The sequence below is a fragment of the Biformimicrobium ophioploci genome (genome assembly GCF_030270605.1).
Classification (GTDB): domain Bacteria; phylum Pseudomonadota; class Gammaproteobacteria; order Pseudomonadales; family Cellvibrionaceae; genus Biformimicrobium; species Biformimicrobium ophioploci.
This window is the reverse complement of record NZ_BSYJ01000005.1, coordinates 230,686-288,356: the sequence shown is the minus strand read 5'-3', so window position 1 is coordinate 288,356 and position 57,671 is coordinate 230,686. Positions and strand designations below refer to the sequence as shown.

Genomic DNA, 57,671 nt, shown 5'->3' with positions numbered 1-57,671 from the left:
TTGCAGCGGGACATGCCATTTCTGGTGGACTCGGTGCGGATGGAAGTCAATCGCCGCGACATCATGCTGCACTCCATCAAGAGTACCCGGCTGCAGGTACTGCGCGATGGCAACGGCCAGCTGCGCACACTCACCCCCAAGCCGGCACACCCGGGGCTCGCCAATGACCACGATCCAAATGAGGCACTGATCTACCTGGAGATCAACCTCGATACCAATAGTGCGAACTGTGCCGACCTGGCAAAGACCCTGGTGCAGGTGCTGGGTGATGTGGAGCTGGTGGTGGACGGTTACCTGCCGATGCTGGACCTGTGCGCCGCACTTGAGGATGAGTTGCGCGCCGGCGTGTCAAAGCAGGAAGCGAACCTCGATGAGGCCTGTGATTTCCTGCAGTGGATGCGCGATGGCAATTTCACCTTCCTCGGCTACCGCGAATATGACTTCTGTGACAAGAGTGGTAAGCGGGTTCTCTGTGAAAATGAAGAGCGCCGCCTTGGCGTTTTCAAGACCCTGAAAGTCCCAGCGGAATCCATGCCGGAAGGCAATTTCAGCGCCGGCAAACAGCGCTTTTACCAGGGCCCCAATTACCTGGCGTTTGGCAAGTCCTGGGTCAAATCCCGGGTCCATCGCGATGCCTATTCGGATTACGTCATCGTCAAACGCTACAACGCAGAAGGCGAAGTGATTGGCGAATCTGCATTCCTCGGCCTGTATACCTCTCCGGTGTATACCGAGAGCCCGATGAGTATCCCCATTATCCGGCGCAAACTGGCGTCGATCCTGGAATACAGCGGCCTTGAGCCCATGAGCCACGACGGCAAGGCGCTGCGCCGGATTCTGGATACCTTTCCCCGCGACGAACTGTTCCAGAGCAGCACCCATGAGCTCTTCGATACCGTCATGGGTGTGCTCAGTATCAACGAGCGACGTCAGGTGCGCCTGTTTATGCGCCGCGACCCATTCGGCAAATTCGCCTCGGCCATTGTGTATGTGCCGCGGGATATTTTCAGTACCCGCATCAGGCTGCAGATCAGTCGCGTGCTGGGTGATGCCCTGGGCGCGGAAGACTGGGACTTCACCACCTATTTCTCTGAATCGGTTCTCGCGCGCTGCCACATCGTATTCAAGCTGGCGCCGGACGCTTCACCGGACTACGACATAGCGCGGCTGGAGGCGCAGATCGTGAATATTACCCGCAGTTGGGAAGACCAGTTACTTGAGACGCTGACTGAAAGGCACGGCGAAGAAACCGGTAGCCGCCTGTTCCACGAGTACGGCAATGCGTTTCCGGCGGGTTACCGCGAGGATTTTGATGCGCGCGTAGCAGTGAACGATATCGCGTTTATCCGTGAGCTTGGGCCCGACAACAAGGTGGCGATGAGCTTTTACCAGCCGATTGGTGCGGGTCCGCGCAATATGCGCTTCAAGGTATTCAATTGGGGCGGGGGGCTGACGCTGTCTGACGTGATCCCGGTGCTCGAGCACCTCGGCCTCAAGGTACTGGGCGAGAGCCCGTACCGCATGCGTTGCGCCAGCGGTGAGGATATCTGGCTGCACGACTTCAACCTGGAATTTGGCCTGTCCACTAAAGTGGACGCGCAGGCGTCCAAGGGGCTGTTCCAGGATGCGTTTGGAGCGATCTGGAATGGGGTGGCGGAGAGCGATGGCTTCAACCGCCTGGTACTGGCGGCGCGCCTCAACTGGCGCGAAGTCGCCATGCTGCGTGTGTATGCCCGTTACCTGAAGCAGACCAAGTTCAGCTCCAGCCAGTCGTTTATTGCCATGACCCTGGCCAACCACGTGGAGATCACCCGCAACCTGGTGGCACTGTTCCGCGGGCTATTTGACCCGCGCATTGCCAGTGGCACCGAGTCCGACAGCGTACGTATCGAGCGCCTGACCAAGAAAATCTACGACGGCCTCGAGACCGTCGACAACCTCAACGAAGACCAGGTCATCCGGCGTTACCTCAATCTGATTCTGGCTACGCTGCGTACCAACTGTTTCCAGCTGGATGCTGACGGCGAGCCGAAGGACTACATCTCGGTCAAGTTTGCGCCGAAGAAAATCCCGGGCCTGCCCAAGCCGGCGCCGGAATACGAAATCTTTGTCTACTCACCAAGGGTCGAAGGTGTGCACCTGCGCGGGGGCAAGGTCGCCCGTGGCGGGCTGCGCTGGTCGGACCGGCTGGAAGACTACCGTACCGAGGTACTGGGTCTGGTGAAGGCGCAGAACGTCAAGAATGCCGTCATCGTGCCAAGCGGCGCCAAGGGCGGCTTCGTGATGCGCAGGCCGCCACAGGACGACAGTCGCGAGGCCTTCATGGCCGAGGGCATTGCCTGCTACAAGACGTTTATCCGCGGCCTGCTCGATGTCACCGACAACCTGGTCTCAGGCGAACTGGTGGCCCCGGACCGGGTGATCCGCCGCGATGGCGATGACCCCTACCTGGTGGTCGCAGCAGACAAGGGCACCGCAACCTTCTCCGATATCGCCAATGAAATTGCCGGTGAATACGGCTTCTGGCTCGGTGACGCCTTTGCGTCCGGTGGCTCAAACGGTTACGACCACAAGAAAATGGGCATTACCGCGCGTGGTGCCTGGGTCTCCGTGCAACGGCATTTCCGCGAGCTGGGTACCGATATCCAGTCCGAGCATTTCAGCGTGATCGGTATCGGCGATATGGCGGGCGATGTGTTCGGTAACGGTATGCTGCTGTCGGAGCATATCTGCCTGGTCGGTGCCTTTAACCATATGCATATCTTCGTCGACCCGACGCCGGATGCCGCTTCGAGCTTCGCCGAGCGCCAGCGCCTGTTCGCACTACCTCGCTCGAGCTGGGCGGATTACGACCAGTCGCTGATCTCTGCAGGCGGCGGCATTTTTGAGCGCCGCGCCAAGTCCATCCGTATCAGCCCGGAAATGAAGAATGCGTTTGGTATTGAAGAGAACCAGCTGACGCCCAACGAACTGATCTCCGCGATGCTCAAATCCGAGGTGGACCTGATCTGGAATGGTGGTATCGGCACCTATGTGAAGGCCCGGGGAGAGTCCAATGCGTCCGTCGGCGACAAGGCCAATGATGTATTGCGCGTCAACGGCGCGGACCTGCGCTGCAAGGTCTTTGGCGAGGGCGGCAACCTGGGCATGACCCAGCGTGGCCGTATCGAGTTCTCCCTCGTTGGCGGGCGCTGTAATACAGACTTTATCGATAACTCTGCCGGGGTCGACTGTTCGGACCATGAGGTAAATATCAAGATTCTGCTGAACCAGCTGGTGAGCGATGGTGACCTCACCAACAAGCAGCGCAATATCCTGCTGGAGGAGATGACCGAAGACGTCGCCGAGCTGGTGTTGAAGAACAACTACCTGCAGACCCAGGCACTGAGCGTTGCGGAGTTCATGCTCGGCAACCGCATTGATGAATACCGCCGCCTGATGATCGCACTGGAAAATGAGGGGCGCCTTGATCGCTCGCTGGAATTCCTGCCGGATAACGAGCAGATCATGGAGCGTGTGGCCAGGGGGCAGTCCCTGACGCGGCCGGAGCTGGCGGTTCTGATTGCATACGTGAAGGTGAAGCTCAAGGATGAACTGGCGAGGTCGCAGGTGATCAGCCAGCCGAGCTTTGTTTCGGCGGTGGAAACGGCCTTCCCGAAAGTCATGCGCCAGCGTTACAGCGAGCAGCTGTATTCGCACCGCCTGCAACGCGAAATTGTGAGTACCCAGGTCGCCAACGATATGGTGAACAATATGGGCATCACCTTCTATCACCGCATTAACGAGGCCACGGGGGCGGATATCAACACCATCGCCAGTGCCTACATGACCGCGCGTGATGTGTACGGGGTGGCACGCTTCCGCGAGGGCGTGCACGCCCTGGATCACCAGGTGCCGTCCGAGCTGCAGACCGAGCTGCTCAATACCATGATCAGCCGCGTGCGCCGGGCCACACGCTGGTTTATCCGCAATCGCCGCGGCGATATCGACCCGGCGGTGGAAGTGGAATTCTTCCAGTCGGCACTGCGTCGGGTGATCAATGCGTTGCCGGATGTGCTTATTGGTGAGCCCCAGCGCGATTGGGAAGACCGCTACCAGGCCCTGGTAGCGGCGCAGGTACCCAGTGAGATGGCAATGCTTGCCGCAGCGCCACCGTACCTGTATTCCGCGCTGAGTATCGCGGAGTCCTCGCGTGATAGCGGCTGGGAAGTGGAGGACGTGGCGCGCGCGCATTTCCTCACCGCAGACCTGTTGCAGCTACACTGGTTTGGCAGCCAGATCACCGACATCACCACGGAGAACTTCTGGCACTCGCAGGCCAAGGAAACCTGCATGGACGACCTGGACAACCAGATGCGTACGCTGTCCTGCAACCTGATGCGACTGGCTGGCGATGCGGACATGGAGCTCGAAGCCGCGATCCAGGCCTGGGCGGACCAGCAACAGCTGCTCATCAACCGCTGGTCGGCGATCCTGGCAGAGCTCAAGTCCGTCACTGGCGGCGACTTTGCCATGTTTACCGTGGCGCTGAGGGAGCTGCAGTACCTGGTGAATGCGACCAGTGATATGGAGAGCCTGCAGGTGCCTGTAGAGGAGTGAGGTTCTCTATATAGGCAGGCCGCGCAGGTCGACTCAGGCAGCGGCTTTGTTTATGCTTCGCCCGGACACCCAATGGAGTAGGTATGTATAAGTACGCGCGCAAGGCATTCTTCCAACTCGACGCGGAAACCGCCCATAACATCGCCATCGACGCGATCGGTGCGGCGGAGCGGTCAGGCTTGATGCGGCTGTTCGCGCAGAAGGTGCCCGACGATCCTGTCGAACTGATGGGGTTGACCCTGCCAAACCCGGTTGGGTTGGCAGCCGGCCTGGATAAGAATGGCGAGGCCTATAACGGCTTCGGCGCCATGGGCTTCGGTTTTGTTGAGGTCGGCACGGTAACGCCGCGTCCGCAGCCGGGTAATCCGAAACCGCGTCTGTTTCGCCTGGTGGAATCCGGCGGCATCATTAACCGCATGGGGTTCAACAACAAGGGCGTCCATTACATGGTCGACCGCCTCAAGCACCGGCGCTATGGCGGTGTACTGGGCGTCAATGTTGGCAAAAATTTCGACACCCCGGTGGAGAACGCAGCGGATGACTACTGCTACTGCATGAAGGCGGTATACCCCTACGCCGATTACATTACCGCCAATGTGTCCTCACCGAACACCAAGGGCCTCCGGGACCTGCAGTTCGGCAAGAGCCTCGACGACCTGCTGGTTGCGATTAAGGAGCAGCAGGACAAACTGTCCCAGCAATACGATCGTTACGTGCCACTGGCGGTCAAGATCGCGCCGGATGTGGACAGGGAGGGGATCAAGCAGATCGCCGAATCCTTTGTACAGCACAACATCGATGGCGTGATTGCCACCAATACCACCATCGACAAGACTGCGGTGGCCAACCAGCCGCACGGTAACGAAGAGGGAGGCCTGTCTGGCGAACCATTGCAGGAGCGCTCTACGGAAGTGGTTGCACAACTGGCGTCAGAGTTAAAAGGCGCGCTGCCGATCATTGGTGTTGGCGGCATTCACGACGGCAAGTCTGCCGCCGAGAAAATCCGCGCCGGTGCCACCGCGATCCAGTTTTACAGCGGGTTTATCTACGAGGGGCCGGAATTGATCCGCGAGGCGGCGGATGCGATCGCCTCTGTGCGCAGGGGTGCTTAAACCGTGCTGAATGGCTGCTTGAAGGCTGCTTGAAGGCCGCTTAAATGCAGCCTGTCCCCGATCCCGGCCAACAGACTGCACAATCAAAAAGAGCCCAGGTAAGGGCTCTTTTTGATTATTTCTTGTAGGAAAATTACGTCAAAGGTTACTGAGTCTCTGCGCCTGCGCTGAGCGCCCGAATCCGTTCCAGTGGTCTTCGCGTCCATCCCTCCATCCGTTAATCCATTCCTGGTGTTTTTCACCGTTGGCATGGGGGCAACCGGAGCGGGACCTGCCCCCAGAACCGGCTATATAGCCTTTCTTATAGGCGCGGTCAGACGGATTACGCTTGTGAGCTTTCATTGTGCGCAGCACCTCCAATATCTATGATTGAGGATGTGATTTGACGGGCCGTTCTCCCGAGCTGTTTCATTTCTGTGCTCATTATAGGGTGGCACCTGGTCTCGGGAAGTGCGGATGCTGCGAGACAGTAGAACAAACTTGATCCGGCATGTGAACGAATTATTACTTCTCAAAAAAACAGTCGTTATTTGATTTCATCATAATCTTCGGAATCATTTTTCACCGTTTTTATCACTTTAAGGAATTTATGCTGGTCGCACTGCGAAGACGCTGTGACTGGCGGTACTGATATGAACTGGATTGCTACGTGCCCCAAGGGCCTGGAAAATCTGCTTTTCAACGAGCTGCAACAACTGGGTGTTACGGGGGCGAAAGAGCGTGTAGCCAGCGTCGAATTTGTCGCGCCGCTGGAGATGGCGTACCGGGTTTGTCTCTGGAGTCGCCTTGCGAACCGCGTACTGTTGCAGGTTGCAAACGCAAAGATCAACGATGCCGATGATCTGTACCGCGTCGCTGCCGACGTTGCCTGGGAGGACCAGATCTCCCCGAGCGGGCGCCTGTGGGTGCAGTTCTCCGGCACCAACGACCAGATTCGCAACAGCCAGTTTGGCGCCATGAAACTCAAGGATGCGGTGGTGGACCGGTTGCGCTCAAAAACTGGCGCACGGCCGGACATCAATCGCGAGCATCCGGACCTGAGTATTGCTGCGCGCCTGCACCGGAACCAGCTGGCGATCACCATCGATATCAGTGGTGACAGCCTGCACCGTCGTGGCTACCGCCAGTGGCAGGGCGCCGCCCCGCTGAAAGAAAACCTCGCGGCGGCACTGCTGATGCGCAGCGGCTGGGACAAAATTGCGGCGGAAGGGGGCGCGTTACTCGATCCCATGTGCGGATCCGGCACTATCCTGCTGGAGGGTGCGTTGATGGCGGCGAATGTCGCACCGGGTATCTTCCGCGAATCCTTCGGCTTTGAGCGCTGGCTCAACCATCAGAATGACGTCTGGCTGGATCTGCGCGAGGAGGCGCTTTCTCTGAGGCGGGAAGGGCTCGCAGGAGAGCTGCCGGAAATCCGTGGCTATGACTCGGACGCGAAGGTCCTGCGTGCCGCCGAGCACAATATCGAGCTTGCGGGCCTGGAGCGTCATGTGCGTGTCAGCTGGCGCGCAGTGGGGGAATTCAAGCCGCCGACGCACCGGGAAATCAAGCCGGGACTGGTGTTGACCAACCCCCCCTATGGTGAGCGTCTGGGCGAGCAGGAAGACCTGCGCGAAACCTATGCCGAACTGGGCAACCAGCTGAAAAAGCATTTCGGCGGCTGGCAGGTGGGCATCTTCACGGGTAATCCGGATCTCTGCTTTGATACCGGCCTCAAGTCACACAAGAAGTACAAGCTGTTCAATGGAACGATTCCGTCGGAGCTGATGTTGTTTTCCGTTCACGCCCGTGCAGAAGGTGAGGAGAGCGGGGCGCGTGAAGCCAAGCCGGTGCGCCTAACCGAAGGCGCTGAGATGCTGGCCAACCGGCTGCGTAAAAACCTGAAGAACCTGGCCAAGTGGCGTAAGCAGAATGATGTGCACTGTTATCGTCTGTACGATGCAGACCTGCCGGAATACGCGGTGGCTATCGATTTGTATGACGGCGGCAAGGCCGGCCAGTACGTGCACCTGCAGGAGTACCGCGCACCATCATCCATCAGTGAGCAAAAGGCAAAAGAACGGCTACGCGAGGCCATTGCGGCAACACGGCATGTATTGGAGCTGGAGCCGGCGCGTATCAGTGTGAAGGAGCGCCGCCGCCACTCGCACAAGGACAAGGGCGCCCAATACCAGAAGCAGCAGGCGCGGCCGCGCCGAGGCGCGCAGCCGTTCAATGTGCAGGAGGGGCCTGCCCGCCTGGAAGTGGACCTGTGGACTTACCTGGATACCGGCCTGTTCCTGGACCATCGGCCGATCCGCAAGTGGTTGCGCGAACATTCCGCCGGCAAGCGATTCCTCAATTTGTTCTGCTACACCGGCGCGGCCAGTGTGCAGGCAGCACTGGGTGGTGCGGCCACTACGACCAGTGTGGATATGTCCAAGACGTACCTGGCGTGGGCACAGCGGAACTTTGACCACAATGCCATTGGCGATGCGTGGAAGCACCAGTTTGTGGCTGCAGACTGCCTGCAGTGGCTGGAAGCTGCGGCGGGGAACCGCGCAGGGGACTATGACCTGATCTTTATGGATCCGCCGACTTTCTCGAACTCTGCCCGCATGCGCGATGTGCTCGATATCCAGCGCGACCATCCGCGTTTGATCGGGCAGGCGATGAAACTGCTATCGAAGGGCGGCACCCTGGTGTTTTCCAACAACCTGCGCAGTTTCAAGATGGATGCGGAAATCACGGACAATTTCGATGTGCAGGATATTACCCGCGAATCCATCGACCGGGATTTCCAGCGCAACCAGAAGATCCATAACTGCTGGCTGGTGCGGCACCGCTAGGACGTTTTACTTGCGTACCAGCAACAGCCCGCATTCACTGTGGTGCGTGTAGGGGAACTGGTCGAAGATCGCGAAGCGCTCTATGCGATGGGTTTTGGAAAGCGCCTGCAGGTTTTCCAGCTGGGTCTCCGGGTTGCAAGAGATGTACAGGATTCTCGGAAAGCGTGCGATCATACTGCAGGTATCCGGGTCCAGACCGGCGCGCGGCGGGTCCACAAGGATAGTGCGGAAGTCGTAGTCGCCGAGGTCGATGCCACGCAGGCGCCGGAACTCGCGCACGCCATCCATCGCCTGGGTGAATTCCTCACTGGACATGCGCACGATCTGCAGGTTTTCCACCTTGTTACGGGCAATGTTCTCCTGCGCGGAAGCGACGGACACCTTCGAGATTTCCGTGGCGAGTGCCTTGTTGAAATGTTCTGCCAGTGGAATCGTGAAGTTGCCGTTGCCGCAATAAAGCTCCAGCAAATCGCCGTTCTCCGCTACATCGTGGCCGCAGGCGCTTTTTGCCCAGCCAATCATCTGTTCGCAGATTGCCCCATTCGGCTGGGTGAAGCTGCTTTCTACCTGCTTGTAATGGTATTTTTTGCCGGAGATCTCCAGCGTTTCATTGACGTAGTCGCGCTCCAGCACCACCTTCTGTTTGCGCGAGCGCCCGATCACCGGGAATCCAAGTGACTCCTGCAGGGCCACTGCGGCCTCATTCCATTCCTCTGCAAGTTTCTTGTGGTAGATCAGCGTCACCAGCGCGTCGCCACTCAGGGTAGTAAGGAATTCTGCGCAGAACAGCTTGCGCTTAAGAATTTCACTGGCGTTGACCGCGTCCAGTACTTTGGGCATCAGGTGGTTGATGAGCTGCGAGCCAACAGTGAATGAATCGACAAATACCGCCTGCTTGTATTCGCCCTGGCGATACATGGCGTAGTGGGCCTTGTCGCCCTCATGCCATACCTTGAACTCCGCGCGCAAGCGATAATGGCTCGGTGGTGAGCGGAACACTTCCGGCTGCAGGTCTGTAAAGGGTGCATACGCGGTTTTCAGCTCGGCAACCTTGTCGCTTAGCTGGTCTTCATAGGTATGTGTTTCTACGTGGTGTATGCCCATCGGGAGCCCTGGTCCGGTAATTTACAGCGGGGCGGATTATAGCCACTCGAGCCGGAGAACGGTAACCGTCAGCCTTGAGCCCTGTTTATAAACAGTTAGTTGGTTTGGGCAGGCCGGCAATTTTGCTGGCAATCTTGGCCGGGCTGGGCGGGAACAGCTGCATCAGGTAGATACTGCGGCCCTTGTCCGGGCCCAGGTGTTTGCCGATCCACTTGACCAGCGGACGCATGGCGGGAGAAAGGTCGTAAGTCTGGTAGAAGTCGCGCAGCAGCTCGATGATCTCCCAGTGGGCGTCGCTCAGGGCGATCTCTTCGCGGTCTGCCAGCAGTCGGGCAGCGTCGGGCGACCAGTCTGAGAGATGCACCAGGTACCCCTCTTCATCCAGTTCGATTTCTTCGCCGTTTACCACCAGGTCTGCCAAAGTACGCTCCCCACACTGCAACTTGAGTCGTCAGGACACAATTTTACCCGAACCAGCTGACGATCGGCATATGGTTGGTGCAGAGGTTGACCCAGCCATCGTAGTCGGTGGTTTTCGCTGGAGATTGCACGTCGATGCCCCTGGCGACGGCATCGGATTCCAGTACATAGATGCTGCTGAAGGGCGCCAGCTTATCCATTGCCAGCAGGGCATAGACACCGTCCTCCGTCAGCAGAAGGGTGTCGCTCTCGGCGAATACGGCGGCGCATTCCGCGAGTGCAGTGTTGCGGAACGGGGACTGGTTGACGATATGCAGCGCCATCAGAAGCTCAACACCGTATGAGCGCTGGCAATCAGCTGCTGGCAGGCGGCGGCATCGCTGGGTTCGATCTCAAGACCGTCCACGCCGAGCTGCTCCAGGCTGAGATTGCGTTCCGCCAGGCTCCGTGTGCAGACGTGTACACGCGTGATATCGAACATTGGTAACGCCATCAGATTCTTACGCAGGTCCTTTTGCTGGACGCTTGGGGCGGACAGGTTTTTGGCCAGCTGAAGTACGCCTTCACCGGAAAACAGGATCTCCAGTGGCTGGTCGTAAACCGCCGCGGCCAGAATTGCATCCAGCGCATCGCGTGCGAGGCTGCTCTGGAGGGGGGTGTGGCGGCAGATATACAGGCTCTGTTTTTGCTCCATCACTAGCCTCCGAACGTAATCACGCGGTCTGAATGGGCGACGGCATCCGCCAGTTGCCCGAGGCCGGCCAGCTCGAACCCTGGCGCAAGGTTAAAGGCCGGCTTGCCAAAGCGTTTTGCCTCACCTTCCGAGATCACACCGCGCTTCTGGCCGGCGGCAATACAGACCACGGCGTCCAGTTTGTGCCTCTCGATCAACTGCTGCCAGGATTGCTGCAGGTTCAGCTCGTCCTGGGGTGGGCAGGCCAGTGCTGTGCCACAGTGGACACCGTCGGTATAGAAAAACAACCGATGAATGCTGTGTCCCTGGCGAATGACTGCCTCAGCGAAACGCAGCGCGGAATAGGCCGCTTGCGAAGAGTAGGGGGCGCCGTAGATCGCGAGAGAGAAAATCATATTGGGTAGGAGGCGAGGGGATTCGGGCGCCCTTGATGGTCTGGGCGCCCGGAAATAATGGTCTGATTAATCGTCGGATGCGAAGCCGAAGATGTGCAGCAGGCTGGTGAACAGGTTCAGGATGCTCAGGTACAGGGAGGTGGTCGCCATGATGTAGTTGGTCTCACCACCGTGCACGATGCGGCTGGTGTCGTACAGGATGAAGCCGGAGAAGATCAGTGCAATCACGCCACTCAGAGCCACGCTGGCCAGGGGCATATGGATGCCAAAGAAGCCCGCGATGATAAAGCCGAGCGCACATACCAGGGCGCCGATCAGGCCCACAAACAGGAAGCCACCCATAAAGCTGAAGTCCTTACGCGTTGTGAGGACATAGGCAGAGAGGGCGAAGAAAATGAGGGCGGTGGTGCCCAGTGCCTGCATAACAACCTGGCCGCCGGCAGCGGACTGCAGGTAATGGTTCAGGATCGGGCCCAGGGAGGCGCCAAGCAGGCCTGTGAAGGCGAAGACTACGCCAATGCCGGCGCCGGAGTTTGCAGTTCGCGGAAGTACGAACCAGATCAGGCCCAGTGCGGCAATTGAGCAGATGATGCCCACGCCGCGTCCCATGCCGATGGCCATGGAGATGCCGGCAGTAATGGCACTGAATAGGACAGTCATGGCAAGGAGTGCGTAGGTATTGCGCAATACCTTGGCCGCCTGCTGGCGATCCTGAAGGACCGTGGACTGAGAATAAACTTCCTGCATTTTTTGCTCCAAATATGTCGGGTCGTTTGTGCTTAGATTGCTTTATAGAACCCAGGTTCCTGACGCAGATCATAAAGGGTGAACTTAGGACCATCAAGTCACTGGCCGATGGGTGACTGATCGGTTACTTTGTGTACGGTGGAATCGGTTTTTGTCAGGTCAAACATTCACGACGAGGGATTTGTAATGAATAAATTTGTACCAGTGATGGCGTGCCTGTTACTGCTCGCGGGTTGCGGCACCGGGCCGAAGGGCTCGATGGGCTTTACCCTACCGGATGGCGACCCAAATACCGGTAAGCTGCTGTTTACCGCATTCCAGTGCAGCTCCTGCCATACGATAAAAGGGGTGGCTCAGCCTGAGGCGCCAGAGCTGAAGGTCGCGCTGGGTGGAGAGACAAGCCGAATCCAGACCTACGGTGAGCTGGTGACGTCCATCGTCAACCCCAGTCACAAGCTGGCAAAAAAGTATGCGGAAGAGCTGGTGTCGGTTAACGGGGTATCCCGCATGCGCAATTACAACGATGTAATGACCGTGTCGCAGCTCATCGACCTCGTGGCTTTCGTGCAGTCTTCATATAAGCTCGAAGCCTACAAGCCGACCGATTACGAGCACTACCGCTTCGATATCGGCCACTGACGCGCAGGCCGGCCATGGCGGTCAGGCCTTGTGCTTGGCCGCAATGAATTCGAGCGCGGTATTGATGTCGGCGCGGGTATCCTTGCAGTCGAAGAATCCGATCACTCCGGATTCGCACTGCAGCTTCGCAAGTCCATCACTGGCGCTGATTCTCGCGGCAAGGTCCTCCAGGTCCGTAATCGGGGTTCCGTCAAACGCATAGAGTACCTCTCCCATTATCCACTCCTGCTCGTGCGCCGGCCCCTCGCTTTCTATGTGGGTGATGACAAGCCGTTCCTTGTTTTCGTTGAAATGGCGAAAGATATCCCCGGTAGTGTACTGCTCCGTGATGGAGAGGGCCGCCAGGATTTCGTAGGAGAGGGGTTGGATCAATAGCCCCCAGACGAACAGAAAGCGTCTCTGGGACAGGGCGGGGTGGCTGTTCAATTTGGTCTGCGGCCTCGCGGCAACGATACCGCTCGCCTTGAATTGGTTACCGTCGCGCAGGACATCCAGTTCGATCGCGCTACCCAGCGGGAGGGTCTTGATCTTGTCGAACAGATTGAATCGGTGATAGTGATGTTCGTCTTTGCAGATGCCGTGGCGATCCAGCTCAATGCCATTGATTGCAAGGAGAACGTCGCCGTGTTGCGCGCCGGCGGACTCCAGCAGGCCGCCAGGCTCAACCTCGATAACGACTACCCCGGTTGCTTTTTCCTGTGAAAGTTGGGCCGCGACGATATCTGAATTTTTCTGTAAAGAGCCACCAATATCGCCCAGGTCGAGACAGGATTGCTCGAACAGGTTCTTCAGAATGATGTCGATGAATACTGCGGGCGTTATGAAGCCGATATTATCCGCTTCGCGGGCGATAGAGGTATTGATTCCAATGACATCGCCGTGCTGGTTCAGCGCGGGGCCACCGGAGTTGCCGGGGTTAATTGCGGCATCGGTTACGAACCGATCTGCGGACACCCGATCCCCCCCAATAAAGTTCGTAACTTCACCCGCGGTGATATTTGGCTCCTCCATACCCAGCGGATAACCGATGGCCCTCACCGGGGTCCCGCGGTTGATGGCAAACCGGCTGTCGATGCGGAGGCAGGGGATAGCGCAGCCCGCAACCTCCTCGAAACGCGCGCGCTCTCCATCGCACAGGCGAATAATGGCGATGTCCGGCTCCAGTGTATCCACCAGGCCTATCGCTTCGCACTTGAACTTCTCCTCTGAGGTCAGCATCGAGACAATTTCGATGGACTTGCTGTTGCGGATCACATGGGCATTGGTGACGATGATGTCCTTGCCGTATTCGCACTCCACAAAAAAACCGGAGCCGGTCCATTCGTCGGGGCTTTCCACCATGGGGTTGAGGATGGTCTCGATCTGCTCACCGGCGTAACCCTCGACATAGACCTGAATCACGGCGGTCATTTTCCTGCGGGCGGTTTCACCGGATTTCTCGGTCATTGACTGTCTCGGTGGCGGGAACGGTATCGGCGAGTCATTGTTATTATAGTTATGCGCACTTGAGCCAGCGCGACCCTTGAATGTTCCACGGAAATCGCCGATAAACAATACAACGCCATTTGCGGGAGTGTGAACTTGTCAGCGAACCCGGCCGAGCAGGAAAAGCCGCGTGCTCCATTCAACAACCGGTGGGAAACCGAGAGCTTCTTTACCGACAATGACGCCTATTTTGCCAACATTCTTGCGGAGATAGAAAAGGCAAAAAAGTCGGTCTGTATCGAGGTGTTCATTTTCGAAAGGGATCATCTGGGTGAACGCTTTATCGAAGCGCTCAAGGCTGCGGCTGCGCGCGATGTCGATGTTCGCGTGATCATGGATGGTGCAGGCTCTTTCCGTCATGGTTTTTCGATCGCAGAGGAGTTGCGCGAGGGAGGTGTGCAGGTCCGCATATACCATCCTTTACCGTGGCACTGGGAAAGGTTCCATCTGGCGCTGAACCCGGGCGGCTTCTTCGTGAGGCTCCGGGTTTTGATCAGCGAAATCAATAACCGGGACCACCGCAAACTGTATCTGGTCGATGATGTTACCGGGTGGGCCGGAAGCCCAAACATCACTGCTGACCACCTTTCCTGTGAGGCCGGCGGCAAAGGCTGGCATGACTTTGCGGTGCGGGTGACTGGTGACTCGGTTGCGGCATTGCGTGAAAGCTTCAACACGCTCTGGGGTTACACCCACAAAAAGTGGCGCCAGAAACTGATCGGAAACTTCTGGAGCTCGCTTTCACTCCGTAGCCGGCGACGCAAGAACAGACGCTATCTGGCAAAGATTTCGCAGGCGAAATCCCGCGTATGGCTTTGCAGTGCGTATTTTTCTCCGTCGCGGCGGATGTTGCGCGCCATACGCACTGCCTGCGAGCGCGGCGTCGACGTTCGCATTATTGTTCCGGCCGGCTCAGATGTGCCATTCTTCAAGTCGTTGGCAGTATCCTATTACGAAACGCTGCAAAGTTTCGGTGCCAGAATTTACGAATACCTGCCTTCCATGTTGCATGGGAAGGTCCTTCTGGCGGATGACCAGGCAATCGTGGGCAGCACCAACTTTAACCACCGCAGTTTTCTCCACGACCTGGAAATCGACGTTCTATTGCATTCCGCGGATGCGGTCTCCAGTGTTGAGTCGGCGCTGCTGAACGACATGTCCCTGAGCCGTGAATGGAGCCCTGCGGTCGGGGAGCGGCCGGGCCTTCGTAACTGGATACTCAGGGTTTTCCGCTACTGGAGTTGAGATGCCGCGATTACGCGTCCTTTCGTACAATATCCATAAAGGTTTCAGTGCCAGCGGTGCGCGATTCCTACTCGCGGATATCAAGGACGCGATTCGCAGTGTCAATGCGGACCTGGTGCTTTTGCAGGAGGTCGTTGGCGAAAACGAGTGGAAGCGCAAGGCAATCTCCAGCTGGCAGGACGGGCAGTTTGAGTATCTTGCCGAGTCCCTCTGGCCGCATTACGCATATGGCAAAAATTCTGTATACAGTCACGGGCATCACGGTAATGCCATTCTTTCCCGCTATCCGATCTTGCGCTGGGCCAATGTCAATATCAGTGTCTGGCGCGTATCCAGCCGTGGTTTGCTACACACCTGCATCCTGGATCAGCTGCATATATTCAATGTGCATCTTGGCCTGTTCAAGGCGGAAAGAAACAAGCAGTGGGAGTTGGCCTGCAAGGCGATTGAGCAGCGGGTAGCAGGCGGCGCACCTTTTATTCTGGCTGGTGACTTCAACGACTGGAACCTGAAACTCCATCCAGCCATCAAGGGCGCGCTGTCAGTTCGGGAAGCGCTGGCGCAATTGCAGGGAAAGCCGGCGCGGACATTCCCTGCGGTGCAGCCGTTGCTACGAGTCGACCGGATCTACTTTCGTGGTATGGAACTGACCGATGCCGGCAGGCTGGATCATCGTCGCTGGCGCCGGCTCTCAGACCATTGCCCTCTGTGGGCCGAGTTTGAGGTGGATTTCAGGTTGCCGCCTGCGCGGAAGAGGATTTGGAGTTAGCGCGCGCAGTGGATTGAGCGGGTCGGAAATAGCTTCGCTGCGCTCGCTGGTCTGCGCGCTTCGCGGTGGACTCGCACTTCGTGCTCGGGGCGATGCCCCGCCGTCGCAGGCTCCGGCGCCCAAATTCGTTTGCACGAATTTGTCGACTCGAGCCGTGGGGTTCTTAGACGGCCGGGGTCGGGATTAGCTTCGCTGCGCTCGCTGGTCTACGCGCTTCGCGCTGCGACTCGAACCCTATGGTTCTCATCCCGCCTCCGGCGGATATAAAAAAACCCGGCAGGAGCCGGGTTTCTTTATATGGCGGAGGGGGAGGGATTCGAACCCCCGGGGCTGTTACACCCAACGGTTTTCAAGACCGCCGCTTTCGGCCACTCAGCCACCCCTCCAAAGCGATTGGCGCATTATACAGGCTGAAAAACAGCGTACAAGTGTGCCATGGCAAATTATCAGGAGACTTCGGCGAGCTGCTTTTTTAGTGCACAGCCCGCCGAATTTTTAGTTAAGTTGCCGCTTAACCTTCCATCGTCTCGCTGCTGTCGCCGGCAACTTTACGCGCCTGGCGCGGGTCATTAGCCGGACGCGAAAGCTCGCGCGGTTGGTGTTGGATGTCTGCTGGCTGGTCCGTATCCAGAGGGCGGTCGTGGCTCACTTCCGGGCGGGAAGTGGCAACGGCCACGGCACTCAGCGGACGCGGGTTTACGCGCGGGTCATTTGCCGCACGTCCCGGCGCTGCTTGCTCGGTAACCGGGGCTTCGCCCTGAACTTCTTCCGCTGCGGCAGGCTCAACGGCCTCTGCTTCAACAGTTTCCGCCTCAACAGGTTCCACCTCTGCGGCTTCCACAGGAGTGGCTTCCACAGGAGTGGCTTCTGCCTGGGCTTCCACAGCTTTGGCTTCCTCTACCTGCGGCTCCTGGGTTTCGGAGGCCTCAGCTTGCGCTTCGGCAACCGGCTCGGCAGGCACTTCAGTCGGCTCGGCCGTTGCAGTAGCTTCGGTTGCTTCCGCTGCGGTGTCTGCCACTTCTGCTGCTGGCTCAGCCTCTGCCGGAGCTTCTTCGGCCTTCGGCTCTTCCTCAGAGCTTGCCTCTTCCTCGGCGGTTGCTACTTCAGTAGCGCCCTCTGAGGGTTCCTCTGCAGCAGCTTCAGCTTCTGCAGCTTCGGCCTCTGCGGCAGCACGCTTGGCGGCGCGCTCCGCTTTCGCTGCTTCTGCGCGGGCAACTGCCGCTTCCAGAACGGCGACGGCCTGCTGGGCCTTGGGGTCTTCCAGGAAGGGGTGCGGTTCTGCTGGCACTTCTTCCTGAACTTCCGCTGCGACATCCGTAGATGAGGTTATTACTTCCTCAGCTTCAGGTGCCACTGCTTTGCTGTCGGTCGCTTTGGTCGCTACTTCCTTCGCGTCAGTTTCCTGAACCACTTCGGTAGCTGGTTTTTGTGCAACCTTCTCAGGTGCAGTTTCCTTTGCTGCGTCGGTTGCTTCAGTTGCGACCTTTGTATCGGCCTTGGCTTCAGTGGAAACCATAGCGGCTTCGGCGGCTTCTGCCGTGGCTACGTGGTCTTCACGACGGCCACGGCGACGTGGCTGCGGACGGCCGCGCACGTTGCTCGGGCGCTTGGACGGGCGCTCCGCTGACGGACGATCCGTGGATGCGTCTTCCGTCTTCTCGACTACGGCTTCCGGTGCGGACTTCTGCTTTGCAGAATCCTTGCGGCGGCGCTGCTCCTGGCGCTCGGAAGTCTTCTCTTCCTTGCGCTCCTTGCGGCGCTGGTCCTTCTGCTTGGGCGTATCCTTGCGGTCATCGTCGCGACGCTTACGGTTGCGCTGGCCGCGGTTATCCCGATTATCCGTGCGACGCTGCTGGCCGCGACCACGCTGCTGGCGACGCTTGTCCTTGCCACCTTTGCCTTTCTTGTCCTTCTTCTTGTCGTCACTGGAGAAGAGGGACTTCAGCGCGCCAAACAGCTTGCTGAACATGCTCGGCTCCGGGGTTTCAACAGGCACTGGCGCAGGTTGGGTTGGCGCCAGCTGCTCTACCGCAGGCTGCGGGCGAGCCGCTTCACGGGCCGAAGTTTCCGCTTTCTCGGCGGATTCTTCGGCGGTTACGCCGGTGATCTTGTAGCTGGTCACCAGGGTATTGGAATCGTCATCACGCAGGCGCTGAACCTCGAAGTGCGGTGTTTCCATTTCCGGATTCGGAACAATCACCACGCGGGTATTGTTGCGCTTTTCAATCGCGGAGATGCTTTCGCGCTTTTCGTTTAGCAGGTAGGTGGAAACATTTACCGGCGCGATCGCGCGAATCTCTGCACTGCGTTCCTTCTTCGCCTCTTCCTCTACCAGGCGCAGGATGGAAAGGGACAGGGACTTGGTGCCACGGATAGTGCCCTGGCCGCTACAGCGCGGGCAGACACGGAAAGTGGTTTCACCCAGGGACGGGCGCAGGCGCTGGCGGGACATTTCCAGCAGGCCAAAGCGTGAGATGCGGCCGACCTGTACGCGGGCGCGGTCCATGGACAGAGCTTTTTCCATGCGGCGCTCAACTTCGCGCTGGTTTTCCTTGCGCTGCATGTCGATAAAGTCGATGACCACCAGTCCGCCCATATCGCGCAGACGCAGCTGGCGAGCGATTTCATCGGCTGCCTCGAGGTTGGTCTGTCGAGCAGTTTCCTCGATGTCGCCGCCCTTGGTTGCGCGAGAGGAGTTAATATCGATGGAGATCAGGGCTTCGGTCACGTCGATCACAATGGAGCCACCGGACGGCAGCGTTGCTTCGCGCTCGAATGCAGACTCGATCTGGCCTTCAATCTGGTAGCGATTGAACAGCGGAATGTTGTCGTCGTAGTACTTAACCTTGTTGACGAAGGAGGGCAGCACCTGGCGGATGAATTCCTGTGCCAGCATGAAGCTTTCACGGTTGTCGACGATGATCTCGCCGATGTCATCACGCAGGTAATCGCGAATCGCACGGATGATCACGTTGCTCTCGCGGAACAGGAAGTGCGGTGCGCGACTATCGTCAGACTCTGTCTTGATGGCGTCCCAAAGCTGCAGCAGGTAGTTGAGGTCCCACTGCAATTCTTCGGAACTGCGGCCCACGCCTGCGGTGCGGACGATGATGCCCATGCCGGAAGGTACGTCGACCTTGGACAGCGCGTCGCGCAACTGGGAGCGATCCTCGCCCTCGATGCGGCGGGAAATGCCACCGGCACGCGGGTTGTTTGGCATCAGCACCATGTAACGGCCGGCGAGGCTGATGAAGGTGGTGAGGGCTGCGCCCTTGTTGCCACGCTCTTCCTTTTCGACCTGGACAATGACTTCCTGGCCTTCCTTCAAGACGTCTTTGATTTTGACGCGGCCATCGCCGGAAGACTTGCGGAAGTATTCTCTGGAGATCTCCTTGAGGGGAAGGAAGCCATGCCTTTCTGCGCCGTAGTCGACAAAGGCAGCTTCCAGGGAGGGTTCAATACGGGTGATTTTGCCTTTGTAGATGTTGGCTTTCTTTTGTTCGCGGCTGCGATTCTCGATATCGAGGTCATACAGCCACTGGCCATCTACCAGGGCAACACGCAACTCTTCTGGTTGGGTTGCGTTGATCAGCATTCTTTTCATGCGATTCTCTTTTCCTTGCAGGCGAAGGTGAAGAGTCGCTGAGGGCCGCAGTCTTACGTCAGCCTCGGTTTACCAGGCTTCATCAATGATCCTGGTAACGGCTGGGCAATGGTTCGCCGAAAATCCTACGAATAACCAAAAACACGCCGCGGGCAGGTGCCGGCGGCGGGCATGGGTAGTATTTTCGGGCGTCTTGCCATGTAACTCCGTTATTCCCCGGCAATTTCCCTGCCGGGTTGTTTGCCGCGCGCTGAATGTTCGATACAGCCGCTGGCGATAAAGTGGCCCAGTTGTTTTCGCTTGTTTCCTCGTTTACATCCGCCGGTATTCGACCGGCGCTTTCTTCTTTTGTACCACCAGTTGGGGTGGTCACCGCCAGTTCGATCGCCGGCGTCTCACAGGAAAGAGCGTGGGCACACTCAGTAACGTTGTCAGTAAAGCGCTGCGGGCATCAGCCCGTCTTACATCTTCGCGTTTCAAATGCCACGCTGGTAACGCGTGGGATCCGTTTTATGGCCGATATATAAGGCCTTGAATTTTGCTTGTCAGGGCGGGCGTTTGGCCGACCCCCTCTAGCCGCGGTATTTCCTCTGTTCGGCGCCTGAATCACTGGTTCCTTGTCAGGGAACCATACGCCGCCGGAAACCAGCCGGTTAGAATCGCCGAATATAGCATGGGCTGGGCGGTGCAGCAATTTGTGAATTTGCCCCAATGGCATGGGATTATGCTGTGGGAAGCAATGATTGGCGGTATTATGCGCGCCATGAGTGATACCAAACCTGATTCCCACCCTGATTCCCGTCTGACCGTGCAGTTCCTTGAGGTGCCGGGCGAGTTGGAAGGCCAGCGCATTGACAACTTCCTGATGGCGCGGCTGAAGGGCGTCCCCAAGTCGCGGGTGTACCGGATCCTGCGCAAGGGCGAGGTGCGCGTCAACAAAAAGCGGGTAAAGGCGGAATACCGTCTGGTTGCGGGCGATGTGGTGCGAGTACCGCCGATCCGCATGTCGGAGCAGGCGCCTGCGCCTGTGGCCGGTGAGTCACTCCGCCGCGAGATCGAAAATGCGATTTTGTTCGATCGCGACGGCCTTCTGATTGTCAACAAGCCGGCCGGCGTTGCCGTGCATGGCGGCAGCGGTATCAAGCTTGGCCTCATTGAAATTCTGCGTCAGATGTACCCGCAAAGCCCGTTCCTGGAGCTGGTGCACCGCCTGGACAGGGACACCAGTGGCGCAATCATGGTGGCGCGCAAGCGCAGCGTGTTGCTACACGTGCAGAAAACCCTGCGGTCCGGCGGGATCGACAAGCACTATCAGGCCCTGACCGTGGGCAAGTGGCCGCGTGGTCGCCGTGAAGTCGATGCGCCGCTGCACAAATTCACCCTGAAGAGCGGTGAGCGGATGGTGCGCGTGGACGCCCAGGGCAAGCCTTCGCTCACGACTTTCCGCGTGGCTGAGCGCTTCAAGGGTGCAACGCTTGTGGATGCGACACCGGTTACGGGGCGTACCCACCAGATTCGGGTGCACGCACAGTTTGTTGGCTGCCCGCTCGCAGGAGACCCCAAATACACCAGCGACGAGGACAATGCACAGTTTCGCGCACTGGGCCTGAAGCGGCTGTTCCTGCATTCGGCAAGGGTGGGCTGCACACTGCCAGATGGCGAGCGTGTCTCGGTGGAGGCGCCACTGCCTGAGGATCTGGCTGGCGTGCTCGAGCGCCTCCGCAACCAATGATTTAGGTAGTACAGATGCTGGTGATACTTGACTGGGACGGAACGCTGGTAAATTCGGAGGCGCGGATTGTGCGCTGCCTGCAGGTTGCCGCGCAGCGTGCCGGCCTGCCAGAACTGGCCTACGAAGCCGGCCGGAATATCATCGGGCTCGGTTTGCCTGAAGCCTCCCGGGTACTGTATCCGGAAGCGTCCGAGGGTGCCCGTGAGAAGCTGCGCCTCAACTACGTAGAGGCCTGGTGGGCGCTGCACGATGAGCCGCTTTCATTCTTCGAGGGAGTACTGGAGACCCTGGAAGAACTCCGCGCCACGGGGCACCAGCTTGCGGTGGCTACCGGCAAGAGTCGTCGCGGATTGTCGGGGCAGCTGGAGCAGATGGGGGTTGCGGACCTTTTCGTCGCGACCCGCTGTGCCGATGAAACCGCATCAAAACCAGATCCGCTGATGTTGCAGCAGTTGTTGCAGGAGACGGGCAGTCCGGTTGAGGAGGCGCTGATGGTGGGCGATACGGAGTACGACCTCGCCATGGCTGCGCGGATCAATATGGCGTCTGCCGGGGTCACTTATGGCGTGCATCACCGTGACCGGCTCGTTGAGCATGGTCCGGCACTAATTCTCGACAGCTTTGCCGAACTGCTTGCCTGGGAGCGCTTGCGCTAGGCTTTTTAGGTCAGGCTTCCGGAAGCAGGGGGTTTACACCCTTCACTCGCAGCATCTCGCACAGGCGGATCAGCGGCAGACCAATCAGGCTGTTGAAGTCGCGACCGTTCAGGCCGCGGAAGAGGGTGATGCCCAGCCCTTCGCACTTGAAGCTGCCGGCGCAGTCGTAGGGTTCCTCGCGGCGCAGGTAATTTTCGATTTCGTCCGGCTCCAGCTCGCGAAACGCCACTTCAAATGGCTCGACCGCCTTCTGGTGTGTGCCGGACCGGGGGTCGAGCAGGCAAAGGCCTGTGTGGAAAATCACACCGCGACCGCTGCAGCGCTGCAACTGATCGACGGCGCGGTCGAAGCTGCCGGGTTTGGTCAGTTGGGTGCCGTCCAGCTCCGCAACCTGGTCCGAGCCGATGATCAGTGCGTCCGGGTGATCCTGCGCCAGCGCAAAGGCCTTTTCCAGGGCCAGGCGCTCTGCGAGCTGCGGCGCAGATTCGGCGCCGATTCTTGCTTCATTTATATAGGGCGCGCTGGTGATGAAGGGGAGGCCCAGCTTTTCCAGCAGGGCGGCCCGATAGGGGGAAGATGAGGCCAGTACGAGCTCGCGCATGTGCAGTCCGGTTTTTCCGTCAAAATGAATAACTTAGCGATTATCGAGGGGCTTTAATTGTTTTGACAAGGGCAGGGCTTCTCCCTAGAATTGCGCGCTTATGTCGGTACCCCCTGTAAAGGACACCAGTGTGACGCAACAGTCGGCAGGACTTCCACCGAAAGTGGATGCGCGCAAATGCGCTGTCCGGCAGGAGACACTCGAGGGCCAGGTTCCCTTGGCGGGTCTTGCCCGGTTACAGGACGCTGTGCAGTCGAGCTCGGAAAATGCCCAGGTGGAAATCGCCTGCGGCAGGGATGAACTCGGTAACTTCACACTGGACGGGCACATTCGCTGCGAGGTGGAAATCCTCTGTCAGCGCTGCCTGGGGCCTATACCCCATGCAATTGATGCCGAGTTCCAATGGGGGATCATCAGGTCGGAAGAGCAGGCAAAGAACTTGCCGAAAAGTCTCGACCCGGTAATACAGGGCGAGGAAAAGCTGGACCTGTATGCGGCATTGGAAGACGAAATTTTGCTGCATCTGCCTTTCGTCACCTATCACGAGGAAGACTGCGTTCCGCGGGAAAACCTGGTGTTTGGAGATGAGGCGGAGGCCGCGCCCGATGAAGATCGGGAAAACCCTTTTAAAGTGCTGGAGCAGTTGAAGGGCAAGCAGGGCAAATAACCCTCACGGGTAAATATGCACAGTTTGCTTTTTGGGCTCGCCGATTGAGGCGCCCCGGCCCCGGTTAAATTAGTAATGTAGGAGCAACCCATGGCTGTTCAACAAAACAAGAAAACCCGTTCCCGTCGCGGCATGCGTCGTTCACACGATGCGCTGACTGGTCCGACCCTGTCCGTAGATCCGACTTCCGGTGAAAAGCACCGTCGTCACCATGTTACCGCCGACGGTTTCTACCGTGGTAGCAAGGTAGTCTCTACCGGCAAATCTGACGACGAATAAGCATTGTCTGGTCCAATTCGATTGGCCATTGATGCGATGGGCGGGGATCTAGGTCCCCGCTCTGTCGTTCCGGCGTGCGTCCGCGCGCTGGAAAAATTTCCCTCTCTCGAGCTCACTCTTTTCGGCGACCCAGCTGAAATCTCTGCCGAGCTGCATTCTTCCCACCATGCGCGCCTGACGCTTGTTGAATGTGAGTCCCACGTCACCCAGGAAGATGCCCCTGCATTTGCACTGCGTCACAAGCGTGATTCATCCATGGGGTGTGCCCTGCAGGCGCTGGCCGATGGCCGTGTTGATGGCATGGTAAGTGGCGGTAATACCGGTGCATTGATGGCGCTGAGCTGCCACTTTGTGGGCAAGGTCAACGGTGTGCGACGGCCCGCGATTGGCAAGTCGCTGCCGACCGAAACCGGTTCCTGCTTCCTGCTGGATCTCGGGGCAAACATTGGTGTCTGTGCCGAAGACCTGCTGCAGTTTGCGCGCATGGGTGTCGAGGCGCAGAAGCTCTATACCGACCAGCGTCCGCTCAAGGTCGCGCTGCTCAATATTGGATCCGAGGCCCACAAGGGCACCGAAGAGATCCGCCGCGCCGCGGAACTCTTCCGCGAGGCGCCTGATATCGAGTACTACGGCTTCATCGAGGGTCACGATTTGTTCACCGGTTGCGTGGATGTCGTGGTGTGCGACGGTATGCTCGGCAATATCGCGATGAAGTCTGCAGAAGGTGTGATCCGACTGATGGGGCAAAAAGTGTTCCGGTTTGATCAGAAAAACGCCTTCAAAAGTTTTTTTGGCCAAATGGCCATAAAATTGTTGCGAAAATGGCGGTCACAACTGGAACCCGCTCGCTATAATGGCGCCAGTTTTTTGGGCCTCAGCGGCAATGTGATCAAAAGTCACGGTGGCGCCAGCAGTGCGGCATTTTTCCAGGCGATTGTGACTGCGGTCCATTGTGCGGAGGCCGACCTCGCGGGGCGCGTCGATCGCGCGCTGAGCTGACCCGCTACCTTTCGGGTAAAGAGGAATTCGCATGACAAATAGCGCGCTCGCGCTGGTCTTTCCGGGCCAGGGCTCCCAGAAGATTGGTATGCTTGCCGAAATGGCCGCGGCCAACCCGGTTATCAAGTCCACCTTCGCAGAAGCATCCGCTGTCCTCGGTTACGATCTCTGGGACCTGGTCCAGAATGGCACTCAGGAAGAAATCAACCTCACAGAACGTACCCAGCCGCTGCTGCTGACAGCCAGCGTCGCGCTCTACCGTGCCTGGTGCGAGCAGGGCGGTGCAGAACCGGCCTATATGGCAGGCCACAGCCTTGGTGAGTGGTCGGCACTGGTTTGCGCCGGCGTGGTTTCCTTTTCGGACGCAGTGCGACTGGTTCAGTTACGCGGCCGTTTCATGCAGGAAGCAGTCCCGGCCGGGCAGGGTGCAATGGCGGCGATTATCGGCCTCGCGGATGAGGCAATCGAAAAAGCCTGCAGCGAATCTTCTGAGGGTGATGACATCGTTACCGCGGTGAACTACAACTCACCGGGACAGGTTGTTATTGCCGGTCGCGCGGCTGCGGTCGAGCGTGCCATTGAGGCGTGCAAGGCTGCAGGTGCCAAGCGCGCCATGCCGCTGCCGGTCAGTGCGCCGTTCCACACGGATCTGATGCGTCCCGCGGCGGACAGGCTCGCGCTGGAACTCGAAGCGGTTGAGTTCAAAACGCCGAAGACCCCGATCGTTCACAATGTGCACGCTGAAACCGAGACCGATCCTGCCGCAATCAAGGCAATCATGATCGAGCAGATTTTCAAGCCCGTGCGCTGGACGTCGTGTGTGCAAAAAATGGCGGGAGCTGGAGTGAGCCAGCTGGTTGAGTGCGGGCCAGGCAAGGTACTGGCGGGCCTGGCAAAACGAATCGACAAAGGGCTCTCTGCGTACAACGTCGAGACACCTGAGCAAATGAAGGCAACCGGCGAAGCGCTGGCTTGACCTATAGCGCTGCTAATTAGCTGCTAAATAAAGGAAAAAAATATGTCCCTTGAAGGTAAGGTCGCACTAGTTACGGGCGCCAGCCGTGGTATCGGCGCAGCCATCGCAGACATGCTGGCCGCGCAGGGCGCAAAAGTAGTAGGCACTGCCACCAGCGCTGCAGGTGCAGAGAAAATTTCTGAGCGTCTTTCTGCAAGCGGTGGCTGCGGAAAAGTCCTCAACGTGTGCGATGCCGAATCCGTGGCAAGCGTTGTCGCCGAAATTCAGTCCGAAATCGGCCCTGTGACCATTCTGGTTAACAACGCCGGTATCACCAAGGACAACATCCTCATGCGAATGAAGGATGAAGAGTGGGACGACGTGGTAAGCACCAATCTCACTGCCGTATACCGGGTAACCAAGGCATGCCTGCGCGGCATGACCAAAGCACGCTGGGGCCGCATCATCAACATCAGTTCTGTTGTTGGCAGCATGGGGAATGCAGGCCAGTCCAACTACTCTGCAACTAAGGCTGGTGTCGCTGGTTTCAGTCGTTCACTGGCTGCAGAAGTAGGCTCTCGCGCCATTACAGTGAATACGGTTGCACCGGGCTTTATCGATACTGATATGACCAAGGTTCTACCGGACGAGCAGCGCGAAGCACTGATGAGCAAGATTCCGCTGGCGCGTCTGGGCAAGCCGGAAGAGATTGCGGCAGTTGTTGCATTTTTGGCCGGCGATGCGGGCGGATACGTGACTGGAGAGACCATTCACGTAAATGGCGGCATGTATATGGGCTGATTTTTGTTGGTGTTCGCCTAATGTGCGAGCGCTAACGCTTTGATTCTTAAGCCATTATTGATTTTGGTTTTAGGAAAGGGCCGCGGCACATTACATTGTCAAAAAATCAGGGTACAATGCCGCGACTCGCTGTACTAGGAAAGCTTTTCGCGCACTTAAATGGCGCAAACAAGCCGGCCGCTGAAGCGGATTCCGATCCGAGAAATCGGGCTGTTGAAAGCGGTCACACAGATTTTGATCCACTGGGAGTTAAATTGAATCATGAGCAGCATTGAAGAGCGCGTAAAAAAGATCGTCGCTGAGCAACTGGGTGTGAAGGAAGAGGATGTAAAACCTGAAGCATCTTTTGTCGAAGATCTGGGCGCCGATTCTCTCGATACCGTTGAGCTGGTAATGGCTCTGGAAGAAGAGTTTGAGACCGAGATTCCGGACGAGGAAGCTGAGAAGATCACTACCGTACAGCTGGCTATTGATTACATCAACAATAACCTGGCGTAATCAGCTTACTGTATTTGGGGCGCCGGGCGATTCTCAAATTGCCTGATGCCCGCACCCTAAAGCCGTTCTATGTCACATAGTCCGGCTTTTGTTGTTTTAGCGCATTAATAAAATGACTAACGCGCTTTTTTCGTCACTTTAGGGAGGCAGTCGTGTCGCGAAGAAGAGTCGTCGTAACTGGGCTAGGTCTGGTGAGCCCACTGGGTAATTCTGTAGCGGATTCCTGGCAAGGGATTCTGCAGGGTAAAAGCGGCGCAGCGCCGATTACCGCTTTTGATGCCTCGGGCTTTTCAACCACTTTCGCGGCGACGGTGAAAGACTTCGACCCTTCGCAGTTCATGCCCCTCAAGGAAGCGCGCAAGATGGACCCGTTTATTCGCTACGGGCTCGCTGCGGGCATCCAGGCCATGGAAGACTCCGGCCTGGAGGTGACAGACGCTAATGCACCGCGTATTGGTTGTTCCATTGGTTCGGGCATCGGTGGTGTTGGCTCTATCGAAGACACCAAGATCACACTGGTGGAGAAGGGCGCTCGCCGCATTTCACCTTTCTTTGTACCGGGCGCCATTATCAATATGGTCGCCGGTAACCTGTCGATCAAATATGGCCTGCGTGGCCCCAATATCGCGGCAACCACCGCATGTACGACCGGCACCCACAGTATTGGCCTGGGCGCGCGCCTGATCCAATATGGCGACGCCGATGTGATGGTCTGTGGTGGTGCGGAAATGGCAACCACCCCTGTCGGGCTGGGCGGATTCGCAGCGGCGCGGGCGCTCTCCACCCGTAACGATGACCCGCAGGCAGCAAGTCGCCCGTGGGATCGGGACCGCGACGGTTTCGTGCTTGGCGAAGGTGCCGGTGTGCTGGTACTTGAAGAGTACGAGCATGCAAAAGCGCGCGGTGCAAAAATCTACGCTGAATTGTCCGGCTTTGGGATGAGCGGCGATGCCCACCATATGACCTCGCCGCCGGAAGATGGTGCCGGTGCTGCGCTGTCGATGCGCAACGCACTCAATGACGCAAAACTCGAAGCCGTCGATTATATCAATGCACACGGAACCTCGACCCCGCTTGGTGACAAAGCCGAATGCCTGGCCGTACGCTCTGTATTTGGCTCACATGTCGAAAATCTTGCGGTCAGCTCGACCAAGTCCATGATCGGGCACCTGCTCGGTGCGGCCGGTGCCGTAGAAGCAATTTTCTCCGTGTTGGCCATTCGGGACCAGGTGGCTCCGCCGACAATTAACCTCGAAAACCCCGATGAGGTTTGTGAAGGTGTGAACCTTGTGCCGCATACCGCGCAGGAGCGTCGTATCGACTCGGTGCTGTCGAACTCCTTCGGTTTCGGTGGTACCAATGGTTCTCTGGTCTTCCAGAAAATCTAATCACCAACAAACCACTTGATCGCATGCCGCCGGTACCGCAGTGCTCCGGCAGCAGGCGACCTCTCGAACGATCGCAAGCGCTTGGCTGAATTCAAACCGCTATTTTCCGTCGCCAACGGGCGGGCAGTTGAAAAACTGCCCACTGATTCGTTGTTCAGCGACGGTGTCCTTGAGACCATGCGCTTTGATGGCGGCAGGGTACCGCTGTTGCCATGGCACCTCGCGCGGCTTCGCAAGTATGTTCATGTTGATGAGCGGGAACTCAGCAAAGCCCTGCAGGAAGCCGACAACTTTTCCCGCAGCCGGGCCGGGCCACTGGTCTGGCGCTTGAGGGCAGGTAGAGCTGGCGCGGGTTCGCAACTCGATCTTTCCGTTTCTCCACTGGACAGTTTGCCTGCAAGCCTTACTGTGCCCGGTGTGCGATTGTATCCCTGCAAAACCCGGTTCACCTGGCAGGATGCTTCGGATGGGCGCAAAGCGCTACAGAGAGCGCGCTATCATGCTGCGCGGTCAGAGTTCAGTGCGTGCCAGGACCCATATTTTGATGGAATTTTGTGCGACCCGAGCGGGTTCGTGATCGAGGGTTGCCGAACCAACCTATTGCTTTATATTGACGGTAAATGGTGTACACCAGATTTGTCAGAATTCGGCGTCCGCGGTGTTATGCTGCAATGGCTTACTGAGCAAATCTCAGTTACGCCGGTTCGACTGATGTTGGCAGACCTGATGAGCAGTGCGCAGGAAGTGGCAGTCTGTAACGCACTCCGGGGTGTGCTTCCGGTGAGTGCCATTGGATCTCATGGCTTTGACTGCGGAGCAAATACGAAGGCTCTACAGTCCCTGATTAAACAAAAATTGTGGTAGCAGAAGTGGCCCGCCAGAAAAAGACAGCAAGCAGGAAAACAAAAAAGAAAAAGCAAACAGGCCTCGGCATGCTGCGGGTATTCCTGTTTCTGTGCGCTCTTGGGCTGATTCTGCTGTCCGGAGCATTCTTCTACGGATATCAGACCCTCCACAGGCCCATGCCGCATGCGGTGGAAATGACCATCGACGTCCCTAAGGGCAGCAGTCTTTCCCGTGTACTTCTTGACCTGAAACAAAGGGGCCTGATCAAGCATGCGCTGCCGGCCCGGCTCTATGCGCGCTATGAGGGCAAGACTGCAATCTATGCCGGTGAGTATCTACTGGAGCCCGGGATCACGCAGCTGGAATTCCTGCGCAAACTGAACCTGGGGCAGGTTACCCAGTACCGTGTGACCCTGGTGGAGGGTTGGACGTTCGCGCTTGCACTTGAAGCCATTCGCGGTGCAGAAAAAATTGTGGTTTCCCCGGAAACCGAGAGTGTGGAAGCCGCGGTGCGTGCCATGCAGCTACCGGCACCCAACCCCGAAGGGTGGCTCTTCCCGGACACCTACGTATACAAGTCAGGCACGCAGGATTCCGATATCGTTCGCCAGGCTTTCCAGCGCATGAAAAAAGTGCTTGCGGAGGAGTGGCAGGGCCGTGCAGAGCGCCTGCCATACGGCTCGCCAGAGGAGGCGTTGACGATGGCATCCATCGTTGAGCGGGAAACCGGTGTGCCCTCCGAGCGCGGTGAGATTGCCGGCGTTTTTGTACGGCGCCTGAAACGGGGGATGCGCCTGCAAACGGATCCCACCGTAATTTACGGCATGGGCGAGCGCTATCGTGGCAACATCACCTATCGGGACCTGCGTGAGTCCACGCCCTACAATACCTATGTCATCAAGGGGTTGCCGCCAACACCCATAGCCCTTCCGGGAAGGGAGGCAATTCATGCGGCGCTGAATCCGAAGGAGGGGGAGAGCCTCTACTTTGTTGCACGCGGTGATGGTTCGCACAAATTTTCCGCGACGCTGGCTGAGCACAATCGGGCGGTGAGAGAGTATCAGCTCAAGCGCAGGGAAGATTATCGCTCCAGTCCGGCCCCGGATAAAAAATGACGTTTCAATTTCAGAAAGCGGCGCCAATGGAAAACAAACGCGGATATTTTATTACGCTCGAGGGTACGGAGGGGGTAGGTAAATCTACGAACCTCGCCTTCATTTGCGAGTGGCTCAGGTCCCGCGATATCGAATTTATCGAGACACGTGAGCCGGGCGGTACACCGCTCGCGGAAGAGTTGCGACAGCTTCTGCTGGCGAACCGTGCAGAACCATTCGATCCGACGGCCGAACTATTAACCGTGTTCGCAGCGCGCGCGCAGCATCTTGCGCAGGTGATCAGGCCTGCTCTCGAGTCTGGTAAAACCGTTGTTTGCGATCGTTTTACCGACGCCACCTATGCCTACCAGGGCGCCGGTCGCGGCCTGGACAAGTCCCTGGTGCGGCTGCTGGAGCAGCAGGTGCAGGGGCAGCTGCAGCCGGATCTGACCGTACTGCTCGACATCGACCCTCGCACTGGTCTGGAACGTGCAGCGGCACGCAGTAAGGCTGATCGTTTCGAAAACGAAAAAATTGCCTTCTTCGAGCGCGTGCGCGCTGGCTACCGTGAGCGTGCGGAAACGTCCAATAACCGATTTGCCGTGATTGATGCCGGGCAGCCTCTGGATAAAGTCCAGGCCGATCTGGCCGCTACGCTGGAGGCCAGGTTGTGAGGGCGATGCCGACGCCATTGCCGTGGCACCAGCAGCACTGGTCGCGCTTGACCGCCCAATTCCTGGCGGCGCGCTGCCCGCACTCCTTATTGCTTGCCGGGCAGCAAGGGCTCGGCAAGGTTCGCTTTGCCCGGGCCTTTGCCGCATTTGCGTTGTGCAGCCGTCCTGAGGCGGGTGTGGCCTGTGGTGAATGCAGGGATTGTGAGCTCTTGTCTGCTGGCACCCACCCGGATTTCATGATGGTGGAGCCGGAAGAAGAAGGGAAGGCGCTCAAGGTCGACCAGGTCCGGGCTCTGGGCGAGTTCGTCAGCCATACCGCATCCCGCGGTGGCCGCCGGGTGGTTGTCCTGGGGCCAGCTGATGCGATGAACATCAACGCGGCAAATGCCCTGCTCAAGAACCTCGAAGAGCCGGCTGCCGGTGTGTACTTCCTGCTGGTGACGGACAAGCTGGGTAGCCTGCTGCCCACCATTAGAAGCCGCTGCCAGGTCCTGACCTTTCCGGTGCCCTCTACCGAGTCGGCCACCCGCTGGCTGGCAGAATTTGGTATTGAAGAGCCGGAAGCCGGCGACTGTCTCGCCCTCGCAGGAGGCGCACCGCTGCTGGCGCAGGCGTTGAATGAGCCTGACAGACGGGAGGCCCGTGCATTGTTCGCGCGGGACCTGCTTGCGCTGGCGCGGGGTGAGGGCCTGCCGAGCAAGATCGCCGAAGGCTGGAAAGACCTGGATCTCGCAGAGCTCCTGCGTAACTGGCAGGGCGTTGTACACGGGCTGGCGAAGGCGGGCGCGGAGCAAGAGGTGTCCGGTATGGTGCAGCCCATCGCCCGGCAGTGGCGCGAATGCGGTGGTGCAGGGGATGTCCATCTGTACGAATTTGATACAGCGCTTGCTGAAGCGGCGCGCCAGCAAGCGTCAGGCGCGAACCCGAACCGGCAACTGCTACTCGAGGACCTGCTGCTCCGTTGGCGGGCCTTGTTCAAACCTGTGAGCGGGATGCTGGACACTGGCGGTCTGCTTCGCTAACTTACGGGAACTACGGTAAATAAGACGATAACTGTCCGGGGTAGCATTATGCGCGGTATCGGTGGCGGCGCCAGAAACGGCATCCTTTCCTTGAAGATTCAGGACAAGGGCATGCTCTATGCGGCCTATATGCCGTTCGTGAAGAACGGCGGACTGTTTATTGGAACAGATAAGCCATATAAGCTCGGCGATGAGGTGTTTTTGTTGCTGAGCCTGATGGATGAGCCGGAAAAAATCCCAATTGCGGGCAAGGTCATCTGGATTACCCCGGAGGGCTCCCAGGCCAACCGTACACCTGGTATTGGTGTACAATTCGATGCCAAGGATACAGCGGCCCTGAACAAGATTGAAACCGTGCTCGCTGGCAGCCTGGAGTCTGACAGGCCCACTCACACCATGTGATGGCCGGATGCGCGACTGACTGCATCGCGTCAAGACCGGCAGGCTTGCATTTCCGACATCCGAAATACCCGAAGGGCTGCTGATGCAGCCCTTTTTGCATCCTCCGGGATGCTGATTCAGAAATACAGAGATACCCGAACGTAACGTTATGCTCGTAGATACACACTGTCACCTCGATGCACTGCGCCTCGATAAATTCGATGGCGAACTGCCGGACGTGCTCGCATTGGCCCGCGAACGGGGTATCGGCAAATTCCTTACGATCAGTACGGGCCTCAAAAATATTGAGCCGGTGAAGCAGATCGCCGCCGAACACAAGGATGTTTACTGTTCCGTCGGGATCCATCCGCTGGATGTAGGCGATGGTACCGCGACCTGTGATGAGCTGATCGCCATGGCGGAAGCGCCAAAGGTCGTCGCATTGGGCGAGACCGGGCTGGATTATTACTACAGCAAGGATACCGTTGAGGTTCAGCAGGAAAGTTTTCGGGCCCACCTGGAAGCCGGCAAGCGCACAAAGCTGCCGGTCATCGTGCACACCCGCGATGCCCGGGATGATACGCTGAGACTGTTGCGTGAACATGCCGATCCAGAGTCCGCCGGTGTACTGCACTGCTTTACTGAAACCTGGGAAATGGCGCAGGCTGCGCTGGACCTGAACTTCTACATTTCCATTTCCGGGATTGTCACTTTCAGGAATGCCGAATCCCTGCGCGATGTGGTGCGAAAGCTGCCGCTCGAGCGTCTGTTGGTGGAAACGGATTCCCCTTACCTTGCGCCCGTGCCGTACCGTGGCAAGGCGAATATACCGGCCTATGTCAAAGAGGTTGCAGAGTTTGTAGCGGAATTGCGCGGCCTCTCTCCAGAGGCGCTTGCCGAAATAACAACCGAAAATTTCCATCGCCTGTTTCCACGGGCGCAATAATTTCAATTGGGGGATGCCATGAAGCAGCAACTGACCACAATGTTGGCACTGCAGGACGAGATTAACACTGTGGTGAACGCAGACTGGCGTGCCCAGGGCTTTGCCTGGTACCGCGCGATCTGGGTTGAATCCGCTGAGCTTCTCGACCACTACGGCTGGAAGTGGTGGAAAAAACAGCAGCCTGAAATGGATCAGGTGAAGCTCGAGTTGGTAGATATCTGGCACTTTGGTCTTAGCCTGGAGTTGCAGAAGGGCGATGCTGGTCATGTTGCGGCTGAGATGGATGCAAAGCTGAGCGATCTGGCCCTGGCGCCTGGAGATTTCAGGGAAAACCTCGAAGCTTTCACCCTCGCAACACTGCAGGCCAAAGCGTTCGATCTGCCCGGCTTTGCGCAGTTGATGTGTGATGTCGAGATGGATTTCGACGAACTGTACCGCCGCTACGTTGGCAAGAATGTCCTGAACCGGTTCCGTCAGGACCATGGCTACCAGACTGGTACCTACATCAAAAACTGGCAGGGCAGGGAAGACAATGAGCACCTGGCGGAAGTTTGCGACTCACTGGATGCCGGTGCAGCCGACTTCAAGGATCAGGTGTACCAGGCGCTGCAGGCGAGATACCCGGCCGGCCAGGCCGCCTGAATAGCGCCACACTGGTTAAGAGGTAGCCAGTTGGTGTGCGGGGGCTAATACCAAAGGTGCGGATGAAATTTTCTGCCGATTCTCTATAATGCGGCCCGCCTATGTGCCTTTGCGGCCGCTACGTCGGCCGCTCGTTTAATAATGGAGATCAATTGTGAAAGCACCTGTTCGTGTTGCTGTTACCGGTGCCGCCGGTCAGATTAGCTATTCGCTTCTTTTCCGCATTGCCTCTGGCGAAATGTTGGGCAAAGACCAGCCGGTTATCCTGCAACTGCTGGAAATCACCCCGGCACTGGAAGCGCTGAATGGCGTTGCCATGGAACTGGAAGATTGTGCATTCCCGCTGCTTGCAGGCATCGTTCAGAGCGACGACCCGAATGTTGCGTTCAAGGATGCCGAATACGCACTGCTGGTTGGCGCTCGTCCGCGTGGACCGGGTATGGAGCGCAAGGATCTCCTGGAAGCCAATGCCGCGATCTTCTCTGCGCAGGGTAAGGCGCTGAATGACGTTGCCGCTCGCAGCGTAAAAGTACTGGTTGTCGGTAACCCGGCTAATACCAACGCACTGATCGCCCAGCGCAATGCGCCGGATCTGGATCCGCGCAACTTCACTGCCATGACCCGCCTGGACCACAACCGTGCGCTGTCCCAGCTGGCAGGCAAGACCGAATCTACTGTGAACGATATTACCCACATGACCATCTGGGGTAATCACTCTTCCACACAGTACCCGGACCTGCACAAGACCCAGGTCAAGGGCGCTGATGCCATGGGCCTGATCGAGCAGGACTGGTTTGAAAATGATTTCATCCCGACCGTTCAGCAGCGCGGTGCCGCAATCATCAAGGCTCGCGGTGCTTCTTCTGCAGCCTCTGCTGCTAACGCAGCGATTGATCACATGCGTGACTGGGCACTGGGCACTGCAGAAGGTGACTGGACCAGCATGGCTGTTTACAGCGATGGTTCCTACGGTATTCAGGAAGGTCTGATTTATTCCTTCCCGTGCACCTGCAAAGACGGTGACTGGCAGATCGTTCAGGGTGTTGAGCTCAACGAGTTCTCCCGTGCGAAAATGGCCGCTACCGAGCAGGAGCTGGCCGAAGAGCGTGACGCTGTCGCGCACCTGCTGCCGTAATACGGCGTCCGGGCCGCAATACACTGAGCGGCCCGTGCTACCTCCGCGCCCTGAGGTCTCAGCCTTCCCGGAAGTGCCTGACCGGGGCGCCACTTTTCTCCCCGCTCCTCAAAATCCTCCCTGACCACACATTTTCTGGCACCTGACTCCCTACCATACGAGATTGTGCGCCAAGCAGACTGCTAGGCTCAGAAGATCGACACCGGGAGCTGACCGTCATGGTTACTGAAGTCAGGGGTACGTCCAGAGCCACTTCCTGCCTGTTGTTGGAGCCGAACAGCTCCCTCACTTTCCGCGGCAACCTGTGGCTGATTGTTTCACTGGTGGCTGCGAGCCTCGGCGTGAGCATTGCATTTGCGCTGGCCGGTGCCTGGATGATCCTGCCGTTCGCCGGACTCGAAGCCGCACTACTTGCGGTGCTGTTGATATGGGTATACCTGCAATGCAACCGGCGGGAGCTGCTGCAGGTCACGGCAGCGAGCCTTGTACTGGAGCAGCGTGGTGGCCTGCACCAGAAGCCTCTGTATCAATGCCGTTTTGATCGTTCGAGCCTCGCTGTGGTTGTGCGTGAATCGGCAGGGGGGAATGAGCCGCAAACCCTTAGCCTCGTAGGCCCGGAGGGCTATATCGAGATCGGAAGCTTCCTGACAAACGAAGAACGCCACGCGTTACTGCGCAAACTCACTTCACTCGGAATATTAACAAGGTCTGATAAGTCACTGAAAATAAAGAGCTTTTGATGCCTTGATACGGCGAGGCGCGCCGCGACATATTTTGACCCATCGGCCACCGTTTTCTTCTATAATGGCGCGTAGATTGTTTTCACATTGACGCCATGTTGAATCGACTTACGAGGGGGTAAGAGTGGCATTTCCCAAGATTGGTAATCTCGCGCCAGCCTTTAGCCTGAAGAACCAGAAAGGAGAAAAGGTCTCCCTGAAAGACTTTCGGGATAAGAAAAACGTCGTGGTTTATTTCTATCCCAAAGCCATGACCCCGGGTTGTACCACCCAGGCCTGTGGCCTACGTGATGCACGCGCGGAGATGGATGCGCTGGATACTGTGGTTCTGGGTATCAGCCCGGATCCGGAAGCGCGACTGCAAAAGTTCATCGACAAATATGAGCTGAACTTCGACCTGTTGTCGGATGAAGATCACGCGATCGCCGATAAATACGGTTGCTGGGGCCTGAAGAAATTCATGGGCCGGGAGTTCATGGGTATTCTCCGCACCACCTTTATTATTGGTAAGGACGGCCGGCTCAAGCATGTCATCGACAAGGTGAAGACAAAGACCCACCACGACGACGTCGCGGGATGGATAAAGGATAACCTTCAGTAAAGTGGTACGCCTGTGCGGAAGGCGTGCAATATTCGCGCAGAAAAATTGTGTAAAAAATACCTGTCGTGGCTTGCATTTCGGCAGGTTGGTCTATACTACGTGTAAAGGTGCGCCGGCCACTAAGGGAAATTCACAACGGATCGGAGCATTTTTTAATAAAAAAGGACTTTGTGTTTTCCAGGTGCGCCCCGGCACCCAGGTAGTAACCGAATCGGTAGTCTCCGTAGGTTGAGGTAGACGGGTTCCCGCAGGATGCGGGCGTAGAACAAAAACCGCCGCTCAAGGAAATTTAAAGGAGCAGCTCAATGACCCATGTACAGCCAGACCACACCTCCCTGTCTAACGATAAGCCGTTACAGCAGGCTAGAGAAGCAGGTGGTTCCAATATCCTCGAACAGCTTTTGGCTCCGCCGGAAGCAACCAGCTATGGCATCGCCGCGCGTGTTATAGATGTGCTCGAGCAGAGAATCGGTAAGGCATCCCTCGCGATCCGACCCGTTGCCTCTGACCTGAGTATGTCGACACGTACGTTGCAGCGCAGGCTTCAGGAACACAACCTGAGCTTTGCAAACCTGCGCGATCATGTGCGCTTCCGTCATGCGGTGCATTTCCTCAAGGATACGGCACTCAGCGTCGACGGCATTTCACGAATCCTCGATTTCTCCGACAGGACCAGTTTTACCAGTGCCTTCAAGCGCTGGACTGGCATGTCGCCAACCGGTTATCGCCGTCAGGTGCGCCAGCGCTACTGATCGATATTCCGGCGGGAATTTGAGACTGTTCTGCAGGGCCCGCTGAGGGCCCTGTGACTTTATTGCCTACCTCTGTCAAACCGGTTAGAGTTGGCCACGAATTTATTCTTGGCTACCTTTGAGGTTTTCCTAATGGATTTCTTTATCCCCGCTGCGATGGCGCAGGGTACTGCACCTGCTCCCCAGGCCAACCCGATGATTACTGTCATCATGTTTGTCGGCCTGTTCGTATTTATGTACCTGTTTATTATTCGTCCGCAGCGCAAGCGTCAGAAAGAGCACCAGGAACTGGTGTCTGCCCTGCAGAAGGGTGACGAAGTCGTAATGACCAGTGGTATGCTGGGTCGCATTACCAAGGTCGACGATAACTATGTGGTACTGGAAGTTTCCGACAACATGGAGCTGAAGTTCCAGAAAGTTGCGGTACACGCAGTACTGCCCAAGGGCACCATCAAAAAGATTTGATCGTGTATTCCTGAAGAAAAAGCCCGGCTGAATCCGGGCTTTTTTTATGCACTCAGAAAGCCTGCAGATGCGCGCTTCCGTGTAGCATCACTTGCGAAAAATCAGACCGAGTCCGTAGAAAAACTATTCTCACAAGGACATAGAATGCCGCTCAATATCCCATTCCCGAAAAGAACCGCCATTGCGCAGCTGCCCACGCCCCTGCAGCCGCTCGACAGAATTACCGAGAAATACTGCCGTGATCCGGATACCGGCCCGAGAATATGGATCAAGCGGGATGACCTGACGGAAATGGCGCTGTCCGGCAACAAGATCCGCAAGCTGGAATTTGTTGTTGCAGCCGCACAGGCCAGTGGGTGCGACACCTTGATTACCTGCGGCGGCCTTCAGTCCAACCATTGCCGCGCTACAGCCCTGCTTGGGGCAAGGCTCGGGCTCAAGGTACACCTGGTACTCCGGGGTGAGCCCGGGCCGGTAGCTGACGGCAACCTGTTGCTGGATCACGTGGCCGGTGCGGAGGTTTCAACTTATCCACCTGGCAAATATATCGCTGAATTACCGCAGTTACTGGAGCAGTGGAAGACCTTTTACGGGGAGCGGGGTAGCAAGGCCTTCGTCATTCCTACCGGTGCCAGCGACGGTTATGGCATCTGGGGTTACCTCAATGCTGTGGAAGAACTGGAGCGGGACTTCGCCGCTGCGGGTATCGCACCGCAACATATTGTCTGCGCCACTGGCAGTGGCGGTACCCAGGCGGGACTCACACTCGGTTTCCATCTGGCCGGCAGTGATACGCAGGTTACGGGTTATGCGGTGTGTGATGATGAGCAGTATTTCCTGGATAAGGTCGCTGAGGATGTCGAACACTGGCAGAGCCTTTACAGTGTTTCAGCGGACCTGTGTGGTATGCAGGTCAACGTGAACGCAGACTATATCGGCCCCGGCTACGGCGTTGCTGGAGAGGATGTTTTTTCAACAATCCGGGAGCTGGCAGCGCTCGAGGGCATTGTTCTTGATCCGGTATATACCGGCAAGGCGTTCCATGGCCTGTTGCGGGATATAGAGCTCGGCCGATACGAGGGGTGCAGGGACCTGGTCTTTATTCATACAGGCGGGCTGTTCGGGCTTTTCCCGCAGCGCGAGCAGATGGTCAGGCAGTGCGTAAACTGATAATCTGCCGCCTTATATCACCGGAATCCTTCGTCCGGGCCCGACCGGATAAAGATAATAATTGATCAAGTTGAGGGGGACGTTTTGGAGTCGTTCAATAATCTACTTTTGACCATGGATGGGATGCTGGGCTCAGCGCCCTGGTTTCCGTGGGTCCTGCTGGGCGTCGGCCTGTTTTTTACGCTCTACCTGGGCTTCCCCCAGATTCGTTATTTCGGCCATGCGCTGAAGGTGGTACGTGGTAAGTACGACCATTCCAGTGCACCGGGTGATACCTCGCACTTCCAGGCATTGAGTACCGCGCTTTCCGGTACCGTGGGTACCGGTAATATCGGCGGTGTAGGCCTTGCTATCTTCCTCGGCGGCCCGGCCGCGCTGTTCTGGATGTGGGTTACTGCCTTTCTCGGCATGACAACGAAGTTTGTGGAAGTGACGCTTTCTCACAAGTATCGCGAAAGAACCGAAGACGGCACCATGGCGGGCGGCCCCATGTATTACATGGAAAAGCGCCTGAACATGAAGTGGCTTGCGGTACTGTTCGCCATCGCCACCGTAATCAGCTCGTTTGGCACGGGCAGCCTGCCGCAGGTCAACAACATCGCCCAGGCGATGCACGATACCTTCGGCCTGAGTAAGGCGGTAACCGGTGGCGTGCTGGCGGTGCTGCTTGGCATGGTGATCATCGGCGGCATCAGCCGGATTGCCAAGGTCACTTCCACCATTGTGCCGGTAATGGCGGTGCTCTATATCATTGGTGCGCTGGCGGTAATCTTTGCCAACCTCGAAAATATCGTTCCGTCTTTCCTGTCTGTCTTCAGTGACGCCTTTACCGGTTCCGCTGCAGCAGGTGGATTCCTCGGTGCCAGCTTTGCCTATGCATTCAATCGCGGCGTGAACCGTGGCCTCTTCTCCAACGAGGCGGGGCAGGGCTCTGCGCCGATCGCACACGCCGCAGCCCGCGCTAACGAGCCCGTATCCGAGGGTATGGTGTCCATCCTCGAGCCGTTCATCGATACCATTATTATCTGTACCCTGACCGGCCTGGTAATCCTTTCTTCCGGCGTCTGGACTGAAAAGCATGAGAACCTGTTCCAGAGTGCGGACATGAAAATTGTTGCTGGCCAGTACACCGACGGCAATGATGAGCATGTGCAGGAACTGTTCGGCTTCCTGAGCAATGGCGACTCCAAGGTAGAGCCGTTCGACGGCACTATTTTTGTTTACAACGGCTCGGCGATCAGCGATGAAGAATTCACCGTGATCCACGCCCGCTCTGTGGCAGAAAATGTCCGTTATCAGGTGGGCGAAGATCTGTTCACCGGCAATCTGGAAGTCAGGGGCGGCCAGCTGGTAAACCAGAATATCGAGGTCTGGGGTGATTCCCTGGTGCACTCGGTCGCACTGACCAATCGCGCATTCCAGCGCGGCCTGTTTGGTGAGTATGGCAGCCTGATCGTGACCTTTGGCATCCTGCTGTTTGCGTTCTCTACTGCGATCGCCTGGTCCTACTACGGTGACCGCTCCATGACCTACCTGTTTGGTCCGCGCGCGGTGATGCCGTATCGCCTGGTGTACGTGATTGCGTTTTTCTGGGCCGCCATTGAGGACACCACCGTGATCTGGAATCTGTCTGCAGTTGCGATTGTGGTGATGACGCTGCCGAACCTGTTCGGTATCTCCGTGCTTCACAGGGAAATGAAGTCCACAGTGAACAAGTACTGGGAAACAGAAGCGTACCTAAGCGATGCGCAGAAATCCGAAAAGGCCAAGATGGCAGCTGCTGCGCATAAAGCCGAGTAAGATTCGAAATCGGAGGCGCTGGCTGCAATCACAAGTAGTTGCGGCCAGTCACAAAAAAAGCGCGGTCACCCTAGCGGTGCCGCGCTTTTTTATTGCCAGAGGGAAAGGGCTTTAGACACTGAGGAGCAGGTACTCGCGCTCCCACGGGCTGATCACACGATTGAATTCCTCGTACTCGTCTCGCTTGATGGCGTGCCATGCACGCACGAATACATCTCCGAACATTTCCGTTGCTTCCGGGCAATCCGCGAGTAGCCTCAATGCATGCTCCTGGGAGCGGGGCAGTGAGATAGGCTCGTGCGCACAGCTTCCTTCATAAGGCGCTGTCGGGTTGACCTTGTTGACGATACCCAGATAACCACAGGCGAGGGAGGCCGCGATGGCAATGTAGGGATTACAGTCCGCGCCAGGGAAGCGATTCTCCAGGCGCTTGGCTTCCGGTGAGCTGTCAGGAACCCGCAGGCCGGTAGTGCGGTTGTCGTAACCCCAGTGCAGGCTGGTTGGCGCCGCTATGTCCGGCGTGAAGCGCCTATAGGAGTTTACATTCGGCGCGAAGAACGAAATAAATCCCGGGATGTATTCCTGCATGCCGCCGATAAAGTGGCGGAAAGTGTCGTTTTCCTGGCCATTTTCGTCGACGAAGATATTACGGCCGGTTTCGATGTCGACCAGGCTCTGGTGCAAGTGGAGTGCGCTACCGGGCTCATCTGCCATCGGCTTTGCCATAAAGGTCGCATAGATATTCTGGCGCAGCGCAGCTTCGCGAACGGTGCGTTTGAAGGTGAATACTTGGTCGGCCAGATCCAGCGGGTCACCGTGCAGGAAGTTGATTTCCATCTGTGCCGAGCCGCTTTCATGGATCAGCGTGTCGACATCCAGGTTCATCTTCTCGCAGTAGTCGTACATCAGCTCGACGAAGTTTTCGTATTCGTTGGCCGCGTCAATGCTGTAGGACTGGCGCGTACGCTCGGAGCGCCCTGAACGTCCCACTGGCGGTTTCAGTCGCTCGTCCGGGTCGAGGTTGCGCTGCACCAGGTAAAACTCTACTTCCGGTGCAATAACGGGCTTCCAGCCTTTCTCCTTGTACTTCTCCAGTACAAGCTTGAGGATGTTTCGCGAGCTGATGGGGTGTGGATCGCCGTCACGCGTATAGCAGTCATGGATGATCTGGGCCGTGGGCTCATTTGCCCACGGGTTGATGCGGACTGCATTCGGGTCCGGCACCAGGATCATGTCGGTATCGGCCGGATTGACCAGCTCGTCATGTTCGTCGACATAGTCGCCGGTTACGGTCTGAACGAGGATACTCTCGGGCAGACGGTTATTCTGAGACAGGTACTTATCCGTCGGCGTGAACTTGCCGCGGGCGTTACCTGCCATATCCGGCACAATGCATTCGACCTCCGTTATACGGTTTTCTTTTAGCCATTGCCGAATCGTTTCCATGGGACACCTATTAATGTGGTTTTGGGTGCACGCATCCCCGTTTGCGAGCATTGCTATTTTAGTGCGCCGCCGGGATTGGCTCCTGTACGGCCCACCCCTGGGGCAGGAAGGCTTTGATTATTACAGAAAGCCGAAGTATTATTCAAATTAAACATGAATGATAATTCGGATTTCTGGAGTTCACTATGTCCGCAGGGCAGGTTTCCAAGCTGTTGGGCCACGCAGATTCTTATTATGCCGCCTCGGCGATGCCGATACGCGAATTTCCGCGCCTCGAAGAGGCTGTCGAGGCGGATGTTTGCGTGGTCGGGGCAGGCTACACCGGCCTTTCCGCGGCACTGCATCTGGCAGAGCAGGGCTATTCCGTAGTTCTGCTCGAAGGTGAGCGTGTAGGGTGGGGCGCTTCAGGGCGCAACGGCGGTCATGTGGGGGTCGGCCAGCGCAAGGGGCAGGATGACCTGGAGAAGATGGTGGGCAAGGAGATCGCCCAGACCCTCTGGCAGTATGGGCTGGAAGCCGTTGAGTTGGTGGAGTCCCTGATCAAGAAGCATGAGATACCGTGCGACCTGAAGCGCGGCATCATGCATCTCGCGGCCAAGCCCAGCCACAATGCCTGGCTGAAAGAGGAGGCTGATCACCTGCAGAAGGAATACGGATACGATCAGATTCGCTACATGCCCGAGGAAGAGGTGCGTGGACTGGTTGGTTCCGAGCGTTACCATGCTGGCGTGATCGACAGCGCCTCCCTGCACCTGCACCCGCTCAATTATGCGCTCGGCCTCGCCGCCGCAGCCGATAAGGCCGGGGTAAAGATCTTCGAGAACAGTCGCGTGACCGATTACCACGGCGGTGACAAGCCGGAGGTGCATACTGCACTCGGCAAGGTCAATGCCCGCTATGTGGTGATGGCCTGTAACGGCTATCTGGGCAAGCTAAAGGCGCCGTTTGCCGGCCACATGATGCCGATCAACAATTTCGTACTGGCGACCGAGCCGCTGTCTGATGAGCTGGCCCACGAACTGATCTCCAACGATCATGCGGTTCAGGATACGTTGTTTGTTATCAATTACTGGAAATTGTCCGGTGATAATCGCCTGATATTTGGCGGCGGTGAAAACTATACCTCGCGTTTCCCTCAGGATATCCGAGCATTTGTTCGGAAATATATGCTGCGTGTTTATCCGCAGCTGGAAAATACAAAAATCGATTTCGGCTGGGGCGGTACTTTGGCCATTACCCTGAACCGGATGCCGGATTACGGGCGCATTGATAAAAATATTTTTTATGCCCACGGCTATTCCGGGCACGGCGTCCCGAGTGCCACATTTGCCGGTAAGTTGATTGCTGAAGCAATTGCTGGTACTGCGGAAAAGTTTGATGTAATGTCCGCGCTTCCGACGAAATCGTTCCCAGGCGGCACGCTGTTACGCTGGCCAGGACTTGTAGCGGGTATGTTGTACTACGGGCTTCTGGATAAGCTCGGCAGGTAGGTGATATCAAGGATATTTCGAAGAATAGTTCGAATCATATTCGAAGTTTAATTCGATAGAGCATTAACACAGTCACCCGGCCGAGATGAATTTCCAGCGCTTATTGTTCATGGACGTGCAATGCGCAGTGAGGTTTGCTTGTTCAAGCCGGGTGTGGTGGTTACCCAAATAAACAATAAGCATCGAGGACCCAAAGATGTCTGTGCTCACTAAAAATGTTTTCCGCAAACGTGCGCTGGCCCTGGCCGTGTCCGGTGCGGCTGCAGTCACTGTCTCGTCTGTATCAGCAGCAGAGCTGGAAGAGGTGGTGGTAACATCGCAAATGCGTGCCGAGACCCTGAAGGACGTGCCAATGTCCGTCAGCGCATTTAGCGGTGATGAACTGAAAGCCGGCAACCGCACCGACTTCAAGGAACTGTTTTCCATTACCCCGGGTATCTCTGGTGAGACCCAGGATTCATTCTTTGATTCCGTTTCCGTCCGTGGTGTGAACAACAACGGCTTTGGCAGTGGTAGTGACCCGGCCATGGGTCTGTTCCTGGACGGCGTTTACCAGAGTCGCACCGGTGCCAACCCGACCATGTTCGACATGGAGCGCGTGGAAATCGTGAAAGGCCCGCAGGGTACCCTGTTCGGTCGTAACACTGCATCCGGCGCAATTGCCATGGTCAGCAACAAGCCTGGCGATACCTTTGCCGGGGACATCACCGTGGGCGCTGGCCAGTTCGGCCAGAAAAATTACGCACTGACTTACGACCTGCCGGCCACCGATAACCTGGCATTCCGCGTTGCTGCAATGCACGAGTCGCAGGACGGTCACATCAAGAACCTGGCTGGCGGCCGCGATCTGGGTGCGAGTGAAGTGACCGCTGCCCGCGTGACTTCCGTATGGGCTGGCGACGCCACCACTGTGACCCTGTTGACCCAGTACGAGGATCGCCTCGGGGATGGCACCGTCTACCGTGCCCTCGATACCGATGGCGACTGGGATGAGGTGTTCAATGACACCCAGGGCAAGGACGAGTCCGAAATTGCGGACGTCATCCTGACCATCGAGCGCGATCTCGAGGCAGCCACTTTAAGCTCCATCACCGGCTACAAGACCCACAACTATAGCTACGTTGAGGACTTCGACGGTACCGGTTTCGCCAACGATATCTACACCCGCGACCAGAGCGGTGAGTTCCTGAGCCAGGAATTCCGCCTGACCTCCACTGATGCCGGTCCGTTTACCTGGGTTGCCGGTGTGAGCTGGTACAGCGAAAAGCTGGACGCAGACTTCCAGGGTATCGCGAACGAAGATTCCCTGTGTGATGGCATTTTCACTGACGAGGGCATCATTGCTGAAACAGCTGTGTTCGAGACCTGTGAAGCGCTGTCCAATAACCTGGTTGCGGTGCTACCAGACTCCGGTTACGGCTCTACTTCCGAGGCGATGGATGATTTCTTCGGTACCGACCATGCCGGTGGCGACGTATTTGAGTACGCGACTGACAAGCTGTCTGTTGAAAATTCCCTGACCAAGGGCAAGTACACTGGCTGGGGCGTGTTCGGTAACTTCGGTTACGACCTGACCGAGAAGACCAACCTGGGCTTCGGTGTGCGCTACACAGAGGACACCAAGGACTACTCCGTGAACGCGGAGTGGCCGGAAAGCTGGACTGGTGGCTGGAACTACCAGGGTATGTTCACCGACGGCCCGATCAGCGGTGAAAAGACCTGGAGCAATGTCACTGGCCGGGTAACGCTGAATCACGACCTCAACGACGATGTCACTGTGTACGCCAGCGCGGCAACCGGTTACAAGTCCGGCGGTTTTGATTACCTGACCTACCTGGTTACTGACCCGGCCTTCGATGCGGACCCTGACGCGTGGATGGAAGAGTACGAGTGGACTGTTGATGCCTCCAACGCTGAGCCCAACAGCTTCGATGAGGAAACCGTCCTCTCCTACGAGATTGGCCTGAAGTCGCGCCTGCTGGATAACCGCCTTGCATTGAACGCAGCGGCCTTCAGCTACAACTACGAAGATCTGCAGCAGTCCTTCTTTATCGGCTCCGCAGCGGTAACCCGCAACGTCGGTGAAGTAGATGGCCGCGGCCTCGAGGTCGATGCACGCTGGCTGCTGACCGACAATCTGGACCTGTTCCTGGGCGCTGCCTGGCTGGATACCGAATTCTCCGGTGCACCGGCGGACCTGTGTGAGGACTGCGATGGCAACACCATGGCCTTCGCGCCGGAGTTTTCCGGTGCAGCAGCGCTGACCTACACCCGTGAGATCCGCTTTGGTGAGCTGGCGCTGTCTTCCGAGTACAGCTACACCGGCAAGCAGTACTCCGAGCTGGAGAATGTGGAAGAGGTGGCTCTGGATGCCCGCGGTGTGCTGAACCTGCGCGCCTCCGTGAGCGCCCTGGACGAGGCCTGGACAACCGGTATCTACGTTCAGAATGCGCTTGGCGAAGAGTACTACCACTGGGGCTACCCGGCGGCACTGTACAACCTGCCGGCCACCATGACCGACCCGGCCCGCGGCCGTGTTATCGGGGTGGACGTCAACTACCGCTTCTGATTCAGGGGCCTCCAGGCGAGGCGCTTCGCCAGAAACCGGTGCAAATTGGTCCTTGCGGGCCCGTTTGCGCCGGTTTTTTTGTATGCGGGTAGGAGTCGCGCCATCCTAGTGGTAGATTTAGACTCAAAGTGGCGATACCCGCTAAGGAACAGCAGTTTCATGGAGGCCGAAGCTTGACCACCAGTAAACAGGAAAAACGCAAGAATCAGCTTGCCCCAAGGCGCGCTCCGGTGCAGGCGAGGGCGCGTGAGCGGGCCCGCCAGATCCTGGAGGTCACTGCTCGCCTGCTGGACAAGGTTGGCCTGGATGATCTCACCACGATCCTGATTGCCAAGGAGCTTGGCATCTCAGTGGGCTCTCTGTACCACTATTTTCCCAACAAACACGCCATCCTGTATGCCCTCGCAGAAGACTGGCTTGCCAGCATGACAGCCGCGCTAGAGGAGGTCTCGGAATCCGCCCTCGAGGAGTGCACGCTCGATGAATTCGTCGAGGTTTTGCTGGATAAGCTTGCAAAGGTCTATCAGGAGCAGGAAGGTGTATTGCCCCTGGTGCAGGCCATGTGGGGTATTCCCGAGCTTTCCGAGATTGATGAGCGCCACGATCAGCTGGTCATCACCTACCTGTGCAAGATGTTCGAACGGCTTGGTTTCGCTTGCCCCCCCAATGAGAAGAGCCGGATTGCCCGGCTGATGCTCGAGACCATGCATACGGTGCTGGTAACAATAACGCAGCAACAGGGACACCGCGCCAGGCGTACACGCGAGGACCTGCACCGGATGTTGCTGGCTGTCATGGATGCCCGTCGAGCTGATGCAGCGCCGGACGGCCTCGATGATATTGAAGCGCCGTGAAGCCTTTTATTAATTCGATGGACGGGAACCACAATTGAGTAGCACCGCTGTAGACGCTCCGGGAAATAATCGTCTGGTTATTGCGATTTCTTCGCGAGCGTTGTTCGATCTCAACGACAGCCACCGGGTATTCGTGGAGCAGGGCGTAGAGGCTTTTTCTGAATATCAGAAGGCGCATGAAAACGATGTTCTGCGCAAGGGTGATGCTTTCCCGTTGGTGGAAAAACTGCTGCGTGTGAACGACCGATTCGGGGGCGAGCAGGCTGTAGAGGTCATTTTGTTATCACGCAATAGCGCCGACACCGGCCTGCGGGTATTCAATTCCATTGAGCATTACGGTCTCAAAATCACCCGTGCCGCTTTTTGCGGTGGCGCCAGCCCTTACCGATATGTAACGGCATTTGGTTGCCACCTGTTCCTCTCGACGGAAGGTGGGGATGTTCGCCATGCCCTGCAAAACGGCGTAGCCGCTGCAACCCTCGTAGCGGGGAGCCAGGGTAGTGCGGAAGACGACACGCTACGTTTCGCATTTGATGGCGACGCGGTAATTTTTTCCGATGAGTCCGAGAGAATTTACAAGCAGCACGGGCTCGCTGCGTTTGCAGAAAACGAGCGCGCCTCTGCGCAGCTGCCACTCGCCGGGGGCCCTTTCAAAGGTTTCCTGCACGCGCTGCACAACCTGCAGCGGGCACTGCCGGAAGATGCCTGTCCGATTCGCACAGCGCTGGTGACAGCGCGCTCCGCCCCTGCACATGAACGCGTTATTCGAACCCTCAGGGACTGGGATATCCGCATTGATGAATCGATATTCCTGGGTGGTATGCCCAAGGGGCCATTCCTGAAAGCCTATGGTGCCGACGTATTCTTTGATGACCAGCGTCAGCACTGCGACTCCGCTGCGGAACATGTCGCGACCGGTCACGTGCCCCACGGCGTCGCCAACGAGGAATAGCGTCGCCAACCGGGAGCAGGGGACATCCGCGTGCCTGTTCAGGTCCGCTGGTCATTCAGGACCGGCGGTTCTTTCAACAGCGCTGCTATGCTTTGTTTTATACGGGTTTTGCAATCCGCAAGTCATGCAAACGGTCAGTCGTTTCCATTCCCGTCCATAAGCCTTTTAGCCTTCGTACCGGGAGGGCGTTATGTTTTCACGCATTCTCTGTGCGACGGACCTGGGGCCGCAGTGGCCCTGTATGCTCGGTTACGCGCTGCAACTGGCGGAACAGGCGTCCCGCAAGGAGCGGGTCGTGCTGACGATCCTGCATGTGCTGGAGGGAGATCACTCCGATACCCGCGTCCGTGCAATTCTCCGAAGTGTCAAAGCCAACCCGGCCAGGGCCGTGGAACTCGCCGCCAGTATCCAGGCCGAAATTGAATGCGACCTGCCGGATCAGTGCGCGCCTGGTGAGCTCGGGAACATCGGGAATGTGGCAGTGCGGTGGGGGGAACCGACTGGAACGATCCTCGGCTTTGCGCAAGATGTCAGTGCAGATATGTTGGTGCTCGGCCAGCGCGGGCGCCGGGCGCAGCTATCCACCGGGTTGGGCTCTGTAGCAGCATCCGTACTCAGTAAAAGTCGCGTACCGGTTTTCGTCATGCCGGTGCCGACAGCACCTGCTTCATATGCGATCAATTCTCATTTCGGCAATCGCTCTATGGGCTGACCCAGCACCTGTCATCGAATAGAGGCACCGGGGTTGGCCAGCCAATAAAACTACTGCTATTCTCTTGCAGCATAAGCTATCTGTTTTTTATAACCCGAATAGAAATTTGCGCCCCGGGTGCCCGGGTTATTGGCGATCAATAACACCTAATAAGATTGCAGGAGAGGCCATGAAGCTGCAGCAGCTGCGGTATATATGGGAAGTCGCGCATCACGAACTGAACGTATCAGCCACGGCGCAAAGCCTTTATACATCACAGCCGGGTATCAGCAAGCAGATCCGCCTGCTGGAAGATGAGCTGGGTGTGGAAATTTTTGCGCGGAGCGGAAAACATCTGACAAGGGTTACGCCTGCCGGTGAAGCAATTCTGAAAACAGCTGGTGAGATTCTCCGAAAAGTTGAGAACATCAAGCAGGTCGCGCAGGAATTCAGCAACGATAAAAAGGGCAGCCTTTCCATAGCGACTACCCACACCCAGGCTCGTTACGCGCTGCCTGCAGTCATCCAGAAATTCATCGACAAATACCCGGATGTTTCCCTGCACATGCATCAGGGCACGCCGATGCAGATTTCGGAAATGGCCGCTGATGGCACCGTGGATTTTGCCATTGCCACCGAGGCACTGGAACTGTTCAGCGATCTGGTAATGATGCCGAGTTATCGCTGGAACCGCTGCGTGATCGTGCCAAAGGGGCACCCATTGTGCCAGGTATCCAAACTGAGCCTGGAGGATGTAGCCGAGTTCCCCATTGTCACCTATGTGTTTGGCTTTACCGGTCGCTCCAAGCTGGATGAAGCGTTTCTCGAGAAGGGGCTTGCCCCCAAAGTGGTCTTCACTGCCGCGGATGCGGATGTGATCAAGACCTATGTACGGCTGGGGCTTGGAATCGGAATCGTTGCGCGGATGGCCGTTGATGACGAACTGGACGACGATCTTGTCGCGCTCGATGCGAGCGAGCTGTTCGAGCCCAGCATTACCAAGATCGGTTTCCGAAAGGGTATCTTCCTGCGGGGCTTTATGTATGACTTTATCGAGTCTTTTGCGCCGCACCTGACAAGAGAACTGGTGGAGCAGGCGTCCCAGGCCAGTTCCCGTGGCGAGCTGGACGAGCTTTTCTCCAGTCTCGAGTTGCCGACCTACTGATCTATCCCCGCCCCAATACGAAAGAAGGCAGCCGGATGGCTGCCTTTCTTTTTTACCGATCAGTTCGATTTAGAACTTAAACTCGGTACCGATGCCAACGTACTGGCGATCTTCCAGCAAATCGAAGCTTTCGTCGGTCAGGTAAGCGTAAACCTTGGCCTTGGACGACATTTTGTAATCTGCACCCAGGCTGTAGGTCTTGCCGCCTTCTGCGACAATATCGGATTTGCCACCCTGTGCTTTCAGGGTCCAGGCATTTACCTTATACGCAAGTGAGGCCATATAACCGTCGTTGTCGGTCCCGGCCATATCGTCCTGCTCGTTTTCAACCAGTGCACCCAGCTGGAATGCGCCGATGTTGTACTGCGCAGCCAGGCGTGAAGCGGTAACGTCCAGGCCCTCTATATCGGTGTCCTGCGCGTACGCCACGTAGGCGTTTTCACCGGACCAGGTGACGGCCATAGAGTAGGCGTTGTCTACGTCGTCCTGTTCGGAGTTAACAACGTCCGCGATAAATTGGAGGCCGTAGTAATTCGGAGAAGTGTACTGGACACTGTTGCTCGGGCGGTTGTCGCTGTTGCTAATAACGCTCTTGATATCACCTTCGAGGTCGTTGAACAGGTCAACTTTCTTCTGTGCTTTCTTGAACGGCGTGTCGAACTTACCGGCGATCACCTGGCCGAAGTTGCCTTCGAGGCCGGCGAAGATATTGCGCTGGCTAAAAGTGTCGCTGTCATCGTACTCGACACCGAATTCCGCCTGGTAGACACCCTTGATACCGTTGTCCAGATCCAGGCTGCCCTTGACGCCGATGCGGGAAGCATTGGAAACCAGCTCGCTGAATGACTCGCCGTTCTCGTCGGTGGACTGCCAGGCAACATTTGCCTTGCCGTACAGGGTTGGCGCTGCGGATTCTTCCTGTGCGAATGCCGGAACTGCCGCTACGAGAGCCATGGAAAGAACTGTTTTTTTCATCACAATTTCTCTGTAGTTAAGTGCGTTGGACCCGTCCCGGGTACCTCTTCATTTTCGGGATGCGCGCATTCTTCCAAGCCAACATTTCAGGAATGTTACAGCGCAGTAAAAAAACTATTTCCGGCGGATAAATAGCTGGCCTGCCTGGTGCCTTAAGGTACCAAAATGGTGCTTTTCCGGCATCAGGCCCGGGCTAAAGAGGATATTTGGCTTGATGGCGCACGCTACTTGCGCTTTAACTCTTGTATTGGCGTAATGGCAGCAGAATAATCTGGCAGTACAGCGATGCAGTATAAGAATAACTGGTCACAAAAAGGTGGATAAAATGCCTCTGAGGCGTCTTCTGGTTTCAATCATTTTCACGGTTCTGTCTTGTAACAGCCACGCAACGGTGCTTTTACACAATATCGCGGGATACCACGTTTCGGATAAGGAGCTGCTGGAATTCACCGCAATTGCCTACGACGAGGGCGTGGTTCAGGCAACCGATAGTCTCACTGAATTAAAAAAGCGCTTCCCTCAGGCGAAGTTGCTGGACGGTGGCGGCCGTACTCTGATTCCCGGTCTGATTGACGCCCATGGCCATATGCTCGGGCTGGGCCGCCTCCAGCAACAGCTGGAACTGCGTGATCTCGGTCTGGATCAGACACTTGCGGCAATCCGGGCGCGCAGTGCTGAGCTGCAGCCCGGGCAATGGCTGCTTGGTCGGGGATGGAACCAGGTGGTGTGGCCGGGAAAGGAATTTCCCACTCGCCAGCAACTGGATGCGCTCGAGATCGATAACCCCGTATGGCTCAGCCGGATCGACGGGCATGCCGGCTGGGCAAACTCGCAGGCACTTGAGCTGGCAGGGATTACGCGTGACACCCGCTCTCCTGAAGGTGGCGAAATCATCCTTGACGAGCAGGGCGAACCCACCGGGGTGCTAATCGATAACGCCATGAACCTGATGGCAAACGCAATACCCGCACCCACGCTGGCGGACGACAAGGCCTCGCTGGAGGCGGCGTTCCGGATCGCACTTTCCCTCGGCCTTACTGGTGTGCACGATGCCGGCGTCGCGCGCCAGGGCCTGAAAGCCTATCGTGAACTGGCCGCAGAGAACCGGATCCCGCTACGCATGTATCCAATGGTAGCTATCGAGAGCAAGGATATCGAAGCGCTGCTGTCGGAGGGCTGGATTGGCCAGGCGGATGAACGCCTGTTTGTTCGCAGCATCAAACTTTCTGCGGACGGCGCGCTGGGCAGCCGCGGTGCCGCGCTCATCGAGCCTTATCACGATCGCCCCGATGAGCGAGGCCTGTTGCTGCACCCGGAAAAGGAAATGCTGGACTTGCTACGCCTTGCGACGGACAAGGCGTTCCAGGTCAATGTGCATGCCATCGGGGATCGCGCAAACCATATTGTACTCAACCACCTCGAAACCTTGCACAAATCCAAAGATCAGAAACCCTTCAGGCACCGCGTCGAGCATGCCCAGGTATTGAAGCCTGCCGATATCCCGCGCTTCCCCCGGCTCGACCTGATTGCCTCCATGCAGCCCACGCATGCGACCAGTGATATGAATATGGCTGCGGATCGTGTCGGTGAGCAACGTCTCGAAGGTGCCTATGCGTGGCGTAAGTTCCTGGAGCAGGGCACCCGTATTGCCGGTGGCTCGGATTTTCCGGTAGAGCCGGTAAATCCCCTCTACGGCATACACGCGGCGGTGACCCGCCAGAACCGTGCCAATCAGCCGAACGGAGGCTGGCGCATGAAAGATGCGATGACCCGCGAAGAGGCGCTCCGTGCATTCACTCTGGATGCCGCTTACGCATCACATCAGGAGTCGGTTATCGGCAACTTGATGCCAGGAAAATATGCCGATTTTGTGTTGCTGGACCGGGATATATTCAAGGTTCCCGCAGAGCAAATCTGGGAGGCACGGGTACTGGAAACCTGGGTCGAGGGTGAGCGCGTCTATCAGGCGCAAGATTAGAAAGCCCAAGATTAGAAATACTCATCATCGCCCCCGGACTGGACCTGTAAAATTCGCCATATTTTGCAGGTCCAGGTGGCATGGAAGCAGCGCGGGGGGACGCGCCCCGCGGGGGCGCGCCGAGAAAACTCTATTTCGTCTTTTTCTGCCTGGGGCTTTCCCTGGCGGCGCTACTGCCGGATATTCCGGATTTCATTCATCGGTTGCGTCCGCTGCTGCTCGCGCTAGCCCTGTTGCCTGCGCTGTACGCCCTGCTCATAAGAGCTTCCAATACCGTGTCGTCGTCGCGCCTGTTACACGGTGGTGGCCTGATCGCAGCACTGCTGGTCGGTTTTGTGCTCTCATCCGGAGACCTCGCACAGCGTGTGTCGGCACGCCTGCCGGCCGCACATCACGGCAATGACCTCCATTTCACATTCGAGATTACTTCTGTTGTCGCCATGGATGCGCCGGATCCGGTCTTCACGGCACGGGTTGTTGTACCTGATGCCGGCAGAATACTGAGTACCGGAGACAGGATTCGTCTTGCGTGGTACCGCATTGAGCAGGAAAACCGACAGCTGTTGCGAGCCGGTAACGTCCTGCAGGCGACCGTCCGCCTGAAGCCACCCCGGGGAACCGTGAACCCGGGCGTGTTTGACTATGACGGCTGGTTACTGCGCAAAAATATCGTGGCTACCGGCTACATTCGTACGAAAGAATTCACTCCCCGGAAGGGCCAGGGCCCGGACTCCATATCGCGCCAGCTGAACGTCCTGCGACAGGATGTTTATGAATGGATCAGCGGCCCGAATAATGCAGCGCTCGAGAGATCCGGCCTGATTGCCGCGCTGCTGCTGGGTATCAGGGACAATGTTCCTGAGGATGCGACGGCTCTGCTGAGGCGCACCGGAACCAGCCATTTACTGGCGATCTCCGGCATGCATATCGGCCTCGTAGCAGGACTTGCCTGGTTTGTGGCGGGCATGCCCGGGAGATTACTGGCGGTGTTGCCATGCGGCCCCAGTCGCGGCCACTGGCTAGCCGGGTTCTCCGCGATCAGTGCAGCGGGTGCCTATGCCTTGCTGGCTGGGGCGCCGTTATCGGCCCAGCGAGCCTGGCTTATGGCCAGCATGGGAGTGCTCTTCCTGATGAGCCGGCGCCGTACGGATGGCTGGAGCGCATTCTGGTTTGCGGCATGCGTGGTATTACTGCTGGAGCCGTTGTCTGTTTTCGACCCCGGTTTCTGGCTGTCATTTTGTGCCGTTGCCATCTTGCTCGCACGTTTCGCCGGCAGGCGCGCGCCCGCCGGAACAGGCCAGGGTGCAGATCGAGGCGCAGGAGCCCACAATCGTTTGCTGACTGCCAGTTTGCAACTGCTTCGTGCGCAATGGGCGATTGGCCTGGGCCTTCTGCCGCTTTCCCTGATGTATTTTTCCGGTATCAGTACGTCGGGGTTTGTGGCAAATCTGTTCGCGATACCCCTGGTGTCCCTGTTGATTATGCCGATGCTGTTCCTCTCGGTAGTGACTGCGGCGCTGCCGTTCGCGTGGGTAGAGTTCGCCGCGGCCCGATGCCTTGCCGTCACGGATTCCCTGTTGGGTTTTCTGATGGCAGGCCTTCGGCAGGTCGACAGCCTGGCAGGCAATCTAAGCACGGGCTGGATGGCGGTGCCGGAGGACCTTCTTGGTCTCCCGGTGGTCCTGTGCGGACTGACTGCAGTTGCCGTACTCGGCTTTCTCCCGCCGCGCTTTCCGGCAAAGCCCGCAATCTCTGTTATGGCCCTGGGTCTCCTTTGCTGGTTGTTGGTGGACCGACCTGTGCGCGAGGGGTTGCAGCTTGACGTGCTGGATGTGGGGCAGGGACTCGCCATGGTTATCCGCACTGCGGGTAAAACCCTGGTATGGGATACTGGCGTGCGCTTTCCGGGTGGCTTCAATTCTGCCGAAGCGGTGATCGAACCGTTTCTCCGGCATCAGGGCGTTCGCACAATCGATCTGCTTGTTGTCAGCCATGACGACAGTGATCATGCGGGCGGTAGCGATTACCTGCTCCGGGCCTTTCCGGTAACAAAACTTCTGGCCCCGGGCGGGCTCGCCGCAAAGTATGCCCGCCGCTACCCGGGACTGGCTGTAGGGGCCTGCCACAGCAGTGCGCCCAACTTGGGCTATGGCAGCCTGTCGATTGAGTGGCTGTGGCCAGCGTCCGTTGATTCGCCAGGCACCGATAATGCCCACAGTTGTGTGGGGCTGCTGCAATACCGTTCAGCGGAAATCCTGTTGCCGGGGGATATCGACCGGGACGTGGAGCTGAAGCTGGGCGGGCTTGGGGAGGTTGATCTGCTGGTGGCCGCGCACCACGGGTCGCGCTACTCGAGCTCCTGGGGCTTGCTGCAGAAAACTCGACCTCGGTATACGGTTTACAGTGCTGGATACCGACACCGTTTCCGCCACCCGCACCCAAACAGCGTCGAGCGTGCCCGGGCAGTGGGGAGTTCGGTGTACAGTACTGCGCTGTCAGGTGCTTTGAGCTTCAACTGGCACCCCGATGGCATGCTGGAGGTGGAGGAGGCGCGTCGGTCACAGAAGCGTTTCTGGTACACACTTCACAGCCTTTAATTGCTACCCCGGATGTCATGACAATCCTCTTAGCTGGCGCCTAAAGCTGTGGTAGAGTGTTCGGTCTCCGAAGTAGGGAGCTATAAAAGTGCTAGAAATAATAAAATCCGGCGGCTGGTTGATGCTGCCAATCCTGCTTTGCTCGGTCGCGGTGATTGCAATCACGATCGAGCGCCTCTGGACCCTGAATCCCGCCAAGATCGCGCCACGCCCACTGCTCGGCGAGGTCTGGGGCTGGATAAAAAACAATCAGCTGGATGCCGGCAAACTGAAAAGTATGCGCGACACCAGCCATCTCGGCCGCATCTTTGCCGCTGGCCTGTCCAATTCAAAACACGGCCGCGATGTCATGAAAGACAGCATCGAGGAAGCCGCATCCCAGGTCGTACACGAGCTGGAGCGATTCCTTGGCGCACTGGGCACCATCGCCGCAGTAGCCCCGTTGATCGGCCTGCTCGGTACGGTGCTGGGTATGATCCAGGTGTTCACCGCGATCATGGTTGAAGGCACGGGCAATGCTGGCGTACTGGCCGGGGGTATCTCCCAGGCGCTGGTGACCACTGCCGCAGGCCTGACCGTTGCAATTCCCGCCATGATGGCGCACCGCTACTTCCAGCGCCGGGTCGACGACCTGGTGGTTACCATGGAACAGGAAGCGGTCAAGCTTGTGGACGTACTGCACAGCGAGCGCCGGATCGACATGATTGCGGCGAAGTAGGGGGCGCGGTGAAGTTTCGACGCCAGTCCCGGGACCAGGAAGGGGTCAACCTGACGCCACTGATTGATGTGGTGTTCCTGCTATTGATCTTCTTTATGGTTTCCACCACCTTTACTAAGGAAACACACCTGCAGCTCGACCTGCCTGAAGCAGACGGCCCGCAGGCCTCTACCGAGTCGCAGGTGCTGGAAATCGTGATTGCCGCAGATGGATCTTACGCCATCGACGGTCGCAGCCTGGTCAACAAGCAGCTGGATACCGTCAAGAAGGCGCTTTCTGAAGTCGCGGCAGGTGAGTACAATCGTCCGCTTGTAATCACGGCCGACGCCAAGGCGGAGCACCAGTCGGTGGTCCGGGCGATGGATGCAGCCGGTCAGCTGGGCTTTGTCCAGCTGAGCATCACGACTAGACAGCCAGAAAACTGAGTTCCAGCTGATTGCCGGCAATACAGGCAAGGATTGCCGGCGTTCAGCAGTTCCCCGGCAGGGAAGCGGAAGGCGCCCCCATTTTTATGGATAAATCTCCAGTCAGCTCAAGCCCAAGCGGTGCCAGTACTTATCGGCGTCTGCTGGGCTACGCGCGGCCCTACTGGGCAATCTTTCTCGTTGCCATTCTCGGTTTCCTGCTGTTCTCCACAATGCAGGTCAGCCTGATCGCGGTCACGGAGCTGCTTCTCGATACTGTTGGCGCCGCCGGCATCAGCAGCGAGGAAGGGTTTCTCTCCAGGTACATCGCCGTCTTCTTTGAGGGGGGGGTTATTCCCCGGGATACCGCGCGGTGGCTGATCCCCTCGATCATGGTGATGATTGCTGTATTCCGGGGCATCGGTAACTTCGCCGGCAGCTACGGCCTCGCCTATGTTTCACGTTCGGTCATTCACGACCTGCGCACAGAGTTGTTTACCTACATCGGGAGACTCCCCAGCAGCTTTTACGACCGTTATACCGGCGCACACCTGATTTCAAAGATTTCCTATAACGTCGAACAGATTACCAGTGCCATTACCAAGGCGGTAAAAGTACTGATCCGGGAATCTTTCTTTACCATCGGATTGCTGGCTTACCTGCTGATGGTGAACTGGAAGCTTACGCTGACGTTCTTCCTTTTTGCACCGATTATCGCGCTGATTGTTAACGTGGTTGGCAAGCGCTTCCGGAAATTGAGCCATCGTATCCAGAACAGCATGGGAGATGTGACGCACGTAACCCAGGAAGCGATCAACGGTTACCAGGTTGTGCGGATGTACGGCGGCCAGGCATACGAAAACAAGCGCTTCGAGCAGGCCAGCAACAACAATCGCAGACAATTTATGAAGCTGGTCGTTGCCGATAACGCCAGCGTATCTGTTATCCAGATTCTGGTGAGCCTCGCCATTGCCATTATCGTTTGGCTCGCGCTGGCGCCGGGTATTGTTGAGGCCATGACCCCCGGCCTGTTTGCCTCGTTTATTGGCGCCGCAGCTTCGCTGGCAAAGCCGATTCGCAGCCTTTCCGAGGTCTACGCGGAGATCCAGAAGGGCATCGCTGCTGCGGAAAGTGTTTTCGATATCTTTGATGAACCCATGGAAAAGGCCGGCGGTGACATTGAAGCGGGGCGCCTCACCGGCAAGGTGGAAATACAATCGCTCACATTCAGATATGAGTCAGAGGGCGAGCCGGTATTGAGGGATGTCGACCTGAAGGTGAACGCCGGTGAAACGATTGCACTGGTCGGCGCCTCAGGTTCCGGGAAATCGACTCTGGCGGGTTTAC

The 57,671-nt window shown here is 57.5% G+C and carries 52 protein-coding genes and 1 tRNA gene (2 of these 53 only partly in view); 40 read left to right on the top strand and 13 right to left on the bottom strand.

Going from position 1 to position 57,671, the window contains the following annotated elements; all coding sequences use genetic code 11:
* Positions 1 to 4,599 carry the 3' portion of an NAD-glutamate dehydrogenase gene (locus QSJ80_RS13130; RefSeq protein WP_285764918.1) on the top strand. Its footprint begins 291 nt before the window's first position, so the window shows 4,599 of its 4,890 coding nt (coding positions 292-4,890); the start codon falls outside the window, past its left edge; it ends in the stop codon at positions 4,597 to 4,599.
* An 83-nt stretch (positions 4,600 to 4,682) separates the two neighbouring features.
* Positions 4,683 to 5,711: a quinone-dependent dihydroorotate dehydrogenase gene (locus tag QSJ80_RS13125; RefSeq protein WP_285764917.1), complete on the top strand. Its 1,029-nt coding sequence runs from the start codon at positions 4,683 to 4,685 to the stop codon at positions 5,709 to 5,711.
* Positions 5,712 to 5,849: 138 nt separating this feature from the next.
* Here the strand turns inward: QSJ80_RS13125 and rmf are convergent, their stop codons facing one another.
* A complete protein-coding gene (gene rmf / locus QSJ80_RS13120; protein WP_285764916.1) occupies positions 5,850 to 6,053 on the bottom strand; it encodes a ribosome modulation factor in 204 nt (67 codons plus the stop codon).
* 290 nt (positions 6,054 to 6,343) lie between these two features.
* On the opposite strand from rmf, the gene rlmKL reads away from it, so the two are divergent.
* Positions 6,344 to 8,539: a bifunctional 23S rRNA (guanine(2069)-N(7))-methyltransferase RlmK/23S rRNA (guanine(2445)-N(2))-methyltransferase RlmL gene (gene rlmKL / locus QSJ80_RS13115; RefSeq protein WP_285764915.1), complete on the top strand. Its 2,196-nt coding sequence runs from the start codon at positions 6,344 to 6,346 to the stop codon at positions 8,537 to 8,539.
* A gap of 6 nt (positions 8,540 to 8,545) precedes the next feature.
* On the opposite strand, the gene trmA is transcribed toward rlmKL, so the two are convergent.
* The 6 genes from trmA to QSJ80_RS13085 all read right to left on the bottom strand — a co-directional run bounded on the left by trmA (position 8,546) and on the right by QSJ80_RS13085 (position 11,899).
* Positions 8,546 to 9,643: a tRNA (uridine(54)-C5)-methyltransferase TrmA gene (gene trmA / locus QSJ80_RS13110; RefSeq protein WP_285764914.1), complete on the bottom strand. Its 1,098-nt coding sequence runs from the start codon at positions 9,641 to 9,643 to the stop codon at positions 8,546 to 8,548.
* 85 nt (positions 9,644 to 9,728) lie between these two features.
* Positions 9,729 to 10,064, bottom strand: a complete 336-nt coding sequence (locus tag QSJ80_RS13105; RefSeq protein WP_285764913.1) for a TusE/DsrC/DsvC family sulfur relay protein — start codon at positions 10,062 to 10,064, stop codon at positions 9,729 to 9,731.
* 43 nt (positions 10,065 to 10,107) lie between these two features.
* Entirely contained in the window at positions 10,108 to 10,386 is a 279-nt protein-coding gene (gene tusB / locus QSJ80_RS13100; RefSeq protein WP_285764912.1) for a sulfurtransferase complex subunit TusB, read from the bottom strand.
* Entirely contained in the window at positions 10,386 to 10,757 is a 372-nt protein-coding gene (tusC, locus tag QSJ80_RS13095; RefSeq protein ID WP_285764911.1) for a sulfurtransferase complex subunit TusC, read from the bottom strand. The genes tusB and tusC overlap by 1 nt, the downstream gene beginning before the upstream one ends.
* 2 nt (positions 10,758 to 10,759) lie before the next feature.
* Entirely contained in the window at positions 10,760 to 11,152 is a 393-nt protein-coding gene (tusD, locus tag QSJ80_RS13090; RefSeq protein ID WP_285764910.1) for a sulfurtransferase complex subunit TusD, read from the bottom strand.
* A gap of 66 nt (positions 11,153 to 11,218) precedes the next feature.
* The gene (locus QSJ80_RS13085) at positions 11,219 to 11,899 is read right to left on the bottom strand and encodes a Bax inhibitor-1/YccA family protein (RefSeq protein WP_285764909.1); all 681 of its coding nucleotides are present in this window, start codon (positions 11,897 to 11,899) and stop codon (positions 11,219 to 11,221) included.
* 186 nt (positions 11,900 to 12,085) lie between these two features.
* Between QSJ80_RS13085 and QSJ80_RS13080 the strand changes: the two genes are divergently transcribed.
* Positions 12,086 to 12,538: a c-type cytochrome gene (locus QSJ80_RS13080; RefSeq protein WP_285764908.1), complete on the top strand. Its 453-nt coding sequence runs from the start codon at positions 12,086 to 12,088 to the stop codon at positions 12,536 to 12,538.
* Between the two features lie 21 nt (positions 12,539 to 12,559).
* Here QSJ80_RS13080 and QSJ80_RS13075 read toward each other — a convergent pair whose 3' ends face one another.
* The gene (locus tag QSJ80_RS13075) at positions 12,560 to 13,984 is read right to left on the bottom strand and encodes a trypsin-like peptidase domain-containing protein (RefSeq protein WP_285764907.1); all 1,425 of its coding nucleotides are present in this window, start codon (positions 13,982 to 13,984) and stop codon (positions 12,560 to 12,562) included.
* Positions 13,985 to 14,119: 135 nt separating this feature from the next.
* On the opposite strand from QSJ80_RS13075, the gene QSJ80_RS13070 reads away from it, so the two are divergent.
* On the top strand, positions 14,120 to 15,268 hold the full coding sequence (locus QSJ80_RS13070) for a phospholipase D-like domain-containing protein (protein ID WP_285764906.1): 1,149 nt from the start codon (positions 14,120 to 14,122) through the stop codon (positions 15,266 to 15,268).
* Position 15,269: 1 nt separating this feature from the next.
* Positions 15,270 to 16,037 carry an endonuclease/exonuclease/phosphatase family protein gene (locus QSJ80_RS13065; RefSeq protein ID WP_285764905.1) on the top strand — a complete coding sequence of 256 codons (768 nt, stop codon included), beginning with the start codon at positions 15,270 to 15,272 and terminating at the stop codon, positions 16,035 to 16,037.
* Positions 16,038 to 16,335: 298 nt separating this feature from the next.
* Here QSJ80_RS13065 and QSJ80_RS13060 read toward each other — a convergent pair.
* A tRNA-Ser gene (locus QSJ80_RS13060) sits at positions 16,336 to 16,423 on the bottom strand.
* A gap of 125 nt (positions 16,424 to 16,548) precedes the next feature.
* Positions 16,549 to 19,641, bottom strand: a complete 3,093-nt coding sequence (rne, locus tag QSJ80_RS13055; protein ID WP_285764904.1) for a ribonuclease E — start codon at positions 19,639 to 19,641, stop codon at positions 16,549 to 16,551.
* A gap of 763 nt (positions 19,642 to 20,404) precedes the next feature.
* Here rne and rluC point away from each other — a divergent pair.
* On the top strand, positions 20,405 to 21,373 hold the full coding sequence (rluC, locus tag QSJ80_RS13050; protein WP_285764903.1) for a 23S rRNA pseudouridine(955/2504/2580) synthase RluC: 969 nt from the start codon (positions 20,405 to 20,407) through the stop codon (positions 21,371 to 21,373).
* A gap of 14 nt (positions 21,374 to 21,387) precedes the next feature.
* Complete coding sequence (locus tag QSJ80_RS13045) at positions 21,388 to 22,029, top strand: HAD family hydrolase (RefSeq protein ID WP_285764902.1); 642 nt, start codon at positions 21,388 to 21,390, stop codon at positions 22,027 to 22,029.
* A 10-nt stretch (positions 22,030 to 22,039) separates the two neighbouring features.
* Here QSJ80_RS13045 and QSJ80_RS13040 read toward each other — a convergent pair whose 3' ends face one another.
* A complete protein-coding gene (locus QSJ80_RS13040; RefSeq protein WP_285764901.1) occupies positions 22,040 to 22,630 on the bottom strand; it encodes a Maf family protein in 591 nt (196 codons plus the stop codon).
* A gap of 130 nt (positions 22,631 to 22,760) precedes the next feature.
* On the opposite strand from QSJ80_RS13040, the gene QSJ80_RS13035 reads away from it, so the two are divergent.
* From QSJ80_RS13035 to QSJ80_RS12935, 21 genes are all read left to right on the top strand, one after another.
* The gene (locus QSJ80_RS13035; protein WP_285764900.1) at positions 22,761 to 23,297 is read left to right on the top strand and encodes a YceD family protein; all 537 of its coding nucleotides are present in this window, start codon (positions 22,761 to 22,763) and stop codon (positions 23,295 to 23,297) included.
* A gap of 90 nt (positions 23,298 to 23,387) precedes the next feature.
* Complete coding sequence (gene rpmF / locus QSJ80_RS13030) at positions 23,388 to 23,576, top strand: 50S ribosomal protein L32 (RefSeq protein ID WP_285764899.1); 189 nt, start codon at positions 23,388 to 23,390, stop codon at positions 23,574 to 23,576.
* A 3-nt stretch (positions 23,577 to 23,579) separates the two neighbouring features.
* A complete protein-coding gene (gene plsX / locus QSJ80_RS13025) occupies positions 23,580 to 24,575 on the top strand; it encodes a phosphate acyltransferase PlsX (protein ID WP_285764898.1) in 996 nt (331 codons plus the stop codon).
* 31 nt (positions 24,576 to 24,606) lie between these two features.
* The gene (fabD, locus tag QSJ80_RS13020; RefSeq protein WP_285764897.1) at positions 24,607 to 25,551 is read left to right on the top strand and encodes an ACP S-malonyltransferase; all 945 of its coding nucleotides are present in this window, start codon (positions 24,607 to 24,609) and stop codon (positions 25,549 to 25,551) included.
* Between the two features lie 42 nt (positions 25,552 to 25,593).
* Entirely contained in the window at positions 25,594 to 26,331 is a 738-nt protein-coding gene (gene fabG, locus QSJ80_RS13015) for a 3-oxoacyl-ACP reductase FabG (protein WP_285764896.1), read from the top strand.
* Between the two features lie 261 nt (positions 26,332 to 26,592).
* Positions 26,593 to 26,829 carry an acyl carrier protein gene (acpP, locus tag QSJ80_RS13010; protein ID WP_285764895.1) on the top strand — a complete coding sequence of 79 codons (237 nt, stop codon included), beginning with the start codon at positions 26,593 to 26,595 and terminating at the stop codon, positions 26,827 to 26,829.
* 152 nt (positions 26,830 to 26,981) lie between these two features.
* On the top strand, positions 26,982 to 28,217 hold the full coding sequence (gene fabF, locus QSJ80_RS13005) for a beta-ketoacyl-ACP synthase II (protein ID WP_285764894.1): 1,236 nt from the start codon (positions 26,982 to 26,984) through the stop codon (positions 28,215 to 28,217).
* 81 nt (positions 28,218 to 28,298) lie between these two features.
* Complete coding sequence (locus QSJ80_RS13000; protein WP_285764893.1) at positions 28,299 to 29,081, top strand: aminotransferase class IV; 783 nt, start codon at positions 28,299 to 28,301, stop codon at positions 29,079 to 29,081.
* Between the two features lie 5 nt (positions 29,082 to 29,086).
* Positions 29,087 to 30,178 (top strand): endolytic transglycosylase MltG, encoded by a 1,092-nt coding sequence (gene mltG / locus QSJ80_RS12995; RefSeq protein ID WP_285764892.1) that lies wholly within the window; start codon positions 29,087 to 29,089, stop codon positions 30,176 to 30,178.
* Complete coding sequence (gene tmk / locus QSJ80_RS12990; RefSeq protein ID WP_285764891.1) at positions 30,175 to 30,831, top strand: dTMP kinase; 657 nt, start codon at positions 30,175 to 30,177, stop codon at positions 30,829 to 30,831. Before mltG ends, tmk begins: the two co-directional genes overlap by 4 nt.
* 5 nt (positions 30,832 to 30,836) lie before the next feature.
* Positions 30,837 to 31,853, top strand: coding sequence for a DNA polymerase III subunit delta' (locus QSJ80_RS12985; RefSeq protein WP_285764890.1), 1,017 nt, complete (start codon positions 30,837 to 30,839; stop codon positions 31,851 to 31,853).
* 48 nt (positions 31,854 to 31,901) lie between these two features.
* On the top strand, positions 31,902 to 32,255 hold the full coding sequence (locus QSJ80_RS12980; RefSeq protein ID WP_285764889.1) for a PilZ domain-containing protein: 354 nt from the start codon (positions 31,902 to 31,904) through the stop codon (positions 32,253 to 32,255).
* A 148-nt stretch (positions 32,256 to 32,403) separates the two neighbouring features.
* Positions 32,404 to 33,180, top strand: coding sequence for a TatD family hydrolase (locus QSJ80_RS12975; protein WP_285764888.1), 777 nt, complete (start codon positions 32,404 to 32,406; stop codon positions 33,178 to 33,180).
* An 18-nt stretch (positions 33,181 to 33,198) separates the two neighbouring features.
* On the top strand, positions 33,199 to 33,822 hold the full coding sequence (locus QSJ80_RS12970; RefSeq protein WP_285764887.1) for a dUTP diphosphatase: 624 nt from the start codon (positions 33,199 to 33,201) through the stop codon (positions 33,820 to 33,822).
* A gap of 154 nt (positions 33,823 to 33,976) precedes the next feature.
* Entirely contained in the window at positions 33,977 to 34,957 is a 981-nt protein-coding gene (locus QSJ80_RS12965; protein WP_285764886.1) for a malate dehydrogenase, read from the top strand.
* 218 nt (positions 34,958 to 35,175) lie between these two features.
* Positions 35,176 to 35,697, top strand: coding sequence for a DUF2244 domain-containing protein (locus QSJ80_RS12960; protein ID WP_285764885.1), 522 nt, complete (start codon positions 35,176 to 35,178; stop codon positions 35,695 to 35,697).
* Positions 35,698 to 35,821: 124 nt separating this feature from the next.
* Entirely contained in the window at positions 35,822 to 36,298 is a 477-nt protein-coding gene (gene bcp / locus QSJ80_RS12955) for a thioredoxin-dependent thiol peroxidase (RefSeq protein WP_285764884.1), read from the top strand.
* Positions 36,299 to 36,603: 305 nt separating this feature from the next.
* Positions 36,604 to 37,050 carry a helix-turn-helix domain-containing protein gene (locus tag QSJ80_RS12950; protein ID WP_285764883.1) on the top strand — a complete coding sequence of 149 codons (447 nt, stop codon included), beginning with the start codon at positions 36,604 to 36,606 and terminating at the stop codon, positions 37,048 to 37,050.
* 132 nt (positions 37,051 to 37,182) lie between these two features.
* Positions 37,183 to 37,515 (top strand): preprotein translocase subunit YajC, encoded by a 333-nt coding sequence (gene yajC / locus QSJ80_RS12945; protein WP_285764882.1) that lies wholly within the window; start codon positions 37,183 to 37,185, stop codon positions 37,513 to 37,515.
* 144 nt (positions 37,516 to 37,659) lie between these two features.
* Entirely contained in the window at positions 37,660 to 38,685 is a 1,026-nt protein-coding gene (locus QSJ80_RS12940; protein ID WP_285764881.1) for a D-cysteine desulfhydrase family protein, read from the top strand.
* Between the two features lie 84 nt (positions 38,686 to 38,769).
* On the top strand, positions 38,770 to 40,485 hold the full coding sequence (locus QSJ80_RS12935) for an alanine/glycine:cation symporter family protein (protein WP_285764880.1): 1,716 nt from the start codon (positions 38,770 to 38,772) through the stop codon (positions 40,483 to 40,485).
* Positions 40,486 to 40,596: 111 nt separating this feature from the next.
* Here the strand turns inward: QSJ80_RS12935 and QSJ80_RS12930 are convergent, their stop codons facing one another.
* On the bottom strand, positions 40,597 to 41,931 hold the full coding sequence (locus QSJ80_RS12930) for a glutamine synthetase family protein (RefSeq protein ID WP_285764879.1): 1,335 nt from the start codon (positions 41,929 to 41,931) through the stop codon (positions 40,597 to 40,599).
* Between the two features lie 185 nt (positions 41,932 to 42,116).
* Between QSJ80_RS12930 and QSJ80_RS12925 the strand changes: the two genes are divergently transcribed.
* The 6 genes from QSJ80_RS12925 (at position 42,117) to cysB (ending at position 49,652) form a co-directional block, all read left to right on the top strand.
* Positions 42,117 to 43,421, top strand: coding sequence for an NAD(P)/FAD-dependent oxidoreductase (locus tag QSJ80_RS12925; protein WP_285764878.1), 1,305 nt, complete (start codon positions 42,117 to 42,119; stop codon positions 43,419 to 43,421).
* Between the two features lie 196 nt (positions 43,422 to 43,617).
* Positions 43,618 to 45,990 carry a TonB-dependent receptor gene (locus tag QSJ80_RS12920; protein WP_285764877.1) on the top strand — a complete coding sequence of 791 codons (2,373 nt, stop codon included), beginning with the start codon at positions 43,618 to 43,620 and terminating at the stop codon, positions 45,988 to 45,990.
* A 173-nt stretch (positions 45,991 to 46,163) separates the two neighbouring features.
* Positions 46,164 to 46,844, top strand: a complete 681-nt coding sequence (locus QSJ80_RS12915) for a TetR/AcrR family transcriptional regulator (RefSeq protein WP_285764876.1) — start codon at positions 46,164 to 46,166, stop codon at positions 46,842 to 46,844.
* A 34-nt stretch (positions 46,845 to 46,878) separates the two neighbouring features.
* Positions 46,879 to 47,796 carry a 5'-nucleotidase gene (locus QSJ80_RS12910; RefSeq protein ID WP_285764875.1) on the top strand — a complete coding sequence of 306 codons (918 nt, stop codon included), beginning with the start codon at positions 46,879 to 46,881 and terminating at the stop codon, positions 47,794 to 47,796.
* A gap of 190 nt (positions 47,797 to 47,986) precedes the next feature.
* Positions 47,987 to 48,508, top strand: a complete 522-nt coding sequence (locus tag QSJ80_RS12905) for a universal stress protein (RefSeq protein WP_285764874.1) — start codon at positions 47,987 to 47,989, stop codon at positions 48,506 to 48,508.
* A gap of 169 nt (positions 48,509 to 48,677) precedes the next feature.
* Positions 48,678 to 49,652, top strand: coding sequence for an HTH-type transcriptional regulator CysB (cysB, locus tag QSJ80_RS12900; RefSeq protein WP_285764873.1), 975 nt, complete (start codon positions 48,678 to 48,680; stop codon positions 49,650 to 49,652).
* A gap of 69 nt (positions 49,653 to 49,721) precedes the next feature.
* On the opposite strand, the gene QSJ80_RS12895 is transcribed toward cysB, so the two are convergent.
* Positions 49,722 to 50,627 (bottom strand): porin, encoded by a 906-nt coding sequence (locus tag QSJ80_RS12895; RefSeq protein WP_285764872.1) that lies wholly within the window; start codon positions 50,625 to 50,627, stop codon positions 49,722 to 49,724.
* A 325-nt stretch (positions 50,628 to 50,952) separates the two neighbouring features.
* Between QSJ80_RS12895 and QSJ80_RS12890 the strand changes: the two genes are divergently transcribed.
* The 5 genes from QSJ80_RS12890 to msbA form a co-directional block, all read left to right on the top strand.
* Positions 50,953 to 52,605, top strand: coding sequence for an amidohydrolase (locus tag QSJ80_RS12890; protein WP_285764871.1), 1,653 nt, complete (start codon positions 50,953 to 50,955; stop codon positions 52,603 to 52,605).
* Positions 52,606 to 52,685: 80 nt separating this feature from the next.
* Complete coding sequence (locus QSJ80_RS12885; protein WP_285764870.1) at positions 52,686 to 55,202, top strand: DNA internalization-related competence protein ComEC/Rec2; 2,517 nt, start codon at positions 52,686 to 52,688, stop codon at positions 55,200 to 55,202.
* Between the two features lie 88 nt (positions 55,203 to 55,290).
* Positions 55,291 to 55,920, top strand: a complete 630-nt coding sequence (locus QSJ80_RS12880; RefSeq protein ID WP_285764869.1) for a MotA/TolQ/ExbB proton channel family protein — start codon at positions 55,291 to 55,293, stop codon at positions 55,918 to 55,920.
* Between the two features lie 8 nt (positions 55,921 to 55,928).
* Positions 55,929 to 56,345 carry an ExbD/TolR family protein gene (locus QSJ80_RS12875; RefSeq protein WP_285764868.1) on the top strand — a complete coding sequence of 139 codons (417 nt, stop codon included), beginning with the start codon at positions 55,929 to 55,931 and terminating at the stop codon, positions 56,343 to 56,345.
* A gap of 86 nt (positions 56,346 to 56,431) precedes the next feature.
* Positions 56,432 to 57,671 carry the 5' portion of a lipid A export permease/ATP-binding protein MsbA gene (gene msbA, locus QSJ80_RS12870; protein ID WP_285764867.1) on the top strand. 581 nt of this gene lie beyond the right edge of the window, so 1,240 of the gene's 1,821 nt are visible here — the first part of the coding sequence; its start codon is at positions 56,432 to 56,434; its stop codon lies off the right edge, out of view.

What these genes read in the sequence shown, in the direction of transcription:
- QSJ80_RS13125 (WP_285764917.1), top strand. Translation starts at nt 4,683, where the DNA reads ATGTATAAGTACGCGCGCAAGGCATTCTTCCAACTCGACGCGGAAACC.
- rmf (WP_285764916.1), bottom strand. Translation starts at nt 6,053, where the DNA reads ATGAAAGCTCACAAGCGTAATCCGTCTGACCGCGCCTATAAGAAAGGC.
- rlmKL (WP_285764915.1), top strand. Translation starts at nt 6,344, where the DNA reads ATGAACTGGATTGCTACGTGCCCCAAGGGCCTGGAAAATCTGCTTTTC.
- trmA (WP_285764914.1), bottom strand. Translation starts at nt 9,643, where the DNA reads ATGGGCATACACCACGTAGAAACACATACCTATGAAGACCAGCTAAGC.
- tusB (WP_285764912.1), bottom strand. Translation starts at nt 10,386, where the DNA reads ATGGCGCTGCATATCGTCAACCAGTCCCCGTTCCGCAACACTGCACTC.
- tusC (WP_285764911.1), bottom strand. Translation starts at nt 10,757, where the DNA reads ATGGAGCAAAAACAGAGCCTGTATATCTGCCGCCACACCCCCCTCCAG.
- tusD (WP_285764910.1), bottom strand. Translation starts at nt 11,152, where the DNA reads ATGATTTTCTCTCTCGCGATCTACGGCGCCCCCTACTCTTCGCAAGCG.
- QSJ80_RS13085 (WP_285764909.1), bottom strand. Translation starts at nt 11,899, where the DNA reads ATGCAGGAAGTTTATTCTCAGTCCACGGTCCTTCAGGATCGCCAGCAG.
- QSJ80_RS13080 (WP_285764908.1), top strand. Translation starts at nt 12,086, where the DNA reads ATGAATAAATTTGTACCAGTGATGGCGTGCCTGTTACTGCTCGCGGGT.
- QSJ80_RS13075 (WP_285764907.1), bottom strand. Translation starts at nt 13,984, where the DNA reads ATGACCGAGAAATCCGGTGAAACCGCCCGCAGGAAAATGACCGCCGTG.
- QSJ80_RS13065 (WP_285764905.1), top strand. Translation starts at nt 15,270, where the DNA reads ATGCCGCGATTACGCGTCCTTTCGTACAATATCCATAAAGGTTTCAGT.
- rne (WP_285764904.1), bottom strand. Translation starts at nt 19,641, where the DNA reads ATGAAAAGAATGCTGATCAACGCAACCCAACCAGAAGAGTTGCGTGTT.
- rluC (WP_285764903.1), top strand. Translation starts at nt 20,405, where the DNA reads ATGAGTGATACCAAACCTGATTCCCACCCTGATTCCCGTCTGACCGTG.
- QSJ80_RS13045 (WP_285764902.1), top strand. Translation starts at nt 21,388, where the DNA reads ATGCTGGTGATACTTGACTGGGACGGAACGCTGGTAAATTCGGAGGCG.
- QSJ80_RS13040 (WP_285764901.1), bottom strand. Translation starts at nt 22,630, where the DNA reads ATGCGCGAGCTCGTACTGGCCTCATCTTCCCCCTATCGGGCCGCCCTG.
- rpmF (WP_285764899.1), top strand. Translation starts at nt 23,388, where the DNA reads ATGGCTGTTCAACAAAACAAGAAAACCCGTTCCCGTCGCGGCATGCGT.
- fabD (WP_285764897.1), top strand. Translation starts at nt 24,607, where the DNA reads ATGACAAATAGCGCGCTCGCGCTGGTCTTTCCGGGCCAGGGCTCCCAG.
- fabG (WP_285764896.1), top strand. Translation starts at nt 25,594, where the DNA reads ATGTCCCTTGAAGGTAAGGTCGCACTAGTTACGGGCGCCAGCCGTGGT.
- acpP (WP_285764895.1), top strand. Translation starts at nt 26,593, where the DNA reads ATGAGCAGCATTGAAGAGCGCGTAAAAAAGATCGTCGCTGAGCAACTG.
- tmk (WP_285764891.1), top strand. Translation starts at nt 30,175, where the DNA reads ATGACGTTTCAATTTCAGAAAGCGGCGCCAATGGAAAACAAACGCGGA.
- QSJ80_RS12985 (WP_285764890.1), top strand. Translation starts at nt 30,837, where the DNA reads ATGCCGACGCCATTGCCGTGGCACCAGCAGCACTGGTCGCGCTTGACC.
- QSJ80_RS12980 (WP_285764889.1), top strand. Translation starts at nt 31,902, where the DNA reads ATGCGCGGTATCGGTGGCGGCGCCAGAAACGGCATCCTTTCCTTGAAG.
- QSJ80_RS12975 (WP_285764888.1), top strand. Translation starts at nt 32,404, where the DNA reads ATGCTCGTAGATACACACTGTCACCTCGATGCACTGCGCCTCGATAAA.
- QSJ80_RS12970 (WP_285764887.1), top strand. Translation starts at nt 33,199, where the DNA reads ATGAAGCAGCAACTGACCACAATGTTGGCACTGCAGGACGAGATTAAC.
- QSJ80_RS12960 (WP_285764885.1), top strand. Translation starts at nt 35,176, where the DNA reads ATGGTTACTGAAGTCAGGGGTACGTCCAGAGCCACTTCCTGCCTGTTG.
- QSJ80_RS12950 (WP_285764883.1), top strand. Translation starts at nt 36,604, where the DNA reads ATGACCCATGTACAGCCAGACCACACCTCCCTGTCTAACGATAAGCCG.
- yajC (WP_285764882.1), top strand. Translation starts at nt 37,183, where the DNA reads ATGGATTTCTTTATCCCCGCTGCGATGGCGCAGGGTACTGCACCTGCT.
- QSJ80_RS12940 (WP_285764881.1), top strand. Translation starts at nt 37,660, where the DNA reads ATGCCGCTCAATATCCCATTCCCGAAAAGAACCGCCATTGCGCAGCTG.
- QSJ80_RS12930 (WP_285764879.1), bottom strand. Translation starts at nt 41,931, where the DNA reads ATGGAAACGATTCGGCAATGGCTAAAAGAAAACCGTATAACGGAGGTC.
- QSJ80_RS12925 (WP_285764878.1), top strand. Translation starts at nt 42,117, where the DNA reads ATGTCCGCAGGGCAGGTTTCCAAGCTGTTGGGCCACGCAGATTCTTAT.
- QSJ80_RS12920 (WP_285764877.1), top strand. Translation starts at nt 43,618, where the DNA reads ATGTCTGTGCTCACTAAAAATGTTTTCCGCAAACGTGCGCTGGCCCTG.
- QSJ80_RS12905 (WP_285764874.1), top strand. Translation starts at nt 47,987, where the DNA reads ATGTTTTCACGCATTCTCTGTGCGACGGACCTGGGGCCGCAGTGGCCC.
- cysB (WP_285764873.1), top strand. Translation starts at nt 48,678, where the DNA reads ATGAAGCTGCAGCAGCTGCGGTATATATGGGAAGTCGCGCATCACGAA.
- QSJ80_RS12895 (WP_285764872.1), bottom strand. Translation starts at nt 50,627, where the DNA reads ATGAAAAAAACAGTTCTTTCCATGGCTCTCGTAGCGGCAGTTCCGGCA.
- QSJ80_RS12890 (WP_285764871.1), top strand. Translation starts at nt 50,953, where the DNA reads ATGCCTCTGAGGCGTCTTCTGGTTTCAATCATTTTCACGGTTCTGTCT.
- QSJ80_RS12885 (WP_285764870.1), top strand. Translation starts at nt 52,686, where the DNA reads ATGGAAGCAGCGCGGGGGGACGCGCCCCGCGGGGGCGCGCCGAGAAAA.